The organism is Pseudomonas sp. 008 (assembly GCF_016861935.1).
GTDB lineage: Bacteria > Pseudomonadota > Gammaproteobacteria > Pseudomonadales > Pseudomonadaceae > Aquipseudomonas.
This window is the reverse complement of the sequence record NZ_BOMA01000017.1, coordinates 1-57,671: the sequence shown is the minus strand read 5'-3', so window position 1 is coordinate 57,671 and position 57,671 is coordinate 1. Positions and strand designations below refer to the sequence as shown.

Genomic DNA, 57,671 nt, shown 5'->3' with positions numbered 1-57,671 from the left:
CCCCTCGCCACAAAAAGTGGCCGTGTCAGCCTTGGCAAAACGTCTCATGCAAATGCCGCCAAACCACCTTGCCATCGGCCTGTTTCTCAAACACCACCGAGGACCGCCGATCCGAATGCAGCCCCGTCGCATCGGTCTGTTGCTCGCGGTAACTGACCACTGCGCCACCGTCATACAGCGCAACACCTCGCAACTCGCTGAGCTCAATCCTGAACCCGAGCTTCTTCCCGCCCGCGAGCAGAAACAATTCATTCAACGCCTCGAAATCCAGTACCCGGCCCAACGGCGAGACCATGGAAAACTGCGGTGAAAAACGCGTCAGCAATTGCTCAAGCTCGGCCTCGTCCCGCTCCTCGGCCAACCATTGCTCGATGGCTACGTGGGCCTGGATCACTTCGTCAAAGTATTCGGTGTAGTCGGTCATGCTGTTTCCTGAAAGTCTGAAAGTTTTGTTCTGACGCCTTCGCGGTCTCAGAGCTGCCCGCGCAACCCGAACCGCTTCATCAACCCCGACTCCAGCAACCCTTTTGGCAATAACCCCGCCATCAACGGCAACGCCCGGCTGCCGTTACCCAAACGCACCAGACGCGGCGTTTTGCTCTGCTGTACTGCCTTCAGTAAACCAGCGGCAAATTCACTGGCCGGCGTTGGTTTATCTTGAGAGGCCTTGGCCCGTGCACGAATACCTTCACGCAGTGGAAACCACGGTGATTGTTCGGTGATCAGTTGCTCGGCTTCGTGGCCGGCATTCTTCGCGAAGCTGGAGGCGATGGCCCCAGGCTGAACTTCCATGACCCGCACGCCGAACGGCGCCAGTTCCATGCGCAACGCATCGCTCAAGGCATGCACGGCGGCTTTCGAGGCGCAGTAGGCACCGGCAAACGGCGTGACCAGAACCCCGGAAACGCTGCCGATGTTTATCACCAGCCCCCGGGCGCGACGCAGTACCGGGAACATCGCGCGAGTGACGCCGACAATCGCAAACACGTTGGTTTCGAACTGGCGCTGCATGGCCGGCACGCCGCCATCGAGTAGCGGCCCCATGGCACCATAACCGGCATTGTTGATCAGCACATCGAGGCCGCCGCGTTGCTGGTTGATCCGCTCGCTCAGCTGTTCGAGGGCCGGGCCATCGTTAACGTCCAGCTGCACGGCGGTGAAACCGGCGGCGGTGAGTGCTGCCACGTCTTCAGCCTTGCGGGCACTGGCCCAGACTTCGTAACCGGCATTTTTGAAGGTGTCGGCAAGTGCGCGGCCAATGCCGCTGGAGCAACCGGTAATCAACGCAACAGGCATGGCGCGGTCCTTGTGCAAAAGAAAAAGTGGGATCAGTCGGAGAAACTACCCTGCAACCGTTCAGCGCGAAATTCCAGGGTTTGCGGGCGGTAGCCGGGGCGCAAGGGCGGTAGCGGCAAGCAGTCTTCCCAACTGCCGCCGGCCTGCAATTCACCGGGGCCGCGATAACGTGGCGCAGCGTATTGATTGTCGGCCAGGTTCACCGTATCGCCCGGCGCATACGCCGCGATGCGCCAGCGCAACTCGGTCAGTGGCACGTCGTTGCCGTTTTTCATTGTCAACTTCAACGGCCGGTCTGCGGGACAGTGCTCGGGTGCGTAAGTGATGCGCAGCTCAAGGCGTGCCAGTTGCTTGATTTCGCGGTTGTCCATCCAGAACACCCACGTTGCCACCAGGCCCAATCCGACAGCGGCCGCCACGGAAACCGGCACGGCCTTGGCCGGGTAGCGCAGCAACAGGATCAGCCAGGTAATGACCAGCAAGACGCCGATGAACATGTTTTAACGCTCCTTGAACTCATGACCACCATCCTACCGAAGGGCCGCGGGAATGGACATTCGCGGTTCAAGGGGCATCTACCGCTGGTCGCTACTGTAATTTCTGACAGTAGCCAGGCAGTAAGCGCCACGATTAGATGGCCATTGGCAAAAAAAGGACATCCAGGGCATGCCGGCCTCGACGATGGGAATGCACTACAACACACCCAAAGTGTTTGTCTTCGATCCGCGAGGATTGCCCGTCTGTTCGGTTGATTATTGGCGTGAGGTTGAAGGCATCGCCGCTCAGGCGCGATTCAATCGCACGCTCCACGATGCCGCGGGTTTCCCGATAAAACAGTGGGACCCTCGGCTGTGGGCGTTGCACAAGGACGACCCTGCAGTCCCTGCCAATCTTACGACAGTGCATTCGCTGCTTGGCCATCCCGTTTGCACGAACAGTGTCGATGCCGGCTCGACAGTCAGTCTGTTAGGCCTGGCCGATCAGGTGCTGTTCAGCTGGGACAGTCGCGGGATACGACGCGAGGTTGAATACGACGACCTGCTTCGGCCCGTGGCGGTGTTCGAACACCTGGCCACCGAACCACGACGTTGTGCTGAACGCATGGAGTATGTTCGTGCCGAACCGGAGGCCCAGGATCATAACCAATGCGGGGAATTGATTCGCCAGGATAGCCCGGGCGGGACCGTGCTGTTTGAGTCGTTCGCGATCACTGGCCAGTGCACAAGGCAGGCTCAACACTTCACTTTAGCGGCCGTTGCCCCGGATTGGCCCGAGCCGATTGCCGAGCGTGAGGCGTTACTGGAACCAGATGAGGGCGCAATCTCGACGTGGCGTTACGGGCCGCACGGTGATGTGCTGGAGATGGTCGATGCCCGGCAGAACACCCAGAGGTTTGACTTCACCCGTGATGGTCGGTTGCGCCAGAGCGAACTCAAACTGGCCGGCAAGCTCACGTGGCAAGCGCTGGTCCGCGAGATCGAGTACAACGCCGACGGACAAGTCACGCGAGAAGTGGCGGGCAACGACGTACAAACAACACTTACGTACTGCGCCGAGAGTGGTCACTTGATGACGCGGCGGGCGCACAGCGAGCGTACCGGCGAGTTGCAACATCTGCTCTATGACTATGACCGCATGGGTAATGTGCTGAGTATCGAAGACAAGGCGCTGGCGGTGCGTTATTTCAACAATCAACGCGTCGAACCCGTTTGTCGATACAGCTATGACAGTTTTTATCAATTGATCGCGGCAATTGGCTGGGAGGCGGGCGCCCCCAATCAAGGGCCGGCATCCGTCGGCCGTAACGATCCTGCTGCGCTCGGTAACTACCACCAAACCTTCAGCCATGACGAAAGCGGCAATTTGCTGAAGCTGGCACATGTGGGTGCCCAAAGTCCTGGGCGCGAACTTAAGGCTGCCCGGTACAGCAATCGTTGCTTGCCATACCGCAACGGGGTGCCGCCGACCGAAAATGAAATCGCCGCGGCATTCGATGCCAAGGGCAATTTGCTGGAGCTGGATCAGGGGCGGCTGTTGACGTGGGACCTGCGCAATCAATTGCAGTCGGTCAGCCCGGTGGAACGTAAATCCGGACGTAATGACTGTGAATGTTATTTCTACGATAGCGGCGGCCAGCGAGTGCGCAAGATTCGTTCATTGCAGACCAATGCCCGAACCGTGAAAGCCGAAGTGCGTTACCTGCCGGATCTGGAACTGCGCACCGATAACGGCACCGCAGAGGTGCTGCACGTCATCACCGTGCAGGCCGGACTCAATACGGTTCGGGTGTTGCACTGGGAAAGCGACCCACCGTCCGGGGTCAACGATCAATACCGGTACAACCTGGTCGATCACCTGAAGTCCTGCACCCTGGAACTGGGCGACGACGCACGCATCATCAGTCAGGAAGTCTTCTATCCCTTCGGCGAAACTGCATGGTTTACCGGTTCGGACGTGGTTGGCGTCGGCAATAAAACCATTCGCTATTCGGGTAAGGAGCGCGATGCGACGAGGCTCTATTACTACGGTTTTCGGTACTACGTGCCGTGGTTGTTCCGTTGGCTGAATCCTGACCCCGCGGGGAATGTGGATGGACTGAATCTGTATTGGATGACCCGAAACAACCCGGTCAGCTTGATTGATGACAGTGGAGCCATTTCGAAAAAGCCCTTGAGTAACGGCTTACGGGCACCGGTAATCGCCACGGGTAATGAGCGCGAAGTGCCGGGTGCCAAACCCGTTGATGCGGGAAAACCTATCCACATGGTGCCATTCACGGGGCAGTCAGCGGATATCCTCAAAGCATTGTCGATTCCTGAATTTAGCCATGTGGGGGTTAACACCGACTTGCTGATGTCAACGAAAGTCGCTTATTCACCGCAAGTCAGCTCGCAACTGGCGAATAAAGAAGGCGCCAGTTTTATATTTTCAATGCAGCGGATGACGTATTCCGGCGCGGCGAAGGGTGAGTTCAATGCCCTCAAGGTTGTCGATATCGCTGCTGGTGAAATTCCTGAACAATCCAGCGCAGTCTCCGGCTATTGGGCTGCGCAGGGAGGGTATGTAGACATACCTGTCCATCCCAAAGGCACGGACCCCGAGTTTGTTTTTACACCGGGTTTCAGTGGTTGTTCGCTGACGGTCGATCAGCTCAATGACAATGTTTTGCGGGTGAGGCACGTAGAGGGTGCAAAAGAAGATGCGCAATACAACAAGTTACCTTCCGCTGAGCACGGAATGGGGCTCAGCGCATCGATGGAATTTACCGATTATGGGTTTGATGTTGATGAAAACAACAGTGTGATCACAGAGACAACCGGGTTCGCTTTCATGAGGTACGACCGAAAAACAAAGGCGTGGAACATTCATTATCAAACTCTTCAAGGTGCAGCGACCATCGGAAAGTATGCCCCGACCCGGCGAGGTTTTTTTGGCGCAACGAAGTCCTCTGTGAATGTGTTCGAGCGTACCAAGGTCAGAAACACCATGAGCAAAAAGGTTGTCACCGCCAGGCAGTAAATCGGCGGGACAAAAAAGGCACACCCAATCCGCTGCGGGAATGGACAGTCGTGGTTCAAGGGTGTGTACCGCTGGTCGCTACTGTAATTTCTGACAGTAGCCAGGCAGTCAGCGCCACGATTAGATGGCCATTGGCAAAAAAAGGATATCCAGGGTATGCCGGCCACGACGATGGGAATGCACTACAACACACCCAAAGTGTTTGTCTTCGATCCGCGAGGATTGCCCGTCTGTTCGGTTGATTATTGGCGTGAGGTTGAAGGCATCGCCGCTCAGGCGCGATTCAATCGCACGCTCCACGATGCAGCGGGTTTTCCGATAAGGCAGTGGGATCCGCGCCTGTGGGCGTTGCACGAAGACGACCCCGCAGTCCCCGCCAACATCACCACAGTGCATTCGCTGCTTGGCCATCCCGTTTGCACGAACAGTGTCGATGCCGGCTCGACAGTCAGTCTGTTTGGCCTGGCCGATCAGGTGCTGTTCAGCTGGGACAGCCGCGGCATACGACGCGAGGTTGAATACGACGACCTGATTCGGCCCGTGGCGGTGTTCGAACACCTGGCCACCGAACCACGACGTTGTGCTGAACGCATGGAGTATGGTCGTGCCGAACCGGAGGCCCAGGATCATAACCAATGCGGGGAATTGATTCGCCAGGATAGCCCGGGCGGGACCGTGCTGTTTGAGTCGTTCGCGATCACTGGCCAGTGCACAAGGCAGGCTCAACACTTCACCTTGGAGGCCGTTGCACCGGATTGGCCCGAGCCGATTGCCGAGCGTGAGGCGTTACTGGAACCAGATGAGGGCGCAATCTCGACGTGGCGTTACGGGCCGCACGGTGATGTGCTGGAAATGGTCGATGCCCGGCAGAACACCCAGAGGTTTGACTTCACCCGTGATGGCCGGTTGCGCCAGAGCGAACTCAAACTGGCCGGCAAGCTCACGTGGCAAACACTGGTCCGCGAGATCGAGTACAACGCCGACGGACAAGTCACGCGAGAAGTGGCGGGCAACGACGTACAAACAACACTTACGTACTGCGCCGAGAGTGGTCACTTGATGACGCGGCGGGCGCACAGCGAGCGTACCGGCGAGTTGCAACATCTGCTCTATGACTATGACCGCATGGGTAATGTGCTGAGTATCGAAGACAAGGCGTTGCCAGTGCGTTATTTCAACAATCAACGCGTCGAACCCGTTAGTCGATTCTGGTATGACAGTTTTTATCAATTGATCGCGGCGATTGGCTGGGAGGCGGGCGCCGCCAATCAAGGGCCGGCATCCGTCGGCCGTAACGATCCCGCGGCGCTCAGTACCTACCGCCAGACCTACAGCCATGACGAAAGCGGCAATTTGCTGAAGCTGACACATGTGGGTGCCCAAAGTCCTGGGCGCGAACTTAAGGCTGCCCGGTACAGCAATCGTTGCTTGCCATATCGCAACGGGGTGCCGCCGACCGAAAATGAAATCGCCGCGGCATTCGATGCCAAGGGCAACTTGCTGGAGCTGGATCAGGGGCGGTTGTTGACGTGGGACCTGCGCAATCAATTGCAGTCGGTCAGCCCGGTGGAACGTGACTCCAGACGCAATGACTGTGAATGTTATTTCTACGATACCGGCGGCCAGCGAGTGCGCAAGATTCGTTCATTGCAGACCAATGCCCGAACCGTGAAAGCCGAAGTGCGTTACCTGCCGGATCTGGAACTGCGCACCGATAACGGCACCGCAGAGGTGCTGCACGTCATCACCGTGCAGGCCGGACTCAATACGGTTCGGGTGTTGCACTGGGTAAGCGACCCACCGTCCGGGGTCAACGATCAATACCGGTACAACCTGGTCGATCACCTGAAGTCCTGCACCCTGGAACTGGGCGACGACGCACGGATCATCAGTCAGGAAGTCTTCTATCCCTTCGGCGAAACTGCATGGTTTACCGGTTCGGACGTCGACTATAAAACCATTCGCTATTCGGGTAAGGAGCGGGACGCGACGGGGCTTTATTACTATGGGGATCGCTACTACATCCCGTGGTTACAGCGATGGACCAGCCCGGATCCGGCAGGGTGGGAGGCGGATGGCCTCAATCTTTTCCGAATGGTGCGCAATAGCCCGCTGGTTTTTTTTGACGAGCAGGGGAGGGACTCGATATCCGAGTCGGCAGAACGCACTGCGATCGAGATTTTTGAATCGTACAAGGCCAATTACAGCGATACGGACAGAGTGGCTCCCTACACAATGATGAACGAAATAACCGAGGGCAAACTGAACTTCAAAACAACACAGGCGACACCCGCAGTGCTTGAAAAGACCAAAAACCTGCGGTTTACCTTGCGCCACTATTCGTCCAATCCAATGAGTCCGGGGGATGCACCGTCCCATATGGCTATCAAGTCAAATTTTTCCCTGGTCAACAGTAATGTGATGACGTTGGGCGGAAAAGGTGGCAATACAAGTGAGAAGGATTGGACCAAGGCTGGAAACATGGGGTTTACGTTCTTCCTGTTGGCTATAAACGGAGAGGTTAACGAGCGCAGGTTTCTCGAAAAAAAGACACATTTTGCCGAATACGATATTGAGGATGACACGGCGCTGGAGGCTGCCTTTGGCGAAGATTTCGATAACGTAGAGTTTTTTGCTTCGCCCGATGTACTTGACCCAAAACACTCTTCGGATCTAGGGGCGGTGCCCATGGTTAAAGGCCGATTGAAAGAGTTGAAGGCACTTTTGTTGGGTAATTCGGGAATCAAACCGGTGCAGGCGGGAATAATGAACTCACGAACAATGCTGGATACTATCGACGAAAAGTTCCACAGATCGCTTGAAATCAAAGTACCAGGTTCAGTAAAGGTCAATACTTGGCATAAAAAACCACTTCCCAAGGCTGCATAACCGTGGATAAAAAAAGCCCCCGACCAACCCGCTGCGGATGGGGATTCGCAGCGGACTGGACGGGGGCTTTTAATTTACCTGGCGTTTACTGCGCGATGGTTTTCACCGACACGCCGCGTTCGACCGGGGTCGAGCGACCGTAGATATCTTCAAAGCGCTCGATATCGTCTTCACCCAGATAGCTGCCCGATTGCACTTCGATGATCTCGAGTGGAATCTTGCCCGGGTTGCGCAGACGGTGAACCGAGGCGATCGGGATGTAGGTCGACTGGTTTTCAGTGAGCAGGAACACGTTTTCGTCGCAGGTCACTTCAGCAGTACCGCTGACCACGATCCAGTGTTCGGCGCGGTGATGGTGCATCTGCAGCGACAGGCAGGCCCCCGGCTTGACTGAAATGCGCTTGACCTGGAAGCGGCCGCCCATGTCCACCGAGTCGTAGGAGCCCCACGGGCGATAGACTTCGCAGTGGTTCTGGGTTTCGCTGCGACCCTGCTCGTTGAGGGTGTTGACCATCTGTTTGACGCCTTGGACCTTGTCCTTGTGGACGATCATCATGGCGTCCTTGGTTTCGACCACCACGATGTTTTCCAGGCCGATCACCGACACCAGTTTGCCGTTGCCATGGATCATGCAGTTTTTGCTGTCCTGGATGACCACATCGCCTTTGGTGACGTTGCCGTTGGCGTCTTTTTCATTGACTTCCCACAGCGACGACCAGCAACCGACATCGCTCCAGCCCGCGGTCAGAGGCACAACGCAGGCGCGCTGGGTCTTCTCCATCACCGAATAGTCGATGGAATTGTCCGGGCAGCAGGCGAAGGTGGCAGGGTCGATATCGACGGTGTCAGGATCCTGCGCGCTACGTTCCAGTGTCAGTACGCAGGTGTCGTAGATGTCCGGATCATGTTTTTTCAGCTCTTCGAGGAAGCGGCTGGCGCGGAACAGGAACATGCCGCTGTTCCAGAAGTAACCGCCAGACTGGACGAACTCGGTGGCGCGCTTCACGTCGGGTTTTTCGACGAAATGCGAGACACGGCTGACGCCTTCCGGCAGCAAAGCATCGTTGGTGGATTTGATGTAGCCGTAACCGGTTTCCGGTTTGGTCGCCGGCACGCCGAACAGCACCATCTCGCCACGCTCGGCTGCCACGGTGGCCAGGGCCAGGGCGCGTTGCAGGGCTTTCTGGTCTTCCAGGACGTGGTCGGCCGGCAGCACCAGCATCAACTCGTCGCGACCTTCATTGACCAGCATCATCGCGGTCAGGGCCACTGCTGGCGAGGTGTTGCGGCCGAAGGGTTCCATCAGCACGCGCTGCACGTCCAGGTTGCGGGCGCTCAGTTGCTCGTTGACGATGAAACGGTGTTCCTTGTTGCAGACCACGATCGGGGTGTCCATGCCTTCGAACACCAGGCGTTCGAGGGTTTGCTGGAACAGCGTGTGTTCGCCGGTCAGGGCGAGGAATTGCTTGGGGAACTGCTTACGGGAAAGCGGCCAAAGACGTGAGCCACTACCACCTGACAAGATCACCGGAATCATGTTGTTACTCCTTTAAAATCGATTGGTTAGAGCCACGAACGTTCTGTCGTTTCACTCTTGTTTTTGTTCCGTAATCAGATCGGCTCACCGATTCTGTAGCAGCTGCCGAGCCTGCGAGGCTGCGTTCGGCGACGTAGTCGTCGTGAATCCCGTCAATGCGGTCATTCAGAAAGACCGAGTTGCTTGGATTGCGACTGCTTCGCAGTCGGACGCAGGCTTCGCCAGCTGCTACAGGGTGATCACCGTCCTGATGAATTAATCAGCGCGTCGACACCGGGCGCTTGACCCAGACTGGCGACAGGCTGCTGCCGTTGCCGGTGACGTACAGCACCGCCGCTTCACCGCGCTCCAGGGCAACCGGCTTCACGTCGCCGACTTTCTTGTCGCCTTCGTACAGCGCCAGGCTGACTTTCACCGGGTTGATTTCACGCTCGCCACGGCCCTTCGCAGCCACGTTCGGCACCACATCGGTCTTGCCGTCGGCGGTTTTCAGGGTCAGGGCCTTGTCGCTCAGGTTCTGAACGCGTACCAGGGATTTCTGCTTGTTCTTGAACGGCGGTTCTTCGATCAGTTGCGGTGCGCCGCTGGCGTTGTTGACCAGGGTGTAATAGTGATCGCCGGCCAGTTTCACCGGCAGGGTCTGGCTACCGACCTTGGCGCTGTAGTCGCCGCCCGGCATGAAGCTGAAGTCAGTGCTGGACAGCGGCGCGACTTCATTCAGGTTGGTGGTGCCGACTGTAGCACTGACTTCAGCGTTACCGGCGTTGTAGACCCGCACGAAGGTGGAGCCTTTCGGTGCGGTCGGGCCGTAGAGGGCGGCGTCGCCACCGGCAAAAGCCTGCATCGAGAGCACGCTCATGCCGGCAACGAGAGCGAAGGTCTTGGCGAGACGGCGAGGAGTAGTAGTGAAAGTCATGGGTGTACCTCTCTTTCAGTTTTGCGCCCGGTCGGGCGTCTCGGATTTGGTGTTTACAGCTACGTTTTGTTGGCGCGCGCCGGCTTGTTTAAGCTCTGCGACCCACTGCGGGTCGGCGTCACCGATTTCGTTGTTCACAGGCAGATATCGTTCAGGGAATTCCCAGATCAGCACTTGTGGCGGGCTGTTCTTGAAGGCATCGCTTTTCAGGTAGCTGAGCATCGGCAGAATCGGGCCATGGCCGTCTTCGGCGTAATTGACCACGTCGCTGTGCAGCGCTTCTTTCAGCGCACCGACGAAGTTCCAGTTAGGGTTGGCGCTGTAGCTGGTGCCGATCAGGGCCACCGGCACTTCCGTGTTGGCGAACAACGCGTCATCACCGGCCGGTTGATCCTGGGCCGCCACGGTGTTGCGCTTCTGCAAAGGTTCTGGCGCCGGCATCAGGTTTTCGAACAGCGGGTCCAGCGGCAGGAACAACCGCAGGTCACCCTTGTGCGTCACCTTCTCGGCAGGTTCGGTGACGAAGTTTTGCGGTTCGCCACTGAGCGGAGCCTTGTCGGCAATGGTTTTGGCCAGGGTCTGGGCAGCGACTTGTGCACCTTCCGGGGTCCAGTGGGTGTCGGTGCGCAGGAACACTTGCTGACCGTCGTGCTTGGCTTGTTGCAGCGGGCCGAGCAGGTCAGGGGCGAGGATCTTGTCGGCCGCCACACGAGCGTGGAAGTCCTTGTACAGATTGGTGTGGATACTCGCCGGCTTCACTTCACCCAGGTGTTCCGGGTACAGACGCGTCTTGGCCGGAACAATCGCCATCACCAGTTGCACGCCTCGCTTTTTCAGTTCCTGGCGCACGCCCTCTACCAGCGCGTAGTTGCCTTGCAGGTTCAATTCTTCGTTGACGATCGGGTGGAACTCTTCATCGCTGTAGAGCCACTGATCGCGACCGAGCACCACGCCCGGACGACCTTCGTTGAACAGTTTGAAATCCAGCGCGGCCCAAAGGTTGGTGCCCAGGCGCTTGATTGGGAACTCGTCGTCGTAGTGCGTCTCGACGGCTTTGGTCCAGCGTCCGTTGAGCACGGTGGCATCGGCGTTGGTACTGAAGCCGAAGAAGCTGCGTACCGACCACACGCCCAGGACCAGCAAGGTCACCAGGAACAGGGCGATGTAGAAGATGCGTAATGAGCGGGTCATGGTCAGATCCCTCAGAACTGGAAGTAAAGGAACGGCGAGAAGCTTTGCGCCGAGAGTTTGAGAATCGAGGCGATGAACAGCAGCAGTACCAGGGCGCGCATCACGTAACGGGACCAATCGGCGGTCCAGTAGGCCGGTTGCACAGTCGCTTCAACGCCGACGGTGTAACCCGGTTGGTGGATGCTGGCCGGGTTGTCGCCCGGTACGGCTTTGATCATTCCAGGCGTCGCCGCGGCCGGGCCGTCGGTTTCGATGTTCACTGCAGGCTTGGTCTTGACTGGCGGCTGGTTGGTGTAGAAATCACGCAGGCCGAAGAACGCCAGGGTCACGTAAGCCACCACCAGGGTTGCCACTTGCAGACCGGTGAGGCTGGCCTGGTTGAGTTCCGACAGCGACCATTCGCCGAAGCTGAACATTGCGCCGTACATGCGACCGGCGACGTGCAGGTTCTCTGCGCGGAAGATCACCCAGCCCATCACCACCAGCAGGAAGGTCAGGACCCAGCGGATCGGGTTGAAGCTGCGCGGCGAGGTGTTCAGGCCGATGGCTTTTTCGATTGCCAGCCACATGCCGTGCCAGGCGCCCCAGACGATGTAGGTGATGTTCGCGCCGTGCCACAGACCACCGAGCAGCATGGTCAGGAACAGGTTGCGATAGGTCATCAGCGTGCCTTTACGGTTACCGCCGAGGGTGATGTACAGGTAGTCACGCAGCCAGGTGGAGAGGCTGATGTGCCAGCGCCGCCAGAACTCGGTGATCGACTGGCTGACGTACGGCTGTTTGAAGTTTTCCATGAAGCGGAAACCCATCATCAAGCCCAGGCCAATCGCCATGTCGCTGTAGCCGGAGAAGTCGAAGTACAGCTGCGCGGTGTAGGCCAGGGCGCCGAGCCAGGCATCGCCCGTGGTCGGGTTCTGCAAGGCGAAGCAATGGTCGGCGACCACCGCCAGGGTGTCGGCGATGAACACCTTCTTGATGAAACCCTGCATGAACCGCGTGGCACCTTCGGAGAACTTGTCGAGGGTGTGGGTACGGTTGTTGAACTGGTCGGCCAGGTCGCGGAAACGCAGCACCGGGCCCGCGATCAAGTGCGGGAAGATCGCTACGAATGCGGCAAAGTCGATCAGGTTGCGGGTGGCCGGGGTATCGCCGCGGTAAACGTCGATGATGTAGCTGATGGACTCGAAGATGTAGAACGAGATCCCGATCGGCAACAGTACGTGGGTCAGGATGAACGGCGACAGACCGACCGAGGTCATCATCGCGTTGATGCTCTCCACGCCGAAGTTGGCGTACTTGAAGTAGCCCAGGATGCACAAGTCCACCGCGACGCCGAGCAGCAGCCAGCGTTGGGCCGGTTTGGTCCGGACACCGGCGGCGCCAACTTTCAGGCCGATCCAGTAGTTCCACAGCGTGACGGCTGCGAACAGCGCAAGGAAGTCCACACGCCACCAGGCGTAGAACACGTAGCTGGCGATCAGCAGCAGCAAGTTGCGATAGCGTTGCCCGCTCAAGTAGTACAAGCCGAGAAAGATCGGCAAGAACAGAAACAGGAACACGTTGGATGAAAATACCATCCCGATCTCTCCATGTTTAACCAACAGTCAAGGGCCAACGGCCCCCCCAAACCCCCCACGAAAATCCGGGGATGTATTACTCAATTCATGCCTGACACTGACCCTGTGGCGAGGGGGCTTGCCCCCGTTCGGCTGCGAAGCAGTCGTAAAACCGGTAAACGCGTTATGCCTGAGTCACCGCGCTGTCAGGTTTTGGGGGCGCTACGCACCCCAACGGGGGCAAGCCCCCTCGCCACAATGGATAGCGCTGAGCTTTAAGAGCCCTTGTTGCCTTTTTCATTGGCCGGGTCATAGACCTTGGTCAAGTCCCCGCCGAGGCGGAAAGACTTGAACGGCTGCATCTTGTGCTTGAGTTCCAGCACATTCGGCGCGCAGGTGTAGAGCGAGCAGAACGGTTCGAGCCAGGCGAATTTCGAGTCGATCTTGAGATCGGTCATGTCCTGATCCTTGCCGTTCTTCTTCTCGAATTGATCCGGGTCTTGCACACCCGCGAGTACGCGATCACCCAGGCGTTTCAAGGCGCCGTTGTTTTCCTGACGCAAATCCACACCGTTGGCCTGGGCGAAACTGGCGATCATCGCCAGCGGCGGCAGGGCATAGTTGTGGTAGGCGAGGGCGCGTTGCTGGCGCTTGAGTTCGTTAGGCAGGAAGCCTTGGGCGTCGATTTGATTAGCGCCGACCTTGAACTCCTTCACGGCCCAGTCGAACAGGTCGCGGCGGTTGGTGGCAACCGACGTGGCCATCACCGACCAGGCGGCCCAATACGAGTGGTTGTTGGTCTGTTCGAGCGGCAGGTTGTCCCAATCGCTGACCACCTGGTCGGCCATTTTGCTGAACCAGGCTTCAATCACCTGCGCCTCTTCCTGGTGGGTGGCCAGTGGGTGCGAGTCAGAGAATTTCAGGCGGATATAGGACGACGCCATGCTGCCCAGCGCCCATTTGCGCATGGACTTGCCAGTGTGGTTGAAGTCCCTGGACATCAACGCGTCGGCCTTGGCCCAGGCGGTCAACCAGTCGAGGGTGCATTCCAGTTGTTCGGGGCGACCGTCACGCATGAACTGCATCACTCGCTTGCTGGTGCCACGCTCGATCTTGGTGATGTCGGCGGTGGTGTCGCGGAAGGCTTTTTCCGATGCCTCGTTCAGGGTCGAACGGGACTTGTCGGAGCCTTCGTATTTGCTGCGAAACTGCAGGGCGCCGGTGTAGGGCGTCGGCATTGCATCGCAGCCTTCGCTCTTGTCGCCGGTCTTGAATTTATCCACAGGCGCGAAGTAACCCTGGGGCGGGTGCAGTGGCGCGGCGGCCTGGGTGGCGCCAGCGAACATCGCCAGAGCCAGCAGGGAAGGCGCGAGTAACTGTTTCAAAGTTCGGGTTTGCATGCAGTTCATAAGAGGTAGCCTCATTGCCCGGCTTGAGCAGTACGCTGCCCGGTGCCGGAGAACACGTTGCGTTTGCAGATTTTCGCTTCGACTTTCTGCGGCGCGGCGCCTGGTGTTTCAGGCCCCTGGACTTCAACGGCCAGCAGATTCTGCGAGGCCCAGTCTTCGTCCGTGCGCAACTCGAAAGCGAAACGCCCGTCGGTTTCGGAGGTTTCCGGCTTCTCGATCTTGATGTCCTCATGACGCCCATTCATGTACCAGAGGGTGGCATGCAGGGTTTTCACCGACGTATCGGCGAAGCGGATATCGACCTGGTGGTCACTGTTGCGCAGGTCCAGGTTCTTGCTGTTGACCATCAGTTCGTTTTTGCCCGGCTTCAGTGCGGCGCTGCCGCTCATCTGTGCATCCTTGCCTTCGCAACCGTTATCCAGCAGCGCCATCATCTGGCGGTAGATGGTTTCCTGGTCGAGGCGATAAAGCGGCGAGAACTCCCAGATGAGAATCTTCGGTGGCTTGGTCTGGAACTCTTCGCTGCCCAGGTACTGCAGCATCGAACCTTCCAGGCCACCGCCGGGGAATGCCACGTTGAGGATGTCGGCGCCGATGGCCTCTTCGAGGAAACCGGCGAAGTTGTAGTTCTTGCCACTGTGGCTGGTGCCGACCAGGGTGATTTCCGGGTTGCCGGATTCACCGAACAGATCGCCATCCGCCGCTTCACCCTTGGGCTCGGTGGTGAACTGATCCATGTACTGGATCGCGTAGCTGGTGCCACAGAGTTGACCCGCCATGTTGTGCAACGTTCCGGTCTTGCCCATGCGACCCGACTTATGGGTCTCGAATTCACGCTTGGGAATGTCGGCGAAGACCGGCAACTGCTTGACCTTCTCGGCGACGATCTTCGCGGTGCGCTGGGCGCCATACGGGGTCCAGTGCTGGTCGCCGCGGAAATAGAAATCGTGGGCGGGCAGGGTGTCGGGCAGCGATTCGTTGGTCAGCGGTGACAGGTCAGGGACCACGTAGCCCATCTGCGCAAAACGCCCGAGCATGGTTTTGTAGTTGGTCAGTGCCTTGTCGAAATCGTATTTGGCTTTTTCTTCCGGGTTCAGCTTGTTGCGGTTCACCAGGCCACGGGTCGGCTGGTAAACGATGACCAGTTCCACGCCTTTGCTCTTGAACGCATCGTGCAGCTGCTTCATGCGTTTGTAGCCGGCGGGCGTGGTGTCGAATTCGGTGCGCAAGTCTTCTTGTGTACGGAACAGCCAATCGCCCTGGGCCTGCACCAGTGTGGTGAAGTTCTGCTGATAGCGGGTGGTGTAGTTCTTCGGGTCGTGGGCTGCCGGGCACAGGCTGCAGCACGGCTCGGCGCTGAAGCTCGGTGCCTTGGCGTCTTCGGCACGCACGCCAGTGCTGGCCGCGAGAATGCCCGCAGTCAGGGCCGACAGGCTGAGTAATTTGATCAAGTGTGGGTGCATAAAATTATCCTCAGTCCCGCATTTCGGTCTGGCGTTCGACAGGGTCGATCAGCACGGCTTTCTGCTGGCGCACCAGCAGGTCGAGAATTTCATCCTGACGCTCGCCGAGAATTCCCGAGAAGCTGATGCCGCTGGTTTTGGTCGGTGCGAGCATCGACACGCGATACAACTCCACGCTCAGCGGCGAGTCGATCGACAGCGGTCCGCTGCCGTTGGCAGCCAGTTCACCACCGACCACGATCAGCGACACTTCGGCATCGAACGGGTCGAGCTTGATGTCCCGGTCGGTGTCGCTCAGGTCTTTGATGTGCCCGTAGACACCGGTCAGGCCGTTGGCCATCGAGACGTTTTCGTACAGGCGAATGTTCACGCTGTTACGAATACGGATGCCGTGGCGTCGGTTGCTGATCACCTGGTTGCCCCACAGCAGGTTGTCGGCACTCTCGTAGAGGGTGATGCCGTCGGTGTGGTTCTTGTAGATCTCGTTGTAGGCGATCAGGTTGTTCACACTGTTACGGTCGATCACCAGGCCCGAGAGGTGGTTGTCGTAGCTGCGGTTGTTGAAGATGAAGCTGTCGTTGACCTCACGGGAAATAATGATCCCGTGCTTCTTCTTCGTACCGTACACCGTGTTGTCGGCGATGATCAGACCGTGGGAACGGTCATGGGGGTCGATGCCGTAGACGATGTTGTCTTTGTAGGTATTGCCCTTGACCACGAAGTCGCGGGTTTCGTAGCAGTAGAAGCCGTACCACATGTCCGAGAACTCGGAGCCGACGATCCAGCCGGTCGGTTCAGGGCGCTTGAGCACCTTGGCCATGTTCGGCGTGTACTGGGAAATACTCACGCCGTAGGACTTACTGTTGGCGTAACCGAAGCTGGCAATCTTGCTGTTGGCGATGTAGGTCTCGGTGCCGCCCCAGGACAACAGGAACGGACGGAATTCCTTGGGCGACGAGAAGGCCGCCGGGCCGTTGGCCTTCTCGCTCCAGCCGGTGATCTTGGTATCACGCACAAACAGCTGACCGTCGTTGACCAGGAACGAGCCGGCCTCCTGGGACAGGCGCAATTCCTGGGTCTGTTTGTCGATTTCCAGAATGCCGTGTCTGCCCACCACGATCGGCAACTTCGCCAGGAACACACCTGGCGATGTTTCGCTGAGGTACTGCTTGGGCAGCTGCTTGGTCAGATCCTTGAGGTTCATGTAGCCGTCGTCGACGAAGATCGCCTGCGGGATGCCGTGCTGACGCACCACCCACTCGGCCATCTTGTTGTCGCCGCCGATGAAGTCCTTCAAGGCGTCTTCCTGCATCATCCGGCGCACGCTGATCTTACCGGGCTTGGTGCGCACGATTTTCGCGGCAATGGCTTCGGCGGTGTAGCCTGAAGTGTCCGGCAGTTTCGGCTTGGCCAAGTCCAGGGGCGCGGTTGGCGCGCTGCTGACGGTGTAGGTCTTGGCCTGTTGCAGCCCCTTGGCTATGGTCGTCGATTTGCCCTGTTGCACAGACTTGGCCGGTTCGACGGTGGCGAAGGCGGCTGCGCTGGCCAGCAGCAGCGCGCCGGCCAGCAGGCTGATCGAGCCTTTCTTGGCGCTGTTCATGTCGGGCACTCCCTTCGCGGTTTGCATCAGAAGCGCCAGATCACGTCGATAAACGCACGGTGCATGTACGAGTCGACTTCTTTGCCATAGGCATCGCCGGGCTTGAACACACCGCCACGGAACCGCACCAGGGCCGAAGGCTCATCGATCGACTGGCTCAACGCTGCCGGCAACAGGCCTTGCTTGAAGTACTTGGTGACCACCAGGTCCATTTCTTGACCGAGGTCCTTGTTGCCATCTTCCAGCGGCAGGGAGGTGCTGGAGAGGATCGCGCCGGTCGCGTCGTCGGTGTTGTTTTCAACAGCGTTGATGCCGTTGTTGCCCACCGGCTTGTTGCCGTCCACACGCCAGAACTTGTGATAGATCAAGCTGGCGTCGTATTCATCGTTGAGCATCCAGGAGCCGAACAACGTAGCGGTCTGCATGTTGTTCATTTCGCCACGGAAGGCTTCGCCGAAACGGTGAACCCGCGAGCGCGTACCGGTGTAGTTCGAGCGGTTGCTTTCCAGGCCGTTCTGTTGGTACTCGGCGCTGGCGCGGGCATAGGCTGCACCGACTTGCCACTGTGGATCGAGGCGCAGACGAACACCCACGTCGGTAGCCCAGCCGTTCAGGTCTTCACCACGCTTGGCTTCTGCCGGGCGAGTGCCGTCGGCATTCAGCGGGTTGACCGTGTCACGGTCGCCGCTCATGCCGGTGATGCTGCCCCAGTAATTGACGGAGTTGGTGTTGCGCCAGTTGTAGGCATCACTGTCGGCGGTGAGGCCGAGCCAGCTGATGTCGCCGTTCTGTTTCTTGTCCAGGGTATCGCCGGCCACGCCTGGCTCCGGATAGTCGAGCTTGCCGTTATCGTGGGTGTGATGACCGCGAATGCCGACCCAGTTACCCGGCGTCCACTGATACGCCGCATCGGCGTAGGCGTGCAGGCGATCCTTGTCTTTGGGCGCCAGTTCTTTCAGGTCGGTACGGTATTCGCTGAAGCGTTCGGCGATACCGACGTTGGCGCGCAACAGGGTGGTGTCGAAGGTCCAGTTCAGGGCTTCGATGTTGGTGTCGCGCCATTGGCCGTCGTCGTTGCGCAGGCGTTGGCGACCGAACTTGAGGATCTCGCCAGGGTAAGGCGTGAGGCCCTGGTAACCGACCCAGAACTCGCGCATCGCCAGGTAGTTTTTCTTGGTCTTGCGATCACCGCTGTCGGTGGTCTGGGTGCCGCTGTTGTCGGACTGCTGCAGGGTGTCGGTTTCGATGATGTCGGTGGACGTCACGGCCTGACCCATCGCGTAGGCGCTCCACGCGCCGCTTTCGCCATAGACCCATGGGCGCAGGTCGAGGCCGACGCCGTTAACGTCGCCGCCACCGGCGGTGCCCAGGTCACTGTCGTTCTCGGACTGGCCGGTAACTTTGACTTCGAGACCGAAGTTCTTGTCTTCGGTCAGGGCCGCCAGGGTCGGGCACGACCACAGCAGGGCGAATGTCAGGCCAATACCGGCCTGCACGAATGGATTGAGTTTCATAGGGATTCCTCGCCGTCTTCTTCTTGCAAAGCGTGCAGTTCCAGCGTGTCCGGACTCACGGTGCTACGAATGGCTTGCTCTTGTTTGAGCAGGCGTTGGGCCTCGGCCAGCCGATCAGGCGGCAGTTGCGCTTCGAGTGTTTGCGCAAGCTCAGTGGCTTGCGGGGTGTCTTGAGCCTTGGCCAATTGGCTGAAGACGTAAGCGTTGACCGGGTCGGGCCGGGTGCCCTTGCCTTGGGAGAACAGTTGGGCGATGGCGAAATCGGCGCTGTTCTGGCCGTTGCGCGCAGCGGTCAGCAGGTGATCCAGGGCTTTCTGCGGATAGACCTTGCCCAGGTAACCGCGACGGTAAATCTGGCCGAGGTAGTAATCGGCGGCGACTTCCCGGCCGACGGCTTTCTTGAAGTGCTCTTCGGCGACCTTGGCGTCGGCCGGCACCATCTTGCCTTCGTAGTAGAGCTTGCCCAGCAACAGTTCGGCGCGCGGCTGGTCGGCGGCGCGGCCGTTGTCCAGGTACTTCATCATCGTGTCGACGTCGCCCAGTTCAGGGAAGTCGTAGAGCAATTGCGCCAGGCTGACCCACGACGCCGGGTAGCCCGGGGCGATGCCTTCGAGCAGCGACTGAGCGGTTTTTTCGTCGGTCTTGCCCAGGCTCGCATCGCCCAGCACGCGGGCCACGCTGTCGACCCGTTGCGCGGAGACGGTGCCACGGCTGTGAGCGGCCTGCATCTGCTTGATCAACTCGGCCTGTTGTTCGGGCTGGCCACGTTTCTGATAGACCGTGGCCAGTTCGACGTAGCAGATGTCGGTGGTATTCAACGCCGCTTTGCAGATCTTTTCCACGTCATTCAGGTGTTGGTCGTAAGTGCCTTGGGTGCGATAGAGCAGCACCTGGGCCAGACCTGCTTCCGGTTTGCCTTCGGCGCGCCATTGGCTGATCTGCTGTTGTGCGTTGACGTTGGGGAAGCTGTGCGGGAATTGCAGATACAGCATCGCCAACGGGATCAGGGTGTTGCCTTCGCCATTGGTCGCGGCTTTCTTCAACAGTGTTTCGGCTTCGTGGTGTTCGGCTTCGGTGGCGCCAGGTTTGGCCACCAGCAGGCGACCCAGGCGAGCCTGAGCCCGCGGCGAGACGCTGGCTGCGGCGCGGTAAGTCGCCTCGGCCTTTTTGATCTGCGCCGGGTCGCGGCTGTCGACCTGAATGTCGGCCAGCCCAACCTGGGCTTCGCTGTAGCCCAGGTCGGCCAGTTGCTGATAGTTCTGCGCCGCCAGCGTGGTATCACCGCGCTTGAGGGCTTCATTGGCCAGGCGCTGGTCGGGCAGGCCGGCGCAACCGGCCAGGCTTACGGCCAGTGCAACTGCACACAGTGATCCTATGTGGGTGCGCGGTGTTCTGAGGATTTGTGGAGTCGTCACGGGCATGTCCTCTTTTTAAAGACCGGCGGCCATGGCTTTGTTGATCAGCCAGTTCAGGTTCGGGCCACGGGTGCTGTTCACTTCCGCCGGGCGACCGGCGAGTGCGCTGTCCAGCGGCTCGTCAGGTTTGATCTGCACGCGGATATCGGATGACAGGTCTTCGCTTTTCAGGCTGGTGCTGCTGACGATCTTGCCGGTACGGGTCTGGTCTTCGCCGGCGATCTGGAAGCTGACCGTGGTGCCTGGGCGCACGTCGCCGAACTGGCGATAGGAGAAGCGTGCTTCAACGTTGGCTTCGGTATTGCGTGGCACCAGTTGGAAGATCACGTCACCTTTGTTGGCGTATTGACCGTTAGCCACCAGTTGCTGGGCCACGGTGCAATCGCACGGGGAGGTCAGGGTGCCGGTCATTTGCTTGCCGAAGAGCTCTTCAACCTTGGACGGTTGCAGTTGGTTTTCGTCCAGATGGCCCTTGAGCACGTCGAGCATGCTGGTGCTGAAGGTCGCCAGCGGTGCGCCTTTGGCAGCAACGCCGTCAGCCTTGATCAGGCTCTGCACGGTGCCGTCGCGCGGCATGGTGATGTTCATGCCTTGCACGCTGACCAGGCCGGCCTGGGCGTGGCTGACGAAGTACATGCCGTACACCGATTTGAAAATGAAACCGAACGCTACCAGGCCGACCACGAAGATGCCGGCGCTGAAGGTCACCGCTTTCAGACGGCCGAGCGCGGTCATGCCGTGGCCGCCGTCCTTGACCTTGCGCGCCTTGGTGAAGTTGTCGCGCTGCAGGGTCGCCAGCACTTCACCGATGCTGACGATGTCGCCGGCCAGGTGCGAGGTGATCAGGTGGCGCAGGGTGGAAATGTCCCGCGGTTCCAGATTCTGGAACTGGCAACCGGTGCGACCGGTCTGGCGGTCGACGGAGCGGATCTGCAATTCCACGTCCATGGCCAGGCCAAGGTTATCGATGACGAATTGCAGGCGGGCCTTGTGCACATCGCCAACCTTCAGTGGCAGCTGACCGGCGTTGAACGCCAGGCCGCCTGCGGAAAGGTCGATGACCCGGGCTTCGACCGGGGTCCGGTCAGGGCCGAAGAAACGCAGCTTGGCCGGAATTTTCACACGGGCGTGTTGGCGCTGGGCTTCGGATTCGTGCACTACGTTGCTGTTGACGGCGGTATTCATATGGGCGATTTCCTAGTTAATTCAGGCGAGTTCGGTCAGACCATCATCAGCAGCACGGCGACAAAGATGCTGCCGGCGGAGAAGGTCATGGTCCGAGACGACCAGGTGTTGAACCAACGTTGAAAGCTGGCGAGATCACGGGTCAGAGAAGTGGGCTGGCGAGTCCAGGATTGTTTGTCGAGGCGGAAGAACACGTAGATCTTCACCAGCGCGCCGACGATCTGGTTGTAATAGAGAATGGCCGGGTACGCCGGGCCGATCCGGTGACCGGAACAGGACAGCAACAGGGTCAGGATCAGGCGGGTGATGCCGATCCACAGCAGGTAAACCAGGATGAACGCGGTGCCGTACTTGAAGGTGGCGATGAGCGCCACGGTCAGGCCCAGCAGGGACGTCCACATCGACACGCGCTGATCGAACAGCACCACCGAAGTGAACAGACCGAGGCGTTTCATCCCCAGGCCCAGGGCGCGGGAGTTCTGCCGCAGGTTGTTGCCGTACCAACGGAACATCAGTTTGCGACTGGCCTTGATGAAGCTCTTTTCCGGCGGGTGTTCCACGGTATGGATCGCGGCGTCGGGCACGTAGAACGTGTCGTAACCCAGGCGCATCAGGCTGAACCAGCTCGACTTGTCGTCACCGGTCAGGAACTTGAAGCGGCCCAGACGCCAGTGTTGCAGCGAGTCGCTTTCCACATCGGCGATGAAGTCCGGGTTGGTGACCACGGTGGCGCGGAACACCGACATCCGACCGGTCATGGTCAATACACGCTTGGACAGGGCCATGGAGCACATGTTGATGTGGCGCTGGGCGAATCGCAGTTTGTGCCATTCGCTCATGATGTAGCCGCCGCGCACTTCGCAGAACTCGTTGGTGGTCAGGCCGCCGACATTGCCGAACAGCTGGAACCACGGCACGGTCTTGAGCACGACGCCTTCGGCCAGCACGGTGTCGCCATCGATCACTGCAACCACGGCACGGTCGTCCGGCAGGTGGCGGGAGATGGCGCGGAAACCGTAGGCCAGGCCATCGCGCTTGCCGGTGCCGGGAATGCGCACGAAGTCGAGCTTGACGCTCGCCGGTGGGTTCATGCGTTTCCAGAGGCTCTTGACCAGCAGCTCATCGGACATTTCGACGATGGAGCACACCACGGTGGTCGGCAGGCCGCAGTCGATGGCCTCGCGGATGACCGAGCTGTAGACCTGCGCGGTGGTCAGCGCGTCGATACGGAAGCTGGTGACCATCAGGAACACATGGGAGGGGTCTGCCGCTTTACCCAGCTTGCGCACTTTGCGCCGCAGGTGCGGGTAGACCACGTACAGAAACAGCATGCCGCGCAGAAAGTGCGTGGCACCCATCGAGTAGCGCCAGATACCGACGATACCGACCAGGAAAATGAAGTCCTTCGACTCGGAGTCGAACGTGGACACAGGCAACGCAATGGCGATGCCCATCAATAAACTTAGGTAAAACAGCCAACCGGCGGCCTGAAGTAGGCCGTGCTTTAGCCTGTGCATAATCTGCATCCGTCTCGATCTCGGGCGGAGCCCGATTGGGTTAAGGCAGGCTTGTGAAAACTGGCGCCACCCGGTTTGGATAACGCCAGAATCCCTGTAGGAGCTGGCGAAGCCTGCGATCTTTTGATCTTTCGCTTGGGATTCAAGTGAGCTGGGAAAGATCGCAGCCTCGTTTCACTCGACAGCTCCTACAGGCGTGTTACCAGCAGATACCTTCGGTGCGCTTGCTGACGCTGGTGGCTTGAGACATGAAGCCGACCAGGTCGACCACTTGCTTGCCGTGCGGTGCTTCCAGCGCCAGGGCGCGGAATTTCTCGTCACGGTTACCGAGGATGATCACGTCGGAGTTGTTGATCACGTCCTCGAAGTTCGAGTTGAGCAAGGACGAGACGTGAGGGATCTTCGACTCGATGTAATCCTTGTTCGCACCGTGGACACGGGCGTACTCGACGTTGCTGTCGTAGATGCTCAGGTCGTAGCCCTTGCCGATCAGCATTTCCGCCAGATCGACCAGCGGGCTTTCGCGCAGGTCGTCGGTGCCGGCCTTGAAGCTCAGGCCCAGCAGGGCGACTTTGCGTTTGTCGTGGCTGGAGACGATGTCGAACGCGTTCTGTACCTGGGACTCGTTACTGCGCATCAGCGAGTTGAGCAGCGGTGCTTCGACGTCCAGGGAACCGGCGCGGTAGGTCAGGGCGCGCACATCTTTCGGCAGGCAGGAGCCGCCGAACGCGAAGCCAGGACGCATGTAGTACTGGGACAGGTTCAGTGTCTTGTCCTGGCAGACCACTTCCATCACTTCACGACCATCGACGCCGACAGCCTTGGCGATGTTGCCGATCTCGTTGGCGAAGGTCACCTTGGTGGCGTGCCACACGTTGCAGGTGTACTTGATCATCTCGGCAACGGCGATGTCCTTGCGGATGATCGGCGCGTCGAGTTCTTCGTACAGCGATTGCAGAACGTCGCCCGAAGCCTTGTCGAACTCACCGATGACGGTCATTGGCGGCTGGTCGTAGTCGGCGATCGCGGTGCTTTCACGCAGGAACTCAGGGTTCACGGCAACACCGAAGTCGACACCGGCTTTCTTGCCGGAGCAATCTTCGAGAATCGGGATGACCACGTTTGCCACGGTGCCCGGCAACACGGTGCTGCGCACGACGATGGTGTGGCGGGTGGTTTTGTCACGCAGAACAAAACCGATTTCGCGGCACACGGCCTCGATGTAGTTCAGTTCCAGGTCGCCGTTCTTTTTGCTCGGCGTGCCGACGCAGATCATCGACAGATCGGTGTCGCGAATCGCCTCGGCGAAGTTGGTCGTGCCGCGCAGACGGCCAGTCTCGATGCCCTGTTTCAGAAGTTCGCCCAGACCGGGTTCAACGATCGGCGAACGACCGGCGTTGATCATATCGATCTTGTCTTTGGCAACATCGACGCCAACGACGTCATGGCCCCGTGCAGACAGGCAACCGGCACAGACTGCACCGACGTAACCCAAACCAAATATGCTGATGCGCATCGCATTTACCTCTCAGTTAATCAAGACTGTGTTCAACAAGCCATTACATGGCCGGAGTTAATGGTGTTCAGCGGTCATAGTGCACTCGCAAGTGCGGCCTTAAAGGCGTCACAATGCCGGGTGCAGGCATACTAAGTTCCGAGTGTCTAAATAAGTGCACTCAAGATGTGCGCAACCAGGCCTTATTGTTATGACGTGCCCTGTTATGCAGCCGACCCTCTAATCAGAGGACGTTCGTGCAAAGGTCTTGCGCGCTCAATGCCAGGCCAGAAGCCCGTAAATCAAGCGGTTGGGTGCTCGGGTGAGCACGTTTATAGGGGCGCAGCCGTGGCCTTGTAGGGGATATTAATGGTGCGTTATCTCCTGTCCTTCATGTGTTTCCCAAACAAGTGATCCATAAGTTCAAGTTAATGTGACAACTTCGCTATCGGGACCGCTTCTCTGTGTAAGTTATCTCGTACGTTCGCCGAGAGAATCGTTACGGGTGGTATGAGCGGCGCATTTGGACATAGTTCCAGTCCGCCCATCGCGATTTCTGAAATTTCTTGAAATATTGAAAAAGATGGCACTGCTCTCATATTGATAGCACTTGCCGTTTCGCCCTTTATATATAGGGTGATTATTGCCTTGGATACTTTTTTGCCACTACCAACAAAAATTTTCAGTGCCACTACTGAAAAAAATCAGCAAAGTCGAGTGAAACAAAAGTTAGAAAATCGAGTGATTGTTTTTTGGCGCCAATAAGTCGGCGAAAGGGGCGGGGATTGTTCGAGGATCGAAGGGGTAGCGCACGACGAAGTTGTTGATGTCGTGCGCGAATTGAGTGCGGGTCTGGTTACTCCGGTGCGTGATCGCGCAGGAACACCAGATTGTCCGGTTTAGACTGTTCGCTGCTGTAGCGATAACCCTGAACATCGAACTGCTTGAGGGCGACCGGGTCATTGATGCGTTCTTCAATGACGAAGCGGCTCATCATCCCGCGGGCCTTTTTCGCGTAGAAGCTGATGATTTTGTACTGGCCGTTCTTCAAGTCCTTGAACTCGGTATTGATGATGCGCGCGTTCAAGGCGCTGCGTTTGACCGCCGAGAAGTATTCGTTGGAGGCCAGGTTCAGCAGCACATCGTCGCCTTGATCGGCCAGCGCTTCGTTCAGCCATTCGCTGATCCGCGTGCCCCAGAAGGCATACAGATCCTTGCCACGGGCATTGGCCAGCTTGGTGCCCATCTCCAGCCGATAGGGCTGCATCAGGTCCAGAGGGCGCAGCAAGCCGTACAGGCCGGAGAGCATGCGCAAGTGCTGCTGGGCGTAATCGAAGTCGGCTTCGCTGAAGGTTTGTGCATTCAGGCCGGTGTACACGTCGCCCTTGAATGCCAGCAAGGCCTGCTTGGCGTTGGCAGGGGTGAAGGCCGGGGTCCAGCTGCCGAAACGTGCGGCATTGAGGCCGCCAATCTTGTCGGAGACGTGCATCAGCTCGCTGATCTGCGCCGGTGTGAGGTCGCGCAGTTGCAGGATCAGTTCCTGGGAGTGGTCGAGGTATTGCGGCTGAGTGAAGCGCTGGGTCGCCGGCGGTGTTTCGTAATCGAGGGTCTTGGCGGGGGAAATCACCATCAGCATGAAGTCGGCTCCTTTAATCGTGGGGGCGATTCTAGGGGGTTGTCTGTGTTGACTCCAGCTATGGCTGTCATAGGTGATCGGTGGTGTCGCCAGGTTTTGTGGCAGAAGAAGATCCTGTGGCGAGGGGGCTTGCCCCCGTTCGATCGCGAAGCGGTCGCAAACCGACACTTGCGTTCTATCTGAAGGAATGGGGGACGCAGTTTTGGGGGCTGCTTCGCAACCCAACGGGGGCAAGCCCCCTCACCACAGGGGATCGGCTATAGTGCCGCGCGGGTTTTGTTATGGAGACATCCCATTGCGTATCGTTTTTCTATTCTTTGCCGGGTTGTTGAGCTTTGGTGTCATGGCGGCGCCGGGCGATGTGGCGACGCTGGATCGCAGCACCTGGCCTGAGCAGCTCAGCAACCCGACCCTGTTCGACGTTGCCTCCCGGGCCGAAATCCTCATGTTCGCTCGCGTCCTGCTCGCCAGCGAATCGCTCGATGAAGCAAGCCTGGCTCAACGCCTGGGCCTGCGCACCGTCAATCTGGAGTCGGTCAACCACCTGCGCCAACGCATGTGGCAGCGGTTGCTGAGCAACTACAACTTCGCCCAGCAGAGTTGCGATCAGGATGCCTCTTTCTGTTTCCTGGTCGAGGACATGGACACCCTGCGTGAGCAAGCGGCCAAGTTTCAGATCAGTGACGACAGCTACTACATCAAGTGGGCCGAGCCGAGCCGGCTGTTCCACGCCCAGTATCTGGACGAGCAATTGCGCAAGGCCGCGCTGTTTCCGCAGACCAGCAGCGAAGTCGATCGTTTTGGCGACTATGAGCGCAATGGCGATGCGATGAATGATCGCCTGTTCCTGCTGACTTTCGACAGCGCTGCCAATGCCGTGCCGGATAACACTGCCTGGGTCACCGAGTACCTGCGCAAATCGAACATGAGCGCGACGTTCTTCGTCCTCGGCAAGGACATCCAGGCCCGTCTGGCTGAAGGTTCGGCGACCAGCCTGCAAGGGACCTATTCGCAGCAATGCGTTGGCGTGCAGGGTTGGGAGTTCCGTTCCCACAGCCATTGGCAAGACTGGCAGGACTCGGTGCGGCGCAGCGCCGAGCTGGTCAAGGGCAAGCTGCCGGAGAATTACGTGCCGCTGTTTCGTCCGCCCGATGGCCAGCGTCGGTCCGACGCTGAAGGCTTCTTCAGGTCTCAGGGTTTGCAGGTGGCATTGTGGGACATCGATGCCCAGGACGGCGCCGGCAAGCTCAAGGGCAGCCAGAGTGCACAACGGGTGCTGACGCTGATGCTGCTATGGCGGCACGGGGTGATCAATTTCAATGTGAAGCAGGATGCGCTGAAAACCGCGTTACCTTGGCTCATGACGCAAACGGCGCCGAGCGGGATCGGTTGGGAAAACTGTCAGGACGCGTTTCGCTGAAACGGAGAAAGCCCGTAAACATTAGGGCAGGGACGTTTTTGGAGGAGATTTCGATGCAGGCGGACTTCCGACTTTAGCGGGGTGCTGGCAGTCCGCCAAGTGCTATTGGTCATTCTGAAAAATAAACTTCAAAAAAACGTCAAAGTGCTTTTTTCTGTCATGTGTTTTGGAGTATTACGAAGACAGACCGCCGAAACCTGCAACACAGGTGGCGTCTTCCAAGACTCCGTTTGGGTTGCAATCACTTGAGTCTGAGCAGGTGATTTCGGTGGCCACTTCGAGGCGCAGCACTGTCATGGTATTGCGTCGACTGGCTCCCACAAAGGTGACCGAGTATGGATGATCACGGACGTAGCCCTTCCAACCAGCCAATCCTTTATGTACTCGATACCAACGTATTGATTCACGATCCAAACGCCCTGCTTAACTTCGAAGAACACCACGTCGCGATCCCGATGACCGTGCTTGAAGAGCTGGACAAGCTCAAGAGCGGGCCTCACAGCGTTGCAGCGGAATGCCGCCAGGCCATTCGGCTGATCGACAAGACCCTGGGCGATGCCAGCCCCGAAGACGTCGAACTCGGCGTTCCGATCCAGCGTGGCAAGGGTGGGCCCAAGGGCTTGCTGTCAATTCTGATGAGCAAGCGTGCCGAGCCGAACATCATTCTGCCCGAGCACCTTAACGACAACATCATCATCAACCAGTTGATCGACCTGCGCGCACGTGATGCAAAACTGCCCGTGGTGCTTGTTACAAAAGATATCAACATGCGCCTCAAGGCCCGGGCTTGTGGGATCGCGGCCGAGGACTACAGTACCGACCAACTGGTCGACGACGTTTCGTTGCTGCCCAACGGTTACCACAACATGACCGGCTCCTTCTGGGACCGGGTGAGCAAGGTCGAAACCCGGCAGGATCATGGCCGCACCTGGCATCAGGTGCAGCTGATCGACAACCTGCCTGCCGTGCACGTTAACGAGTTCATCATCGACGAACAGGGCTTTGTCGGCTGGATCAAGGAAATCCAGGTCGACAAGTTATTGATCCTCGACCTGCATCAGGAGCCTCTGTTGCACCAGGAAGCCTGGGGCCTGAAACCGCGTGACATCTATCAAAGCCTGGCGCTGTACGCCTTGCTCGATCCGGACATTCATCTGGTGAACCTGTCCGGCGCGGCCGGTTCCGGTAAAACCATCCTGGCCCTGGCGGCGGCCATCGAGCAGACCATGGTCAGCAAACGCTACCGGCGCATCATTGCCACCCGCAGCGTGCAGGGGCTCGACCAGGAAATCGGTTTCCTGCCCGGCACCGAAGCGGAAAAGATGGAGCCTTGGCTGGGCGCCATCACCGACAACCTCGAAGCCTTGCACATGGATGACGAAAACACCCATGGCAGCGTCGACTACATCCTCAGCAAAGTGCCGTTGCAGTTCAAATCCCTCAACTACATTCGAGGCCGTAGCTTCCAGCAGAGTCTGATCCTGATCGATGAATGCCAGAACCTCACGCCGCACCAGATGAAAACCATCATCACCCGTGCTGGCGCCGGTTCCAAAGTGGTGTGCCTGGGTAACCTGGCGCAGATCGACACCCCTTACCTGTCCGCGACCAGCTCCGGGCTGACGTACCTGACCGAACGCTTCAAAGACTTCCCCAACGGTGTACACATCACCCTGCAAGGGGTGCCACGTTCGATTCTGGCCGAATACGCCGAATCGCATCTGTAACCCTCACCACAGAACCGGGCGGCCCGAAGCCGCCCGGTTTTTTATGGGTGCGGAAAATTGACCCGCAGGTTTACAATCGATGCTCCTGATCAGGAGTAACGCTGTGCTGACTCATCTCGATTCCCAAGGTCGCGCCAATATGGTCGACGTCACCGAAAAAGCTGTGACGTTCCGCGAAGCGACGGCCCAAGCGCTGGTGCGCATGCTGCCCGAAACCCTGCAGTTGATCGTCAGCGGCGGCCATCCCAAGGGTGACGTGTTCGCCGTGGCGCGGATCGCCGGCATCCAGGCGGCGAAGAAAACCAGTGATCTGATTCCTCTGTGCCATCCGTTGATGCTCACCGGCGTCAAGGTCGAACTCAGTGCCGAAGGCGACGACACCGTGCGCATCGTGGCGCGCTGCAAGTTGTCCGGGCAGACCGGCGTCGAGATGGAAGCGCTGACCGCCGCCAGTGTCGCGGCGTTGACCATCTATGACATGTGCAAGGCCGTGGACCGCGGCATGACCATCGAGAGCGTGCGGCTGCTGGAAAAACTCGGCGGCAAGAGCGGCCATTTTCAGGCGGAGCAGCCATGAACGTGACCGTGAAGTTTTTTGCCCGTTACCGTGAGGCGCTCGGCGTGGATTCGGTGAAGGTTGAAGGTGATTTCGCCACGGTCGACGATGTGCGTGCACTGCTGGCCCAACGTGAAGGCGCCGAGGTGTTGAGCGAGCAGAACCTGATGTGCGCCCGCAATGAAGACCTCTGCCAGCTCGATGAACCGGTCGGCGATGGCGATGAAGTGGCTTTCTTTCCAACCGTGACCGGGGGCTGAGCCATGGCGATTCGTGTGCAGCCCACGCCGTTCGACCCGGGCGCTGAGGTCAACGCCATGCACGCGGCCAATGTGGGCGTTGGTGCGGTGGTGAGTTTTGTCGGCTATGTGCGCGACTTCAATGACGGCCTGGACGTCGCCGGGATGTTTTTGGAGCACTACCCGGGCATGACCGAAAAAGCCCTGGGCAAGATTGCTGCGGAGGCCGAGCAACGCTGGCCGCTGTTGAAGCTGGAAGTGCTGCATCGCATCGGCGCGCTGGAGCCGGGCGAGCCGATCGTATTCGTCGGTGCCGCCAGCGCTCACCGTCAGGCAGCGTTCGATGCCTGTGCCTTTGTCATGGACTACCTGAAAACCCGCGCGCCATTCTGGAAGAAAGAAAACACCCGTGATGGCCCGCGCTGGGTTGAAGGGCGCGACAGCGATCATGCGGCGGCGGATCGCTGGAAGCAGTAATTCCTCTAGTGCTTTCGAATACGCCTTCGCGGGCAAGTCGGACCGCGAAGAGGCCTTCTGCATCACCCAAAACCCCACTGATTCCCCTCCCGACCAGAGGCTGGAAGATCTTTATGCGTCCGATTGACGGTTGATACATAAAAGTCCAGTATGGATTTATAAGTACAAAAAAGGCGCTCCCTGTTTCAGCTTTTTCTTCTGTCTTGCCAAACCAACAACAACCCGCGAGAGAACGAACATGAAGAAATTCCCCCTCATCACCGGTCTGGCCCTGAGCCTGTTGGCGTGCAGTAGCGTGTTCGCTGCCGAGAAAAGCCTGCGCATCGGTATTGAAGCGGCCTATCCGCCGTTCGCGTCGAAAACCGACAAAGGTGAAATTGTCGGTTTCGACTACGACATCGGCAACGCCCTGTGCGCGCAGATGAAGGTCAAGTGTGTGTGGGTCGAAGGCGAATTCGACGGTCTGATTCCTTCCCTGAAAGTGAAAAAAATCGACATGGCGCTGTCGTCCATGACCATCAATGAAGACCGTAAGAAGTCGGTGGATTTCACCCACAAGTACTACTTCACCTCATCGCGACTGGTGATGAAGGAAGGCGCGGCGGTCGATGACCAGTACGCCAGCCTCAAGGGCAAGACGGTCGGCGTACAACGCGCAACCACCACGGACCGTTACGCCACCGAGGTTTTCGAACCGAAGGGCATCAACGTCAAGCGTTACGGCAACAACGAAGAAATCTACATGGACCTGGCTGCCGGTCGCCTCGATGCCATTTTTGCCGACACCATTCCATTGAGTGATTTCCTGTCCATGCCGCGTGGCAAGGGTTACGCCTTTGTCGGGCCGGAACTCAAGGATCCGAAATACGTGGGTGAGGGCGCCGGGATTGCCGTGCGCAAGGGCAACACCGAGTTGGTCAGTGAACTGAACGCGGCCATCGACGGAATTCGCGCCAGTGGCGAATACCAGAAGATTTCGGAGAAGTACTTCAAGTCCGACATCTACGGCGATTGATCGGAGAAAGATCGCAGCCTTCGGCAGCTCCTAAAGAGGACCACATTTCTCTGTAGGAGCTGGCGCAGCCTGCGATCTTTTGATTTTCAGCCCTTCAATTCCTTCAAATGCTTGTACACCGTCGCCCGGCCCATGTTCAGCACATTGGCCACGTAGTTGGAGGCGCTTTTGCCTTTGAAGGCGCCTTCGGCGTGCAGCGCCAGCACCAGTTCGCGTTTATGGTCGCGGGTCAGCACATTCAGGCTCAACTGGCGCTCGCGCAGCCAGGCATGCAGAAAAGTGTTGATCCGTTCCTGCCAGTCATCGCGAAACAGTGAGTCCGGTTGCGGAATCAGCTTGGTCGGCGACAGGAACAAATCCAGCGCCGCCTTCGCGTTCTCGAACAACGAGATATTCAGATTGATGCACAGCACTGCCAGCGGTTGCCCTTCGCTGTCGCGTAGTACGCTGCTGAGGCTGCGAATTTTCTGGCCGTCCCAGTTGAGCTTTTCGTACGGCCCGATGTTTCGTTCACTGACCTCTTCGCTGAGCATGTCCTCCAGCGACGAGTCGTCTCCAATTTCCCGTTTGGACAGGTTGTTGGCGATGTAGTCGACCTTTTGTGTGCGCAGGTCGTGCAGCACCACCTCGGCGTGAGGGAAGAACAACGTGGCGATGGCATCGGCAATCGCGCGGAAGTTGTCCATGGACACATTGTCCAGGGCCGAGTTTTTTTCAGGTGCGTTCATACAGTGGAGCTCCAGGCCAGCGTCAGTGCCCCTTTAAAAAGGGGCACTGGAAGTTTGCCGCAATCGTGTGGGCACGTCACCTGAGGATCAGGATCAACCCAGACGGGCGGGGGAGAGCATCGCGGCGTCCAGACCGAAACGAGTGAGCTGTTCGGGCAAGGCTTCGCCGCGTACCAGTGCAGCGCTGGCCTGGCCCATGGCCGGTGACGTCTGGATGCCGTAGCCGCCTTGTCCCGCCACCCAGAACAGGCCCGGTATGTGTTGATCGAAGCCGGACAGCAAATCCCCGTCGTGCACGAAACTGCGCAAGCCGGCCCAGGTGCGGGTCGGGCGGCGGATGGTCAGGGTGGTCGCCTCTTCGATCTGGTAGATGCCCATGGCGATGTCCAGTTCTTCGGGCTGCACGTCGTGCGGCTCCACCGGGTCGGCGTTGGCCGGTGAGCCGAGGAACATGCCGGCGTCGGGTTTCATGTAGAACGATTCATCGAGGCTGACCAGCATTGGCCAGTCATGGCTATCCAGGCCCTCGGGGCCGGCGAAGATAAAGGCTGCCCGACGCTTGGGCTGCAGGCCCAGAGGCCGCGCGCCAGCCAGCACGCCAACCTTGTCGGCCCAGGCGCCGGCGGCATTGATAATGATCGGGGCGCTGAAGGTTTGAGTGGCGGTTTGAACCTGCCACAGCCCTTCGGCATCCCGGGTCAGGCTCAGCACTTCGCTGTCGGTATGCACCTCGCCTTTATTGCGCCGGATACCGCGCAGATAGCCTTGATGCAGGGCATCGGTATCGATGTCGCTGGCGGTTGGGTCGTAGATCGCGCCATGGACTTTTTCCCGACGCAGGATCGGCAGGCGCGCACAGGCTTCGTCGGCGCTGAGCAGTTGCATCTGCGGCACGGTGGCTTTGGCGCTCAGGTATTGATTGTTCAGCTCGGCCGGATCGCCCGTGAAGTCGACGGTCATCTCACCGCGCGGGGTCAGCAGCGGGTGTTCGCAGAAACCGGGCGGTGGTGCATCGAAGAAATCGCGGCTGGCCAGGGTCAATGCCCGAACCTGAGGCGTGCCGTAGGCGGCGGTGTAGAGCGCCGCCGAGCGTCCGGTGGAGTGATAGGCCGGATGGGATTCGCTCTCGAGCACAATCACCCGTCCGTGCTGCGACAGCCAGAAACCGGTGGAAGCACCGGCAATCCCGCCGCCGATAATGATGAAGTCTGCCTGGCTCATGAACGTCTCCTGATGGGGCGTAAATGCCGAAATTGTTGGGGATCCCTGTGGGAACGGGTGTTAGCCCAGTAGGCGGTAAATGGCATTGGCCAGTGCGATGTCTTCCAGGCCCAGGCCGATGGAGCGGAAGAACACAGGTCGGTCGTAGTCCGGGCGCTGCACTTTTCCGCTGAGCAAGTCGGGCAGGTCGCCGACTATCGAGCGCTTGTCCCAGCCATGCTGTTCACCGGCGATCAGCATTTCGCCGGCCGAGCCCGGGGTGGTCTGGCGATAGTCGCAGAATACCTGCATGTCATTGAGGCTCTGCGGCGGCACTTCATGGGCACGCGGAGCATTGGTGCTGATGGACGTGATCAACGCCGGTTTGCTCAACATGGACGGGTCGATCACCGGGCCGGCGGACGAAGTACAAAGCATGATCACGTCGGCGTCTTGAATCGCGGTTTCGCAACTGTCGGCGAGGGTCAGCCGTGGATCGAGGCTTTTGAGTTGCGCCAGCGCTTCGGCGTTCTTGCCGCGCAAGCTCGGCGAATACAGGCTGATGCTTTGCCAGTCTCGCAGGTTCTTCACATAGTGCAGGTGCGCCTGGGCCACCTTGCCGCTGCCGATGATCGCCAGGCGTTGGGCCTTCAGCGGGGCGAGGGCATCGACCGCCACCGCCGTCGTTGCCGCGGTGCGTGCGGTGGTCAGTTCACCGGCATCGCAGAGCAGCAGCGGCTGGCCGGTCTGCATTGACATCAACAGCGTCCAGGCGGTCACCAATGGGCCTTGCTCACGCACGATGTAGGGCGATGTCTTGACGCCATACACGCCGTCTTCGGCCAGCACGCCCAAGTAGTTGATGAAGTCCCCGGCACCTTTCGGGAATTCCACCAACTGCTGGGCCGGTTGCACGGCTTGCCCGGCGGCCAGGTCGCGGAACAGCTTGCGCAGGATCTGCGGCACGTCGACTTGCGCCAGCAGTTCGCGGGCCTGGGGTTGGGTGATGACGTAAGGCGTGCTGGGCATGGTCGGCTCCGGGTGCTGAAAGTAAACTAATTTGTCCATTATGGACTTTTAGTTGTCTCGAGCAAGCTCCTGTTGAAGAAACCGGACGAAAAAAAAGCGCAGTCCGTCTCCGGCTGCGCCTTTTATTCTGCGACCCGTGTTATGGGCGCTTGCGCTCAACCGCCCGCAGCAGATGCGTCGGTGGCGTTTCACAACTGATCTTGCGACCCAACAGCGCCTCGATGGACGGTAGCTGGTAGGAGTCGTCTTCACCGGCAAAGCTGATGGATACACCATCGGCGCCGGCACGACCAGTACGACCGATGCGATGCACGTAGTCGTCCGGGACTTCCGGCAGGGTGAAGTTGATCACGTGGCTGATGCCGTCGATGTGAATGCCGCGACCGGCCACATCGGTGGCGACCAGCACCCGGATCTTGCCTTCGCGGAAACCTTCCAGGGTCTTGATGCGCTTGTGCTGCGGCACATCGCCAGACAGTTGCGCGGCGTTGACGCCATCGCGCACCAGGCGTTCTTCGATGCGCCGCACTTCGTCCTTGCGGTTGGCGAAGACCATCACCCGTTCCCAGCCGTTATCGTTGACCAGGTTATAGAGCAGTTTGTATTTGTCGGCGCCGGCCACCGCGTAGATGTGTTGCTCGACGTTTTCGCTGGCCACGTTCTGCGCTTCGATCTCGACGATCGACGGGTCGGTGGTCCATTGCTTGGCCAGGTTCATCACGTCGTCGGTGAAGGTCGCGGAGAACAACAGCGTCTGACGCTCACTCTTCGGTGGGGTCTGGCGAATGATCTGACGCACTTGCGGGATGAAACCCATGTCGAGCATCCGGTCGGCTTCGTCCAGCACCATGACTTCGACCATGTCCAGGTGCACGTCGCCGCGCTGGTTGAAGTCGAGCAAGCGGCCCGGAGTGGCCACGAGGATGTCGCAGTGACGGGCTTCGAGGTGCTTGAGCTGCTTGTCGAAGTCCATGCCGCCGACAAACGTCATGACGTTGAGGCCGGTGTACTTGGTCAGGTCGGCCGCGTCCTTGGCGATTTGCACTACCAGTTCCCGGGTCGGGGCGATGATCAGTGCTCGCGGTTCACCCATGTAGCGTTCTTTGGGCGGCGGGGTTTGCAGCAGCTGCGTGATGATCGAAATCAGGAACGCGGCGGTCTTGCCGGTACCGGTCTGGGCACGACCGATGGCGTCTTTGCCCGCGAGGGTGAAGCCAAGCACCTGTGCCTGGATCGGCGTGCAATAAGGAAAGCCCAGGTCCTGAATGGCGTGCATCAGCTCGGGGGCGAGTTTGAAATCGTGGAAGCGGGTTTTGCCTTCCTGGGGTTCGACGACGAAGTCTTCGAGTTTCCAGGGGATGACCGGCGCCTTTGGCTTCGGTTCGCGGCGTGGTTTTGCCGGTTTCGGGGCTTCGCTGCGCGGCTGTTCAGAGACAATGGCCGGAGCAGAGGGGGCGGTCGGTGTGGTCACCGGCTCGTGTTTCGGTGCCGCTACGGTTGCGGTCCGGCCAGGCTGATTACCGTCGGTACGGTGGCTGGGGGTATGAGAAGGAGCGCTGGAGCCTGGCGCGAGCTGCTCAGCCTCGCTTTTACCGAACATTTTCTTGAGTGCTTTGAGCACGGTCATCTCATCAATTGGTTAAGGAATGTACGCCGGCCAGTGTAATGCAAGAATCGGGCGCGGCGTAGTGCGATGGATCAAAGGGTAGCTTTTAGCGCAAACGCTCGGCGATCCAGACGCCGATGTCGCGAATTTCTTCGGGTAACACTTCGTGGCCCATTGGGTATTCCTGCCATGTCACGGTGACACCATGCTGCTTTAAATACTCGTAGGCGGTCCGGCCCATGGAGTTTTGCACGACGTCATCATACTGACCATGCAACGACAACACGGGAATGCGCTGCTGGCTGGCGGAAAGCTCCAGTTCATCGCTGAATGTCGGGGCATAAGTCGAGAGCGCAAGTACACCGCCCAACGGTCCCTGCCATTTCAGGAAGGCTGTGTGCAAAACCACGGCGCCGCCCTGGGAAAAACCGGCGAGAAAGATCCGCGAGGCGTCTATTCCGCTGGCCTTCTGCACTTCAATCAAATCCACGACCCGTTGCGCGGACTCCTCCAACTGCTCGCGGCTGATGGCGCGTGCCGGGCTCATGGCCAATATGTCGTACCAGCTTGGCATCTCGTAGCCACCATTAATGGTGACAGCGCGGGTCGGAGCCTGGGGCAAAACGAAACGGGTAGTGAGCAGGTTTTCCTGTAGCGCTTCAGCTACCGGCAAAAAATCGTAGCGGTCGGCACCCAGCCCATGCAGCCAGATTACGCAGGCGTCTGCGGGCTTGACGGGTTGAAGAATCAGGGGCTCGGTCATGTCTGCTCCATTGTTGTGCGTGCGCTCTCATTGTGTGCGAGGTTCGAGTGCGCAATCGGTTGATCAGTTAAGAAGATGTCGCAAGGTTGAAAGTTTTGCTATTGACCTGTCGCTGAATCGCTTTAGCGAGCGGTCTGGTACGGGCTTTGCTATGGGGAACCCTGTGCAACCAATCTCGTGCCTGGCGGTAACACTATCAGTGTATGGCTAGTCGTGGGATAGCAAAGAATCCGGTGATGGATGTTCGCCAGTGGCCGCTACGGGCTTCGCGAACGTGAAAGGGCTACAGCCCGTTCGGCCGATTGGTGAGAAGTGAGTTATCCATGATGTGGATTTTCTCCTACTAGACTCATAGCGACGGTCCTTACGTCGGTTGACCCTAAAAAAAGCCAACAAGGGTCAGCAACGCCTCAAAAGGGTGCGACAGGGCTCAAGCTCCGACACAACAAGAGCAAAACTGGAGGTTTGAATGAAGATGTTGAAATCCACCCTGGCCATCGTGACTGCAGCAGCAGTGCTCGGTGTCAGTGGGTTCGCTCAGGCGGGTGCAACCCTGGATGCAGTGCAGAAGAAAGGTTTTGTACAGTGCGGTGTGAGTGACGGTTTGCCGGGTTTCTCGGTTCCGGACTCTACCGGCAAGATCGTTGGCATCGATGCTGACTTCTGCCGCGCTGTAGCTGCTGCAGTGTTTGGTGATGCGACCAAGGTCAAATTCAGCCAGTTGAATGCCAAGGAGCGTTTCACTGCTCTGCAATCCGGCGAAATCGACATGCTGTCGCGCAACTCCACCATGACCAGCTCCCGTGATGCGGGCATGGGCCTGAAGTTTCCTGGCTTCATCACCTATTACGACGGCGTAGGCTTCCTGGCCAACAGCAAGCTGGGCGTGAAAAGTGCCAAGGAACTGGATGGCGCGACCATCTGTATTCAAGCCGGTACCACCACCGAGCTGAACGTGTCCGACTACTTCCGCGCCAACGGCCTGAAGTACACCCCGATCACCTTCGACACTTCCGATGAAAGCGCCAAGTCGCTGGAATCCGGTCGTTGCGACGTGCTGACCTCCGACAAGTCCCAGTTGTATGCACAGCGCAGCAAACTGGCCTCGCCGAAAGATTACATCGTTCTGCCTGAAACCATCTCCAAAGAGCCTTTGGGGCCGGTCGTGCGTAATGGCGACGATGAGTGGCTGGCAATCGTTCGTTGGGTTGGCTACGCGATGCTCAACGCCGAAGAAGCCGGTATCTCTTCGAAAAACGTCGAGGCAGAAGCCAAGTCGACCAAGAACCCGGATGTTGCTCGTCTGCTGGGCGCCGACGGTGAGTACGGCAAGGATCTGAAGCTGCCGAAAGACTGGGTGGTGAAAATCGTCAAGCAAGTCGGTAACTACGGCGAAGTCTTCGAGAGAAACCTCGGCAAGGGCACTCCGCTGGAAATCGACCGTGGCTTGAACGCCCTGTGGACCAACGGCGGCATTCAATACGCACCACCAGTGCGCTGATGGTTCTATCACCCGGTGGGCCAACCACCGGGTGATGTTCTGTTCCATTATTTCCGGGGCACTTCATGCAAAATTCAATCGGCGCACCAAAGCAGAGGTTCAGCCTCAGCGATCCGCGAGTGCGTGCGTGGCTGTTTCAGATTATTACGGTTCTCGCCGTGGTCGGGATGGGTTGGTACCTGTTCGACAACACTCAAACCAACCTGCAACACCGGGGCATTACCTCCGGTTTTAGCTTTCTTGAGCGCAGCGCCGGTTTCGGCATCGCTCAGCACCTGATCGACTATACCGAATCGGACAGCTATGCCCGGGTGTTTGTCATCGGCCTGCTCAACACCTTGCTGGTGACGTTCATCGGCGTGATCCTGGCGACGATCCTCGGTTTCATCGTCGGTGTGGCACGACTGTCGAAGAACTGGATCATTGCCAAGATGGCGACGGTTTATGTCGAGGTCTTCCGTAACATTCCGCCGCTGCTGCAAATCCTGTTCTGGTACTTCGCGGTGTTCCTCACCATGCCGGGGCCGCGCAATAGCCATAACTTCGGCGACACCTTCTTCGTCAGCAGCCGCGGCCTGAACATGCCGGCAGCGTTGACAGCGAACGGTTTCTGGCCGTTTGTGGCGAGCATCGTCGTGGCCATTGTCGCGATCGTGCTGATGTGCCGCTGGGCCAACAAGCGTTTCGAAGAGACCGGCGTACCGTTCCACAAGTTCTGGGTAGGCCTGGCGATGTTCCTGGTGATCCCTGCGTTGTGCGCATTGATCTTCGGCGCGCCGCTGCATTGGGAAATGCCACAGCTGCAAGGTTTCAACTTTGTAGGCGGCTGGGTGCTGATCCCTGAACTGCTGGCACTGACCCTGGCCCTGACCGTGTACACCGCGGCGTTCATCGCCGAAATCGTGCGTTCGGGCATCAAGTCGGTCAGCCACGGCCAGACCGAAGCGGCTCACTCGCTGGGGCTGCGCAACGGTCCGACCCTGCGCAAGGTGATCATCCCGCAAGCCCTGCGCGTGATCATTCCGCCGCTGACCAGCCAATACCTGAACCTGGCGAAAAACTCCTCGCTGGCGGCCGGTATCGGTTATCCGGAGATGGTGTCGTTGTTTGCTGGTACGGTGCTGAACCAGACCGGACAGGCGATCGAAGTCATTGCCATCACCATGAGCGTGTACCTGGCGATCAGTATCAGCATTTCCCTGCTGATGAACTGGTACAACAAGCGCATTGCGCTGATCGAGCGGTAAGGAAGAGCGCATGACGACTCATACTTTCAAACCCGACATGCCTCCACCGAGCAGTAGCATCGGTGTCGTGGCGTGGATGCGGGCGCACATGTTTTCCAGCTGGATCAACACCCTGCTGACACTGTTCGCGTTCTATCTGATTTACCTGATAGTTCCGCCTCTCGTGAGCTGGGCGATCCTCGATGCCAATTGGGTCGGCACCACCCGTGCCGACTGCACCAAGGCCGGCGCCTGCTGGGTGTTCATTGAGCAGCGCTTTGGCCAGTTCATGTATGGCTACTACCCGATGGACTTGCGCTGGCGCGTGGACCTGACCGTGTGGCTGGCGGTGATTGGCGTAGCGCCGTTGTTCATCGCACGTGTTCCGCACAAGGCAATCTACGGCCTGAGCTTTCTGGTGCTCTATCCGATCATTGCCTACCTCCTGCTGCACGGTGGCGTATTCGGTCTGAGCCAGGTGGCGACCAGCCAGTGGGGCGGCCTGATGCTGACCCTGGTGATCGCTACCGTCGGTATCGTCGGCGCACTGCCGCTGGGTATCGTGCTTGCCCTGGGCCGTCGTTCGAACCTGCCGGCGATTCGCGTGGTCTGCGTGACCTTCATCGAGTTCTGGCGCGGTGTGCCGTTGATCACGGTGCTGTTCATGTCGTCGGTGATGTTGCCGTTGTTCCTGCCCGAAGGCATGAACTTCGACAAATTGCTGCGGGCGCTGATCGGCGTGATCCTGTTCCAGTCGGCCTACATCGCCGAGGTGGTGCGTGGCGGTCTGCAAGCGATCCCTAAAGGTCAGTACGAAGCGGCTGCGGCGATGGGCCTCGGTTACTGGCGCAGCATGGGCCTGGTGATTTTGCCGCAAGCCCTGAAGCTGGTAATCCCTGGCATCGTCAACACCTTCATTGCGCTGTTCAAGGACACGAGCCTGGTGATCATCATCGGCCTGTTCGACTTGCTCAACAGCGTCAAGCAAGCCGCCGCCGACCCGAAATGGCTGGGCATGGCCACAGAAGGCTATGTGTTCGCGGCCCTGGTGTTCTGGATTTTCTGTTTTGGTATGTCCCGCTATTCCATGCATTTGGAACGCAAGCTGGACACTGGCCACAAGCGTTAGGAGCGTAGTTTATGAGTGAAGCGATCAAACAGCCTGTGAGTCCTCAAGGCATTATTCAGATGCAGGGCGTAAACAAGTGGTACGGCCAGTTCCACGTGTTGAAAGACATCAACCTGAACGTCAAGCAGGGCGAGCGTATCGTGCTGTGCGGCCCGTCGGGTTCCGGCAAATCCACCACCATCCGTTGCCTCAATCGCCTGGAAGAACACCAGCAGGGCCGTATCGTGGTCGATGGCGTGGAACTGACCAACGACCTCAAGCAGATCGAAGCGATCCGCCGTGAAGTCGGCATGGTGTTCCAGCACTTCAACCTGTTCCCGCACCTGACCATTCTGCAGAACTGCACCCTGGCGCCGATGTGGGTACGCAAGATGCCCAAGCGCAAGGCCGAAGAAATCGCCATGCATTACCTGGAGCGCGTACGCATTCCAGAGCAGGCGCATAAATACCCGGGGCAACTGTCCGGTGGTCAGCAACAGCGTGTGGCGATTGCCCGTGCCCTGTGCATGAAACCGAAAATCATGCTGTTCGACGAACCGACGTCGGCACTTGACCCGGAGATGGTGAAAGAGGTTCTGGACACCATGATCGGCCTGGCCGAAGACGGCATGACCATGCTCTGCGTGACCCACGAAATGGGCTTCGCCCGTACCGTGGCCAACCGCGTGATCTTCATGGACAAGGGTGAAATCGTCGAACAGGCCGCGCCGAACGACTTCTTCGACAACCCGCAGAACGAGCGGACGAAGTTGTTCCTGAGCCAGATCCTGCATTGATAGACGCTTGGCAGTGAAATAAACCCGGACTCTGTTCCGGGTTTTTTTTGCTCCAATGAAACGCTCCACCTGCTGACCGCGAACCCTGTAGGAGCCGGCTTGCTGGCGATGGCGGCATACCAGACGCCACCGAGTATCCCGGCTATAGCCATTTGGCATCCCACAATGGGTAATCGTGCACACGTGTGACAAGCCCCGCACGCAATGGATTGGCAACGATGTATCGGGCGACCGCTTGCAGATCCGCTTCACGGCGAATCGCGCGATCATGGAAACCTCTCTGCCATACCATCCCTCTGCGCTCCAGTCGCGCGTTTACCGCCCGCGCGCTGCGCGATTTGGTTGCCAGCACCAACGCCGACAACGAGTTGTTCTTCAGTTCGACCAGCCAATGAAAATGGTCGGGCATCACCACCCAGGCGAGGGAATCGACCCATTCTTCTGTCTGCGCCTGACGAAAGTGGTCTACCACCAGACGTCCTGCCCGCCAGTCAGTAAAAAACGGGGTGCGATTCCAGGTGACAGCTGTCAGCAGGTAGATTTGGCCGGTTTGGGAATAACGTCCGGCGCGTAAGCGATTGGCATGGGGAAGATCGGGCATTCCATTGCCCTCCTGTGTTTTGAGAGAAACAGAAGGCTAGTACGCAATAGTGAGGGGCATTGCCAAAGTTCAGTTCTGAATGTGTCGGTACGATCGCCATCGCCAGCAAGCCGGCTCCTACAGGGTTTGCGTGAGCCCGTTGCCTTGTCGGACGAAGCTGACTAACATGTCAGAAAATTCATCCTATGATTGGATGAAAGGGCGAATTCTATGTCAGATATTTCTCCATTAATTAAACGGTCCTTGGTCGATCAGGCCCTGGACCAGCTGCGCCTGCGCATTAATCAAGGTGTCTGGACGGTCGGCCAGCGCTTGCCCACCGAGCCGGAATTGGCGACTGAGCTGGGCATCAGCCGCAACACCGTGCGCGAAGCCATGCGCGTGTTGGCGTTTTCCGGGTTGATCGAGATCCGCCAGGGCGACGGCAGCTACGTGCGGGCGGTAGTCGATCCTTTGGATACGATGAAGGCGCTGTCCCGCTGCTCTCAGGAACAGGCTCGGGAAACCCGGCACATTCTGGAAGTCGAAGCCATCGGTCTGGCTGCATTACGCCGCACCGATGAAGACCTGGTGGCGTTGCGCGAGGCGCTGGGCGTCAGCGGCAGTCACTACCACGGCGATCTCGACACCTACATCGCCTGTGACCTGGTGTTTCACCGTCGTCTGGTGGACGCGGCGCACAACCCGACCCTCAGCGAGCTGTATCGCTACTTCTCCAGCGTCGTGGGCGCGCAGTTGCGTCAAACCTTGAACGTCACCCCCCGACGCCAAGCGGTGTTCGACCTGCATATCGAGCTGCTCGATGCCGTCGAACAACGCGACCCGGAACGGGCCAAAGCCCTGATGAGGCGATTGATCAATGAACCTTGAAACCGAGAATCCGATGTCCAGTCAGCAGGCGAGCCACAGCCGCATCACCGAGCTCAAGCGGACGGCGGAGCTCGAAGAGCTGTTGATCGACGCCGAGGCCGATGATGCAGAGGTTCAGCGAAGTCACCCGCTCTTGCGGCGCCCGTGGCTGTTGCTGCTGGGGCTGATTCTGGTGGCGCTGAACTTGCGTCCGGCGCTGTCGAGCATGGCGCCGATGCTCAGCGAGGTCTCGAAAACACTGGGGCTATCGGCTGCCCAGGCCGGTTTGCTGACCACCTTGCCGGTGCTTTGCCTCGGTCTGTTCGCGCCGTTGGCGCCGGTGCTTGCGCGACGTTTTGGTGCCGAGCGGGTGGTGTTGGGGATTCTCCTGATGCTGGCCGGCGGGATCATTTTGCGCAGCTCGTTCGGCGAGGTCGGCCTGTTCGCCGGCAGCGTGCTGGCCGGCGCCAGCATCGGGGTGATCGGCGTGCTGCTGCCCGGTATCGTCAAGCGCGACTTCCCGAAACAGGCCGGCACCATGACCGGCGTCTACACCATGGCGTTGTGCCTGGGCGCGGCCATGGCGGCCGGCGCGACCGTACCGTTGAGCGAACATTTCGACAAGAGTTGGGCGCTGGGCCTCGGCTTCTGGGTGGTTCCTGCCTTGGTCGCAGCCATGTTCTGGCTGCCGCAAGTCGGTCAGAAACACGGCGCACATAACGTTGCCTATCGGGTCCGAGGCCTGTTGCGCGATCCGCTGGCCTGGCAAGTGACCTTGTACATGGGCCTGCAATCGTCTCTGGCCTACATCGTATTCGGTTGGCTGCCGTCGATTCTGATCGGTCGCGGTCTGACGCCAACCCAGGCCGGTCTGGTGCTGTCGGGTTCGGTGATCGTCCAGTTGATCAGCTCGCTGGCCGCACCGTGGCTGGCGACCCGTGGCAAGGATCAGCGGCTGGCCATCGTAATCGTCATGGCAATGACCCTCGGCGGCTTGTTCGGTTGCCTTTATGCGCCGATCGACGGCCTGTGGGGCTGGGCAATCCTGCTGGGACTGGGGCAGGGCGCTACGTTCAGCCTGGCATTGACCCTGATCGTGCTGCGCTCGCGGGATGCTCATGTCGCCGCCAATCTGTCGAGCATGGCACAGGGCTTCGGCTACACCCTGGCCTCCATGGGCCCGTTCGCGGTCGGTGTGGTGCATGACTGGACTGGCGGCTGGACCGCGCTGGGCTGGATCTTCGGTGTCATCGGCCTCGGCGCGATCATCGCCGGCCTCGGTGCCGGGCGTTCGTTGTACGTGCAGGTCGAAAGCGAAAAGATCTGATTCGCGCACACTGTCGGTATTCGGGGGGCGAATGCTGATGGTGTTTCGTCTGTTTGCAGATTATCGTGCTGGCAATCTGCCTATTTTCCGGAGCCTGCCCATGAGTGATGCCCACAACGCCTTGATCACCCGGTTCTATCAAGCCTTCCAGCGGCTGGATGCCGAGGCCATGAGCGCCTGCTACACCGACGACGTGGTGTTCAGTGATCCGGCGTTCGGCGAACTGCGCGGGCGCGATGCCGGCGATATGTGGCGCATGCTCACCACCCGCGCCAAGGACTTCTCCCTGACCTTCGATAACGTGCGCAGCGATGAGCGCACTGGCGGCGCCCATTGGGTGGCGACGTACCTGTTCAGCCAGACCGGCAATATCGTGGTCAATGACATTCAGGCGCGATTCGTGTTCCGCGACGGCAAGATCTGCGAGCACCACGACAGTTTTGATCTGTGGCGCTGGTCGCGTCAGGCACTGGGTTTCAAAGGGCTGTTGTTAGGCTGGACCCCGCTGGTAGGTAACGCCGTGCGTGCTCAGGCCTTGAAGGGGTTGAAGGCATTCCAGGCCAGTCGCTGATAAGATCGCAGCTTGTTTTCTTTCAAGCCTTGATCGTCACGTGAGCACCTCGAGCGAATCTTCCGTCATTGCCGCCGAACCGTCGCTGTCTGTCAGCAAACCCTGGTTCGTCTACCTCGTTCGCGCGGCCAATGGTTCGCTCTACTGCGGGATCAGCGACGATCCCGTGCGTCGCTTCGCCACCCATCAGAGTGGCAAGGGCGCGCGCTTCTTCCTGTCGAGCCCGGCCGTGGCGCTGGTTTATACCGAGCGCTGCCGCGATAAAAGCGAAGCGCTGCGCCAGGAGCGTTTGATCAAGAAACTCAAGAAAAGCGCCAAGGAATGTCTGGTGGCGAGTGCGGCCGCGGGCTTATCAATCTGACTGATAAGTGCCCATCAGGCAGATGGGTAGGCTGCCTGCCGATTGCGCGTTAAGCTGCGGGCTCCTTATCCGAGCGGCGGAGCCGAGCATGTCCGAGTTGATTCTGCATCATTACCCGACGTCCCCTTTTGCCGAAAAGGCCCGCTTGCTGCTGGGCTTCAAGGGGTTGTCCTGGCGCTCTGTGATGATCTCGCCGGTGATGCCAAAACCCGACCTGACGGCCCTGACCGGCGGCTACCGCAAGACGCCGGTGTTGCAGATCGGTGCTGATGTCTATTGCGACACCGCGTTGATCGCTCGTCGTCTGGAGCAGGAAAAAGCTTCACCGGCGTTTTTCCCGGAAGGCCAGGAAATGGTCACGGCGACCTTTGCGGCGTGGGCCGATTCGGTGGTGTTCCAGCATGCAGTCAGCCTGGTGTTCCAGCCAGAATCGGTAGCGGTGCGCTTCGGCAAATTATCGCCGGAAGCGATCAAGGCATTTCTGGCCGATCGTGCCGGCTTGTTCAGCGGTGGCAGTTCCACTCGGTTGTCGGCCGAGCAGGCAAAGCATCAGTGGCCAACGATCATGGCGCGCCTGGAGCAGCAGCTTCAACGCGAGCAGGGGGACTTCCTGTTCGGCGAACCATCGATTGCCGACTTTGCCCTGGCTCACTCGCTGTGGTTCCTCAAGGCGACGCACGTGACTTCACCGTTGGTGGATGCTTATCCGGCCGTGTCGGCGTGGTTTGGCCGCGTGATGGGGTTTGGTCATGGCGCGTTCAGTGAGATGACGGCCGAGCAAGCGCTAGAGATTGCCCGCCATGCCACACCGGCTGCGTTGCCGGATGAGCAGTTCGATGAGCCGAACGGGTTCGAGGTTGGCCAGCGGGTGGTAATCGCCGCGACTGATTACGGGGTTGATCCGGTGGCGGGGGAGCTGATGTTTGCCGGCAGCGAAGAGTTGATTCTGCGCCGTGAAGACGAGCGGGCCGGTGTGGTGCATGTGCACTTTCCGCGGTTCGGGTTTCGCATAGAGGCTTGCTGACGCACGCACCTGTGGCGAGGGGGCTTGCCCCCGTTGGGTCGCGAAGCGGCCCCAGCATTTCGATGAGAAAACCGTATCCACGGGAAATTGCGACTGCTGCGCAGCCGAACGGGGGCAAGCCCCCTCGCCACAGGATTGTTTGAAGCTGATGGTTATTTCAATGCAGCAAGCACCTGATCCGGGTCATACCCGCGAATCAACGTTCCATTCACATCGATGATCGGAATCCCGCGTCCCCCCAGTGCCTCATAGGCTTTGCGCGCCACGGCATCCTTCTCGATATCGAATTCCTTGTACGGAATACCTTTCTGATCGAGGAAGCGCCGGGTCAGCTTGCAGTAACCGCACCAGTCAGTGGCGTAGAGCACGACGTTGGCCTTGGCCTGGGTCTGCTCGGACACCACCTGCGAGGGGTGAAGTACCCGCTCGATCTTGCCCCAGTTCTGGTAGACCACTACCACCAGCAGGATCAGCAGGAATTTTTTCAACACGCCACCGAGCATCAGTTGCGTCGCTTGAGCTGGTCGGTCAGTTGGGTCGGCAGGCCCTTGATGATCAGCGTGCCGGCTTCTTCGTCGTATTCGATCTTCGAGCCCAACAGGTGCGCTTCGAAGCTGATCGACAAGCCTTCGGCGCGACCGGTGAAGCGGCGGAACTGGTTCAGGGTACGCTTGTCCGCCGGGATCTCCGGGGACAGGCCGTAGTCCTTGTTGCGGATGTGATCGTAGAAGGCTTTCGGGCGATCTTCGTCGATCAGTCCGGACAATTCTTCCAGGCCCATGGGCTCGCCCATTTTGGCCTGGCTGCTGGCGTAATCCACCAGGGTCTTGGTCTTCTCGCGCGCGGACTCTTCCGGCAGGTCTTCGCTTTCGACGAAGTCACTGAATGCCTTGAGCAAAGTGCGGGTTTCACCGGGGCCGTCGACGCCTTCCTGGCAACCGATGAAATCGCGGAAATACTCCGAAACTTTCTTGCCGTTCTTGCCCTTGATGAACGAAATGTACTGCTTGGACTGCTTGTTGTTCTGCCATTCGGAAACGTTGATCCGCGCTGCAAGGTGCAACTGGCCAAGGTCCAGATGTCGCGAAGGGGTCACGTCCAGCTGATCGGTCACCGCCACGCCTTCGCTGTGGTGCAGCAGGGCGATGGCCAGGTAATCGGTCATGCCTTGCTGGTAATGCGCGAACAGCACATGGCCACCGACCGAGAGGTTGGATTCTTCCATCAGCTTTTGCAGATGCTCGACCGCCACCCGGCTGAAGGCCGTGAAATCACGACCACCGTCGAGGTATTCCTTCAGCCAGCCGCTGAATGGAAACGCACCGGACTCCGGATGGAACAGCCCCCAGGCTTTGCCCTGTTTGGCGTTATAGCTTTCGTTCAAGTCGGCGAGCATGTTCTCGATGGCCGCGGACTCAGCCAGTTCAGAGTCGCGGGCGTGAAGAACTGCGGGTGTGCCGTCGGGTTTTTTGTCGATCAGGTGGACGATGCAATGACGGATCGGCATGGGCTTCTCGGCTGATTGGAGAGAGGAGGGCGTGCTCCCCCGAAAAAGCGCCCAGTGTACCGCAACCACTGGTTTTGGCGTGGTCCGAAGGGCAATTCGAAGCTCTCCGGCGACCCTAATGTGATTTTTTCCCGATTTAGAGCAATAAAGCTGACCAAATGGGTAGCTAGAGGCGGATATTTCCCCGTCTCTGTGCTAGTTTTGCCCGGTCTTACGCGAAGTCACTGCGTTAAGCGTGCATTCAGCATTTGTCAGGTCGAACCAAACCCTGATTTCGGTATCTATAACCCCGACTCGTCGTGGTTATGGCCGAGGGTGCCAGATCCAGAAGATCGGGCTCGATGGCTGACACTGCACTCTGCAATCCATATGAATTTGATAGGGAAGGAACACTACAATGGCTCTTACTAAAGACCAACTGATCGCCGACATCGCTGAAGCTATCGACGCGCCAAAAACCACCGCGCGTAACGCTCTGGACCAACTGGGCCAAATCGTTGCCGATCAGCTGGAAAACGGCGGCGAAATCACTCTGCCAGGTATCGGCAAGCTGAAAGTGACTGAGCGTCCTGCCCGTACCGGCCGCAACCCTTCGACTGGCGCTGCCATCGAAATCGCTGCCAAGAAAGTGATCAAGCTGGTTGTGGCCAAAGGCCTGACCGACGCTGTTAACAAGTAAGACTTGTTAAAAAAAACCGTGCTCCGGAGCAATCCGGGCACGGTTTTTTTGTGTCTGCGATTCAGCGATTAATCAGGCTCAATCGCTGTCTCGGTTGTTACTCAGCTTTTGCGGGCCCAGCGCTCGCGCCAGACCTGCTGCTCGGATTTGGTCTGGAAGGTCCAGGCGACGAAGCGGCTTTGCTTCTGCCCTTGGGACATTTCCACGACCTGGCTTTCCAATACGCCGGCCTTTTTCAGCGCCGTCTGGATCGCCGGCAGGTTCGAGGCTTTCGAGACCAGGGTGCTGAACCAAAGCACTTTGTGTTGAAAGTGCGCGCTCTCGGCGATCAGTTGCGTCACAAACCGTGCCTCGCCACCTTCACACCATAGTTCGGCCGATTGCCCGCCAAAGTTCAGCACCGGCAGTTTGCGTTTTGGGTCGGCGCGGCCCAGCGCGCGCCATTTACGCACGCTACCCTTGGTCGCCTCGTCCATCGAGGCGTGGAACGGCGGGTTGCACATCGTCAGGTCAAAGCGTTCGCCGGGTTCGAGCAAGCCCAACAGAATGTGCTTGGGATTAGTTTGCTGGCGTAGCTGGATGGCTTTGTTCAGCCCGTTGGACTGCACGATGGCTTTGGCTGAGGCTACGGCGATCGGATCGATTTCCGAGCCGAGGAAGTGCCAACGGTAGTCGCTGTAGCCGATCAGCGGATAGACGCAGTTGGCGCCCATGCCGATATCGAGCACCTTGACCGGTGCGCCGCGAGGGATCTCGCCGTCGTTGACGCTGGCCAGCAGGTCGGCCAGGAAGTGCACGTAGTCGGCACGGCCCGGAACCGGCGGGCACAGGTAATCGGCCGGGATGTCCCAATGGGCGATACCGTAGAACGCTTTGAGCAGCGCCCGGTTGAACACCCGCACCGCGTCCGGGCTGGCGAAGTCGATGCTCTCTTTGCCGTACGGATTGATGATCACGAACTTCGCCAGTTCCGGCGTGGTCTTGATCAGCGCCGGGAAGTCGTAACGACCCTGATGGCGATTGCGCGGGTGCAGGCTGGCCTTCTCGCGTGACTCCACGGCTTTGGCCGGGGTCGCGGGTTTAGGCTTTTTGCGCGCAGGTTTGGGTGTGCTGGGGGCGGTCATGGGCGAGGTCGATTCGGGTATGGCTAAAAGTGGCGGGTATTGTCCCACATCCGCTCGTTGAGCACTCAATTGCGAAGATTACGTATATCCCGTAGGGATTTTTGGTATTTGGGAGAAAGTGGCGGGCACAAAAAAGGGAGGCCGCTGGGGCCTCCCTGTTTCATTGCGATGTGCCGTTACAAACTGGCAATCCGCGCATGCTGCTCGGCCAATTTGCCCAAAGCCTGTTCAGCTTCGGCCAGTTTGGCGCGTTCCTTCTCGATGACTTCGGCCGGGGCCTTGTCGACGAAACCGGCGTTGGACAGCTTGCCGCCGACGCGCTGAACTTCGCCCTGCAGACGCAGGATTTCCTTGTCCAGGCGCGCCAGTTCGGCGTCCTTGTCGATCAGGCCGGCCATCGGCACCAGCACTTCCATCTCGCCAACCAGTGCGGTGGCGGACAGTGGAGCTTCTTCGCCAGCCTTCAGAACAGTGATCGATTCCAGACGCGCCAGCTTCTTCAGCAAGGCTTCGTTCTCGGTGAGTCGACGCTGATCTTCGGCGCTGACGTTTTTCAGGAACAGGTTCAGCGGCTTGCCTGGACCGATGTTCATTTCACCGCGGATGTTACGGGTGCCGAGCATCAGACCCTTGAGCCATTCGATATCGTCTTCGGCAGCCTGGTCGATGCGTGCCTCAACGGCCACTGGCCAAGGTTGCAGCATGATCGTCTTGCCTTGAATACCGGCGAGCGGTGCGACGCGCTGCCAGATTTCTTCGGTGATGAATGGCATGAACGGGTGAGCCAGGCGCAAAGCGACTTCCAGCACTCGAACCAGAGTGCGACGGGTGCCGCGCTGACGCTCGACCGGCGCGTTTTCGTCCCACAGCACAGGCTTGGACAGTTCCAGGTACCAGTCGCAATACTGGTTCCAGATGAACTCGTACAAGGCTTGTGCCGCCAGGTCGAAACGGAACTGATCGAGCTGACGGGTCACTTCGGCTTCAGTGCGTTGCAACTGCGAGATGATCCAGCGATCCGCCAGCGAGAGCTCATAGGCTTCGCCGTTCTGGCCGCAGTCTTCGCCCTTGTCCAGCACGTAGCGCGCGGCGTTCCAGATCTTGTTGCAGAAGTTGCGATAGCCTTCGACGCGACCCATGTCGAACTTGATGTCACGACCGGTGGACGCCAGCGAGCAGAAGGTGAAGCGCAGGGCGTCAGTGCCATAGCTGGCGATGCCTTCGGCGAACTCGTCGCGGGTCTGCTTTTCGATCTTCTTCGCCAGTTTCGGCTGCATCATGCCGGAGGTGCGTTTCTGCACCAGATCTTCCAGCTCGATGCCGTCGATGATGTCCAGCGGATCCAGGACGTTGCCCTTGGACTTGGACATTTTCTGGCCTTGGCCATCACGTACCAGGCCATGCACATAAACGGTCTTGAACGGAACCTGCGGCGTGCCGTCTTCGTTTTTCACCAAGTGCATGGTGAGCATGATCATCCGGGCAACCCAGAAGAAAATGATGTCGAAACCGGTCACCAGCACATCGGTGGAGTGGAATTTCTTCAGGAATTCGGTCTGCTCCGGCCAGCCGAGGGTGGAGAAGGTCCACAGGCCCGAACTGAACCAGGTATCCAGAACGTCGTTGTCTTGTTGCAGCGCAACGTCCGGCCCGAGATTGTGCTTGGCACGCACTTCGGCTTCGTCGCGACCGACGTAGACCTTGCCCGACTCGTCGTACCAGGCCGGAATCCGGTGGCCCCACCACAGCTGACGGCTGATGCACCAGTCCTGGATATCGCGCATCCACGAGAAGTACATGTTTTCGTACTGCTTTGGCACGAACTGAATGCGGCCGTCTTCAACCGCAGCGATGGCCGGCTCGGCCAATGGCTTGGTGGACACGTACCACTGGTCGGTCAGCCACGGCTCGATGATGGTGCCGGAGCGGTCGCCTTTAGGCACTTTCAGGGCGTGGTCGTCGACGCTGACCAGCAGGCCGGCGGCTTCGAACGCTGCCACGATCTGCTTGCGCGCTTCGAAGCGGTCGAGGCCGGCGTATTCGGCCGGGATCTTGCCGTCGATGCTCTCGTTCAGTGTGCCGTCGAGATTGAACACCTGGGCCGCAGGCAGCACATGGGCGTTTTTGTCGAAGATGTTCAGCAACGGCAGGTTGTGGCGCTTGCCGACTTCGTAGTCGTTGAAATCGTGGGCCGGGGTGATTTTCACGCAGCCGGTGCCGAATTCAGGGTCGCAGTAATCGTCGGCGATGATCGGGATGCGGCGGCCAACCAGCGGCAGCTCGACAAATTTGCCGATCAGGGCTTTGTAGCGTTCATCGTTCGGGTTAACGGCCACGGCGGCGTCGCCGAGCATGGTTTCCGGACGCGTGGTCGCGACGATCAGGTAGTCGTTGCCTTCAGCGGTTTTGGCGCCATCGGCCAGCGGGTACTTCAAGTTCCACAGGAAGCCTTTCTCGTCGTGGTTTTCCACTTCAAGGTCGGAAATCGCCGTGTGCAGCTTGGTGTCCCAGTTGACCAGACGCTTGCCGCGATAGATCAGACCGTCTTCGTGCAGACGCACGAAGGCTTCTTTCACCGCTTCCGAGAGGCCGTCGTCCATGGTGAAGCGCTCACGGCTCCAATCCACGGACGAGCCGAGGCGGCGGATCTGACGGCTGATGTTGCCGCCGGACTGATCCTTCCATTCCCAGACTTTCTCGAGGAATTTCTCACGGCCCAGATCGTGGCGATTCTGGCCCTGGGCTTCGAGTTGACGCTCCACCAGCATTTGCGTGGCGATGCCGGCGTGGTCGGTGCCTGGCTGCCACAGGGTGTTGCGACCCTGCATACGGCGGAAACGGATCAGGGCGTCCATGATCGCGTTGTTAAAGCCGTGACCCATGTGCAGGCTGCCGGTGACGTTCGGCGGCGGGATCATGATGGTGTAGGACTCGCCCTCGCCTTGTGGGGCGAAGTAGTTCTCGGACTCCCAGGTGTTGTACCAGGAAGTTTCAATGGCGTGCGGCTGGTAGGTCTTATCCATGCGCGGCGGGACCCTATTGGCATTTATTCAGGAAAAGCCGGGAAGTATAGCGGGGCACGGGGCGTAGGGCGAGCAGGGGCGGACTGTGGCGAGGGGGTTTACCCCCGTTCGGCTGCGAAGCAGTCGTAAAACCGATGTGTGGGTGCGCCAGATGCACCACGATGGCAGATATTGGGGCCGCTTCGCGACCCAGCGGGGGTAAACCCCCTCGCCACAGAAGCCCGCTCGGCTCAGGGTTACTCGTACTGGCTAAGCAACCGTTCCATCCGCGCATCCAGCCGGCGTTTGATTTCGGTTTCGATGTGCGGGGCGAAGTCGTCGATCACGTCTTGCATGATCAATTGCGCGGCGGCGCGCAGCTCGCTATCCAGGTGCAACAGGGCATCGGGGCCCTTGTTGGCGGCAGGAGCCGGCTGGGCGGCCGGGGCGGGTGGTGGCGGTTCGACCTGCGGCGCATGGCCGACGGTGTCGAACAGCATGGGAATCTGTTCCTGGTCGCCTTCAATGACGGCGTCGGTCAGCAACGGCGGTTGCAGGTTGTCATCGCCGAGCAGTTGGCGGATCGACTCAAGGTCTTCCAGCAGGTGCACGGACTTTTGCGGTGGTTTTGGAGTGTCCATCGGAATGCTCAGAGTCGCTGTAAACGGTGATCTTGCAGAGGATAGCCCTGTTCGCGGTAGAAACGAAAACTCTCCCGCGCAGCCGCACGAATCGCCGGGTCTTCCACCACCACTTCCGCCACGCGGGCGAACTGTCTGGCAAAGGCCGGGACTTTCAGGTCGAGATTGACCAGCAGATCCTGATGCTGACCGCAGTCATCGCCAAGACCCAACACAATCAAACCGTCCGGCTCGCTTTCGGCAGGACCGTGGGGCACGAAGCTTTCGCCCTTGAACGCCCACAACCGCGCATCGAGCGCATCACGCTGGGCGGCATCGCTGCAATGCAGGTAAATGCGGTGGCCCATGCGCCAGGCTTTTTCGGTGAGCTTGCAGGCGAAATCCAGCCGCGCCGAAGGATCGGCGCTGGGCAGGATATAGAAGTCGACTTTGGTCATTGCGGTTCCTGAGCCACGAACGGCGTCACTCGAAAGTGACGCCGTTCGAGGTCATTGGTTTCAGGCTTTGGCGCGGTCCAGCAGGTATTGGGTCAGCAGGGGAACCGGACGGCCAGTGGCGCCCTTGTCCTTGCCGCCGCTGGTCCAGGCCGTGCCGGCGATGTCCAGGTGCGCCCAGTTCAGGTTCTTGGTGAAGCGTGACAGGAAGCAAGCGGCGGTGATGGTGCCGGCTTTCGGGCCGCCGATGTTGGCGATGTCGGCGAACGGGCTGTCCAGCTGCTCTTGATACTCATCGAACAGCGGCAGTTGCCAGGCGCGGTCGTCGGCGGATTGGCCGGCGCTCAGCAGTTGGCCGATCAGCTCGTCGTTGTTGCCCAGCAGGCCCGAGGTGTGGGCGCCCAGTGCGACGACACAAGCACCGGTCAGGGTGGCGATGTCGATCACCGCTTGCGGCTTGAAGCGTTCGGAGTAGGTCAGGGCATCGCACAGCACCAGACGGCCTTCGGCGTCGGTATTGAGGATTTCAACTGTCTGGCCGCTCATGGTGGTAACGATGTCGCCCGGACGCGAAGCGTTGCCGCTCGGCATGTTCTCGGCGCAGGCCAGGATGCACACCAGGTTGATCGGCAGTTTCAGCTCAAGCACGGCACGCAGGGTGCCGAACACGCTGGCGGCGCCGCCCATGTCGTACTTCATCTCATCCATGCCGGCGCCCGGCTTGAGGCTGATGCCGCCGGTGTCGAAGGTGATGCCTTTGCCGACGAGGGCGTACGGCTTCTCGGATTTCTTGCCGCCGTTGTATTGCATGACGATCAGGCGCGGTGGCTGGGCGCTGCCCTGGCCGACGGCGTAGAACGAACCCATGCCCAGGTCCTTGATCTTCTTCTCATCAAGGACTTCGACTTTCAAGCTTTTGAACTCTTTGCCCAGGTTCTTGGCTTGTTCGCCAAGGAACGTCGGGTGGCAGATGTTCGGCGGCAGGTTGCCCAGGTCACGGGTGAAGGCCATGCCGTTGGCGATTGCGGTGGCGTGGGCCACGGCGCGTTCGACTTCAGCCTGTGCCGCCTTGATGGTCACCAGAGTGACTTTCTTCAGGGCGCGCGGGTCGGCTTTCTGGCTCTTGAACTGTTCGAAGGTGTACTCGCCGTCCACCAGGGTTTCGGCCAGCAGGCGGGTCTTGCCATAGCTGTCACGGCCCTTGACCACCACTTCGTCCAGGGCCAGCACTGCATCGCTGCCGCCCAGGCCTTTCAGGGTATTGAGGATGCCGGCGATGATTTTGCGGAACGGGCGATCGCCCAGTTCTTCATCCTTGCCCACGCCCACCAGCAGCACGCGTTCGGCCTTGAGGTTGGGCAGGCTGTGCAGCAACAGGCTTTGGCCGACTTTGCCGGCCAGGTCGCCGCGCTTGAGCACTGCGCTGATAGCGCCGCCGCTCAGTTCGTCGAGCTGCTTGGCAACGGTGCCGAGCTTGCGGCCTTCGCGGACGGAGACCACCAGGGTGGCGGTCTTCAACGTTTCCGGGCTAACGCTTTTTACAACCAGTTCCATGTCCGGGTCCCTGAATTAATGGTCAAACTGCGCGACGCGCAGAGGCTTGCTTATAAGTAGAAAGGCGCCGGTGTGTTGCCAGCGACAAAGGCCGCAGTTTGAACCTCGCTGCCTGCGCCTGACAACCCTCGGTTATGCGAACTTAAGCGGTTCAGGTGCCTGCTTGAGCATGCGCAGTGACAGGCGCACTCAATCACAGGATAATGCGCATCTTTTTCGGCGGCTCTGCCCTGCGGGCCGGCTGATATGTTTGCTTGTTTGGCCGCTTAGCCTGACAACCCTGGAGTGTCTGGTTTGATTGTCTTCCGTTATCTATCCCGCGAAGTCCTGTTGACCTTGAGCGCCGTCAGCGCCGTGCTGCTGGTCATCATCATGAGCGGACGCTTCATCAAATACCTCGCCCAGGCGGCCTCTGGGCTCCTGGACCCGGGCTCGCTGTTCCTGATCATGGGCTTTCGTCTGCCGGGTTTCCTGCAGCTGATTCTACCTTTGGGGCTGTTTCTCGGGATCCTGCTGGCCTACGGTCGTCTGTACCTTGAAAGCGAAATGACCGTGTTGTCTGCCACTGGCATGAGCCAGCAGCGTCTGTTTGCCATGACTCTTTTTCCGGCGACCCTGGTTGCCCTGGTCGTGGCGTGGCTGAGCCTGAGCCTGGCGCCACAAGGTGCCAACCAGTTCCAGCTGCTGCTGAACAAACAGGATGCACTGACCGAGTTCGACACCCTCGAGCCGGGTCGCTTCCAGGCCTTGCGCGACGGCACTCGGGTGACCTACACCGAGCAACTGTCGGATGACCGCATCAATCTGGGCGGCGTGTTCATCTCGCAAAAGAATGTCAGTTCCGACAACAAGGATCGGGGGATTTCCGTGCTGGTAGCCGAGAAGGGCCGTCAGGAAATCAGGCCCGATGGCAACCGTTACCTGATTCTCGACAACGGCTACCGCTACGACGGTAATCCGGGTCTGGCCGACTACCGCGCCATCAAGTACGACGAATACGGCGTATTACTGCCAAAACCGGACGTCAGCGACGAAGTGACCGACCGTGATGCGATGACCACCAGTTCCTTGCTGGCCAGCGACGACATCCGTTCGCGTACCGAACTGCAATGGCGCCTGTCCCTGCCGTTGCTGGTCTTCATCGTGACCCTGATGGCGGTGCCGCTGTCGCGGGTCAACCCGCGCCAGGGCCGTTTCCTCAAGCTGCTGCCGGCGATTCTTCTTTATATGGCTTACCTGACCATCCTGATTGCCGCTCGCGGCGCCCTTGAAAAGGGCAAAATCCCGGCCGCATTGGGCTTGTGGTGGGTGCATGCGGTTTTCCTGGTGATCGGTCTGGGCTTGCTGTACTGGGAGTCGCTGAGCTTGAAGATGGCGAGTCGCCGCAGCGCGCTGGAGGTGGCCCGTGGATAAGCTCGATCGCTACATCGGTAGCAGCGTGTTCATCGCGATCCTGGCGGTGCTGGGGATCATTCTGGGCTTGGCAACGCTGTTCGCCTTCATCGATGAGATGAGCGAAGTCAGCGATACCTACACGCTGATGGATGTCCTGAGTTACGTGTTGCTGACCGCGCCGCGCCGCCTGTACGACATGTTACCGATGGCGGCGCTGATCGGTTGCCTGATTGGTCTCGGCAGTCTGGCCAGTCACAGCGAGCTGACCATCATGCGTGCCGCCGGTGTGTCCATCGGTCGGATCGTCTGGGCCGTGATGAAGCCGATGCTGATCCTGATGGTGGTAGGGCTGGTGATTGGCGAGTACGTCGCGCCGGCCACGGAAATCACCGCTCAAGCCAACCGTTCGCTGGCCCAGGGCAGTGGCGATGCGCAAAGCGCCAAGCACGGTTTGTGGCACCGTCAGGGTGATGAGTTCATTCACGTCAACTCCGTGCAACCCAACGGTCTGCTGTACGGCGTGACCCGTTATCGTTTTGACGATCAACGCCACATGCTGTCTTCGAGCTTCGCCAAACGTGCGGAATTCGATACCGATCACTGGCAACTGACCGATGTCACGACCACGCTGTTCCATGACAAAAGTACCGAAGTGGTGACTGCCCCTGTGGAACGCTGGGAAATCGCCCTGAGCCCGCAGCTGCTGAGTACTGTGGTGATGGCGCCCGAGTCGTTGTCGATCAGCGGTCTGTGGAATTACATCCACTATCTGGCTGACCAGGGCCTGAGCAACGGTCGTTACTGGCTGGCGTTTTGGGTCAAGGTATTGCAGCCGCTGGTGACCGCTGCATTGGTGTTGATGGCGATTTCCTTCATCTTCGGTCCGCTGCGTTCGGTGACCCTCGGTCAGCGGGTCTTCACTGGTGTACTGGTGGGCTTCACCTTCCGTATCGTCCAGGATTTGCTCGGGCCTTCGAGCCTGGTGTTCGGTTTCTCGCCGCTGTTTGCGGTGCTGGTGCCGGCCGGTGTCTGCGCCCTGGCCGGGGTCTGGTTGCTGCGCCGGGCCGGTTGA

Annotated in this window: 49 protein-coding genes; 20 read left to right on the top strand and 29 right to left on the bottom strand. The window is 59.2% G+C overall.

The window, feature by feature from the left end; genetic code table 11:
- Positions 1–25 precede the first annotated feature (25 nt).
- The 3 genes from JUI81_RS27685 to JUI81_RS27675 are packed head-to-tail and all read right to left on the bottom strand — an operon-like array spanning position 26 to position 1,793.
- Complete coding sequence (locus JUI81_RS27685; RefSeq protein ID WP_028940322.1) at positions 26–424, bottom strand: DUF4440 domain-containing protein; 399 nt, start codon at positions 422–424, stop codon at positions 26–28.
- A 47-nt stretch (positions 425–471) separates the two neighbouring features.
- Positions 472–1,296 carry an SDR family oxidoreductase gene (locus JUI81_RS27680; protein WP_019581119.1) on the bottom strand — a complete coding sequence of 275 codons (825 nt, stop codon included), beginning with the start codon at positions 1,294–1,296 and terminating at the stop codon, positions 472–474.
- Positions 1,297–1,328: 32 nt separating this feature from the next.
- Positions 1,329–1,793 carry a hypothetical protein gene (locus JUI81_RS27675; protein ID WP_019581118.1) on the bottom strand — a complete coding sequence of 155 codons (465 nt, stop codon included), beginning with the start codon at positions 1,791–1,793 and terminating at the stop codon, positions 1,329–1,331.
- Positions 1,794–1,962: 169 nt separating this feature from the next.
- Here JUI81_RS27675 and JUI81_RS27670 point away from each other — a divergent pair, with 169 nt between their 5' ends.
- On the top strand, positions 1,963–4,815 hold the full coding sequence (locus tag JUI81_RS27670; RefSeq protein ID WP_239077738.1) for an RHS repeat domain-containing protein: 2,853 nt from the start codon (positions 1,963–1,965) through the stop codon (positions 4,813–4,815).
- Between the two features lie 156 nt (positions 4,816–4,971).
- Positions 4,972–7,704: an RHS repeat domain-containing protein gene (locus tag JUI81_RS27665; RefSeq protein ID WP_239077737.1), complete on the top strand. Its 2,733-nt coding sequence runs from the start codon at positions 4,972–4,974 to the stop codon at positions 7,702–7,704.
- A gap of 85 nt (positions 7,705–7,789) precedes the next feature.
- On the opposite strand, the gene JUI81_RS27660 is transcribed toward JUI81_RS27665, so the two are convergent.
- The 13 genes from JUI81_RS27660 to yaaA form a co-directional block, all read right to left on the bottom strand.
- Complete coding sequence (locus JUI81_RS27660; protein ID WP_204125442.1) at positions 7,790–9,241, bottom strand: mannose-1-phosphate guanylyltransferase/mannose-6-phosphate isomerase; 1,452 nt, start codon at positions 9,239–9,241, stop codon at positions 7,790–7,792.
- A 259-nt stretch (positions 9,242–9,500) separates the two neighbouring features.
- On the bottom strand, positions 9,501–10,157 hold the full coding sequence (locus tag JUI81_RS27655) for an alginate O-acetyltransferase AlgF (RefSeq protein ID WP_019581115.1): 657 nt from the start codon (positions 10,155–10,157) through the stop codon (positions 9,501–9,503).
- 15 nt (positions 10,158–10,172) lie between these two features.
- Positions 10,173–11,348: an alginate O-acetyltransferase gene (locus JUI81_RS27650; protein ID WP_019581114.1), complete on the bottom strand. Its 1,176-nt coding sequence runs from the start codon at positions 11,346–11,348 to the stop codon at positions 10,173–10,175.
- An 11-nt stretch (positions 11,349–11,359) separates the two neighbouring features.
- Positions 11,360–12,925: an MBOAT family protein gene (locus tag JUI81_RS27645; RefSeq protein ID WP_096479572.1), complete on the bottom strand. Its 1,566-nt coding sequence runs from the start codon at positions 12,923–12,925 to the stop codon at positions 11,360–11,362.
- A 254-nt stretch (positions 12,926–13,179) separates the two neighbouring features.
- Positions 13,180–14,313, bottom strand: a complete 1,134-nt coding sequence (locus JUI81_RS27640) for a mannuronate-specific alginate lyase (RefSeq protein ID WP_172901169.1) — start codon at positions 14,311–14,313, stop codon at positions 13,180–13,182.
- 11 nt (positions 14,314–14,324) lie between these two features.
- Positions 14,325–15,776, bottom strand: a complete 1,452-nt coding sequence (locus JUI81_RS27635; RefSeq protein ID WP_204125441.1) for an alginate O-acetyltransferase — start codon at positions 15,774–15,776, stop codon at positions 14,325–14,327.
- A gap of 10 nt (positions 15,777–15,786) precedes the next feature.
- Positions 15,787–17,376, bottom strand: a complete 1,590-nt coding sequence (gene algG, locus JUI81_RS27630; protein ID WP_019647720.1) for a mannuronan 5-epimerase AlgG — start codon at positions 17,374–17,376, stop codon at positions 15,787–15,789.
- A 26-nt stretch (positions 17,377–17,402) separates the two neighbouring features.
- On the bottom strand, positions 17,403–18,890 hold the full coding sequence (locus JUI81_RS27625) for an alginate export family protein (protein WP_019647721.1): 1,488 nt from the start codon (positions 18,888–18,890) through the stop codon (positions 17,403–17,405).
- Positions 18,887–20,311 carry an alginate biosynthesis TPR repeat lipoprotein AlgK gene (algK, locus tag JUI81_RS27620; protein ID WP_019581108.1) on the bottom strand — a complete coding sequence of 475 codons (1,425 nt, stop codon included), beginning with the start codon at positions 20,309–20,311 and terminating at the stop codon, positions 18,887–18,889. The genes JUI81_RS27625 and algK overlap by 4 nt, the downstream gene beginning before the upstream one ends.
- 9 nt (positions 20,312–20,320) lie before the next feature.
- The gene (locus JUI81_RS27615; protein ID WP_204125440.1) at positions 20,321–21,490 is read right to left on the bottom strand and encodes an alginate biosynthesis protein Alg44; all 1,170 of its coding nucleotides are present in this window, start codon (positions 21,488–21,490) and stop codon (positions 20,321–20,323) included.
- 35 nt (positions 21,491–21,525) lie between these two features.
- Entirely contained in the window at positions 21,526–23,007 is a 1,482-nt protein-coding gene (gene alg8 / locus JUI81_RS27610) for a mannuronan synthase (protein ID WP_371929186.1), read from the bottom strand.
- A gap of 199 nt (positions 23,008–23,206) precedes the next feature.
- The gene (locus JUI81_RS27605; protein WP_019581105.1) at positions 23,207–24,523 is read right to left on the bottom strand and encodes a nucleotide sugar dehydrogenase; all 1,317 of its coding nucleotides are present in this window, start codon (positions 24,521–24,523) and stop codon (positions 23,207–23,209) included.
- Between the two features lie 835 nt (positions 24,524–25,358).
- Complete coding sequence (gene yaaA / locus JUI81_RS27600) at positions 25,359–26,138, bottom strand: peroxide stress protein YaaA (protein WP_019647726.1); 780 nt, start codon at positions 26,136–26,138, stop codon at positions 25,359–25,361.
- Between the two features lie 343 nt (positions 26,139–26,481).
- On the opposite strand from yaaA, the gene JUI81_RS27595 reads away from it, so the two are divergent.
- The 6 genes from JUI81_RS27595 (at position 26,482) to JUI81_RS27570 (ending at position 31,572) form a co-directional block, all read left to right on the top strand.
- Positions 26,482–27,558, top strand: a complete 1,077-nt coding sequence (locus JUI81_RS27595) for a polysaccharide deacetylase family protein (RefSeq protein ID WP_371929190.1) — start codon at positions 26,482–26,484, stop codon at positions 27,556–27,558.
- Positions 27,559–27,893: 335 nt separating this feature from the next.
- Positions 27,894–29,285, top strand: coding sequence for a PhoH family protein (locus JUI81_RS27590; protein ID WP_018927120.1), 1,392 nt, complete (start codon positions 27,894–27,896; stop codon positions 29,283–29,285).
- A 103-nt stretch (positions 29,286–29,388) separates the two neighbouring features.
- A complete protein-coding gene (gene moaC, locus JUI81_RS27585) occupies positions 29,389–29,862 on the top strand; it encodes a cyclic pyranopterin monophosphate synthase MoaC (RefSeq protein WP_028940343.1) in 474 nt (157 codons plus the stop codon).
- Positions 29,859–30,101, top strand: a complete 243-nt coding sequence (gene moaD / locus JUI81_RS27580; protein ID WP_018927118.1) for a molybdopterin converting factor subunit 1 — start codon at positions 29,859–29,861, stop codon at positions 30,099–30,101. Before moaC ends, moaD begins: the two co-directional genes overlap by 4 nt.
- Positions 30,102–30,104: 3 nt before the next feature.
- A complete protein-coding gene (gene moaE, locus JUI81_RS27575) occupies positions 30,105–30,557 on the top strand; it encodes a molybdopterin synthase catalytic subunit MoaE (protein ID WP_204125439.1) in 453 nt (150 codons plus the stop codon).
- Positions 30,558–30,795: 238 nt separating this feature from the next.
- Complete coding sequence (locus JUI81_RS27570) at positions 30,796–31,572, top strand: ABC transporter substrate-binding protein (RefSeq protein ID WP_019581099.1); 777 nt, start codon at positions 30,796–30,798, stop codon at positions 31,570–31,572.
- Positions 31,573–31,658: 86 nt separating this feature from the next.
- Here JUI81_RS27570 and JUI81_RS27565 read toward each other — a convergent pair whose 3' ends face one another.
- From JUI81_RS27565 to JUI81_RS27545, 5 genes are all read right to left on the bottom strand, one after another.
- On the bottom strand, positions 31,659–32,300 hold the full coding sequence (locus tag JUI81_RS27565; RefSeq protein ID WP_018927115.1) for a transcriptional regulator: 642 nt from the start codon (positions 32,298–32,300) through the stop codon (positions 31,659–31,661).
- A gap of 93 nt (positions 32,301–32,393) precedes the next feature.
- Positions 32,394–33,521 (bottom strand): FAD-binding oxidoreductase, encoded by a 1,128-nt coding sequence (locus tag JUI81_RS27560; protein ID WP_204125438.1) that lies wholly within the window; start codon positions 33,519–33,521, stop codon positions 32,394–32,396.
- A gap of 60 nt (positions 33,522–33,581) precedes the next feature.
- Positions 33,582–34,529, bottom strand: coding sequence for an ornithine cyclodeaminase family protein (locus JUI81_RS27555; RefSeq protein ID WP_026331848.1), 948 nt, complete (start codon positions 34,527–34,529; stop codon positions 33,582–33,584).
- Positions 34,530–34,668: 139 nt separating this feature from the next.
- Positions 34,669–36,156, bottom strand: coding sequence for an ATP-dependent RNA helicase RhlB (gene rhlB / locus JUI81_RS27550; RefSeq protein ID WP_019581096.1), 1,488 nt, complete (start codon positions 36,154–36,156; stop codon positions 34,669–34,671).
- Positions 36,157–36,241: 85 nt separating this feature from the next.
- Complete coding sequence (locus JUI81_RS27545) at positions 36,242–36,898, bottom strand: alpha/beta hydrolase (RefSeq protein ID WP_019581095.1); 657 nt, start codon at positions 36,896–36,898, stop codon at positions 36,242–36,244.
- A 469-nt stretch (positions 36,899–37,367) separates the two neighbouring features.
- On the opposite strand from JUI81_RS27545, the gene JUI81_RS27540 reads away from it, so the two are divergent.
- From JUI81_RS27540 to JUI81_RS27525, 4 genes are all read left to right on the top strand, one after another.
- On the top strand, positions 37,368–38,399 hold the full coding sequence (locus JUI81_RS27540) for an amino acid ABC transporter substrate-binding protein (protein WP_019581094.1): 1,032 nt from the start codon (positions 37,368–37,370) through the stop codon (positions 38,397–38,399).
- 65 nt (positions 38,400–38,464) lie between these two features.
- Positions 38,465–39,646: an amino acid ABC transporter permease gene (locus JUI81_RS27535; RefSeq protein ID WP_028940340.1), complete on the top strand. Its 1,182-nt coding sequence runs from the start codon at positions 38,465–38,467 to the stop codon at positions 39,644–39,646.
- 10 nt (positions 39,647–39,656) lie between these two features.
- Positions 39,657–40,754 (top strand): amino acid ABC transporter permease, encoded by a 1,098-nt coding sequence (locus tag JUI81_RS27530; RefSeq protein WP_019581092.1) that lies wholly within the window; start codon positions 39,657–39,659, stop codon positions 40,752–40,754.
- Positions 40,755–40,765: 11 nt separating this feature from the next.
- Positions 40,766–41,530: an amino acid ABC transporter ATP-binding protein gene (locus JUI81_RS27525; RefSeq protein WP_007936266.1), complete on the top strand. Its 765-nt coding sequence runs from the start codon at positions 40,766–40,768 to the stop codon at positions 41,528–41,530.
- A 142-nt stretch (positions 41,531–41,672) separates the two neighbouring features.
- Here the strand turns inward: JUI81_RS27525 and JUI81_RS27520 are convergent, their stop codons facing one another.
- A complete protein-coding gene (locus JUI81_RS27520; protein WP_018927107.1) occupies positions 41,673–42,131 on the bottom strand; it encodes a transposase in 459 nt (152 codons plus the stop codon).
- A gap of 210 nt (positions 42,132–42,341) precedes the next feature.
- Here JUI81_RS27520 and JUI81_RS27515 point away from each other — a divergent pair, with 210 nt between their 5' ends.
- From JUI81_RS27515 to JUI81_RS27495, 5 genes are all read left to right on the top strand, one after another.
- Positions 42,342–43,001 (top strand): FadR/GntR family transcriptional regulator, encoded by a 660-nt coding sequence (locus tag JUI81_RS27515; RefSeq protein ID WP_019581090.1) that lies wholly within the window; start codon positions 42,342–42,344, stop codon positions 42,999–43,001.
- Positions 42,991–44,307 carry a CynX/NimT family MFS transporter gene (locus tag JUI81_RS27510; RefSeq protein WP_019581089.1) on the top strand — a complete coding sequence of 439 codons (1,317 nt, stop codon included), beginning with the start codon at positions 42,991–42,993 and terminating at the stop codon, positions 44,305–44,307. Before JUI81_RS27515 ends, JUI81_RS27510 begins: the two co-directional genes overlap by 11 nt.
- A gap of 100 nt (positions 44,308–44,407) precedes the next feature.
- Positions 44,408–44,878, top strand: a complete 471-nt coding sequence (locus tag JUI81_RS27505; protein ID WP_204125437.1) for a nuclear transport factor 2 family protein — start codon at positions 44,408–44,410, stop codon at positions 44,876–44,878.
- A gap of 40 nt (positions 44,879–44,918) precedes the next feature.
- Positions 44,919–45,239 carry a GIY-YIG nuclease family protein gene (locus tag JUI81_RS27500; RefSeq protein ID WP_019581087.1) on the top strand — a complete coding sequence of 107 codons (321 nt, stop codon included), beginning with the start codon at positions 44,919–44,921 and terminating at the stop codon, positions 45,237–45,239.
- 88 nt (positions 45,240–45,327) lie between these two features.
- A complete protein-coding gene (locus tag JUI81_RS27495; RefSeq protein WP_019581086.1) occupies positions 45,328–46,263 on the top strand; it encodes a glutathione S-transferase family protein in 936 nt (311 codons plus the stop codon).
- 152 nt (positions 46,264–46,415) lie between these two features.
- Here the strand turns inward: JUI81_RS27495 and JUI81_RS27490 are convergent, their stop codons facing one another.
- Together JUI81_RS27490 and yejK are read right to left on the bottom strand one after the other, a co-directional pair.
- Entirely contained in the window at positions 46,416–46,766 is a 351-nt protein-coding gene (locus JUI81_RS27490) for a glutaredoxin family protein (protein ID WP_018927101.1), read from the bottom strand.
- Complete coding sequence (gene yejK / locus JUI81_RS27485; RefSeq protein ID WP_019581084.1) at positions 46,766–47,770, bottom strand: nucleoid-associated protein YejK; 1,005 nt, start codon at positions 47,768–47,770, stop codon at positions 46,766–46,768. Before yejK ends, JUI81_RS27490 begins: the two co-directional genes overlap by 1 nt.
- A 397-nt stretch (positions 47,771–48,167) precedes the next feature.
- On the opposite strand from yejK, the gene JUI81_RS27480 reads away from it, so the two are divergent.
- Positions 48,168–48,449: an HU family DNA-binding protein gene (locus JUI81_RS27480; protein WP_007905514.1), complete on the top strand. Its 282-nt coding sequence runs from the start codon at positions 48,168–48,170 to the stop codon at positions 48,447–48,449.
- 101 nt (positions 48,450–48,550) lie between these two features.
- On the opposite strand, the gene rlmF is transcribed toward JUI81_RS27480, so the two are convergent.
- The 5 genes from rlmF to JUI81_RS27455 form a co-directional block, all read right to left on the bottom strand.
- Positions 48,551–49,573, bottom strand: a complete 1,023-nt coding sequence (gene rlmF, locus JUI81_RS27475) for a 23S rRNA (adenine(1618)-N(6))-methyltransferase RlmF (protein ID WP_204125436.1) — start codon at positions 49,571–49,573, stop codon at positions 48,551–48,553.
- Positions 49,574–49,749: 176 nt separating this feature from the next.
- Positions 49,750–52,596, bottom strand: coding sequence for a valine--tRNA ligase (locus JUI81_RS27470; RefSeq protein WP_204125435.1), 2,847 nt, complete (start codon positions 52,594–52,596; stop codon positions 49,750–49,752).
- Between the two features lie 236 nt (positions 52,597–52,832).
- Positions 52,833–53,216 (bottom strand): hypothetical protein, encoded by a 384-nt coding sequence (locus JUI81_RS27465; RefSeq protein ID WP_018927097.1) that lies wholly within the window; start codon positions 53,214–53,216, stop codon positions 52,833–52,835.
- Between the two features lie 8 nt (positions 53,217–53,224).
- Positions 53,225–53,653, bottom strand: a complete 429-nt coding sequence (locus JUI81_RS27460; protein WP_018927096.1) for a DNA polymerase III subunit chi — start codon at positions 53,651–53,653, stop codon at positions 53,225–53,227.
- Between the two features lie 60 nt (positions 53,654–53,713).
- Positions 53,714–55,204, bottom strand: coding sequence for a leucyl aminopeptidase (locus tag JUI81_RS27455; protein ID WP_096479580.1), 1,491 nt, complete (start codon positions 55,202–55,204; stop codon positions 53,714–53,716).
- A gap of 294 nt (positions 55,205–55,498) precedes the next feature.
- On the opposite strand from JUI81_RS27455, the gene lptF reads away from it, so the two are divergent.
- Both lptF and lptG read left to right on the top strand, forming a co-directional pair.
- On the top strand, positions 55,499–56,617 hold the full coding sequence (gene lptF / locus JUI81_RS27450) for an LPS export ABC transporter permease LptF (protein ID WP_019581080.1): 1,119 nt from the start codon (positions 55,499–55,501) through the stop codon (positions 56,615–56,617).
- Positions 56,610–57,671, top strand: a complete 1,062-nt coding sequence (gene lptG / locus JUI81_RS27445; RefSeq protein WP_018927093.1) for an LPS export ABC transporter permease LptG — start codon at positions 56,610–56,612, stop codon at positions 57,669–57,671. Before lptF ends, lptG begins: the two co-directional genes overlap by 8 nt.

What these genes read in the sequence shown, in the direction of transcription:
- JUI81_RS27685 (WP_028940322.1), bottom strand. Translation starts at nt 424, where the DNA reads ATGACCGACTACACCGAATACTTTGACGAAGTGATCCAGGCCCACGTA.
- JUI81_RS27680 (WP_019581119.1), bottom strand. Translation starts at nt 1,296, where the DNA reads ATGCCTGTTGCGTTGATTACCGGTTGCTCCAGCGGCATTGGCCGCGCA.
- JUI81_RS27675 (WP_019581118.1), bottom strand. Translation starts at nt 1,793, where the DNA reads ATGTTCATCGGCGTCTTGCTGGTCATTACCTGGCTGATCCTGTTGCTG.
- JUI81_RS27670 (WP_239077738.1), top strand. Translation starts at nt 1,963, where the DNA reads ATGCCGGCCTCGACGATGGGAATGCACTACAACACACCCAAAGTGTTT.
- JUI81_RS27665 (WP_239077737.1), top strand. Translation starts at nt 4,972, where the DNA reads ATGCCGGCCACGACGATGGGAATGCACTACAACACACCCAAAGTGTTT.
- JUI81_RS27660 (WP_204125442.1), bottom strand. Translation starts at nt 9,241, where the DNA reads ATGATTCCGGTGATCTTGTCAGGTGGTAGTGGCTCACGTCTTTGGCCG.
- JUI81_RS27655 (WP_019581115.1), bottom strand. Translation starts at nt 10,157, where the DNA reads ATGACTTTCACTACTACTCCTCGCCGTCTCGCCAAGACCTTCGCTCTC.
- JUI81_RS27650 (WP_019581114.1), bottom strand. Translation starts at nt 11,348, where the DNA reads ATGACCCGCTCATTACGCATCTTCTACATCGCCCTGTTCCTGGTGACC.
- JUI81_RS27645 (WP_096479572.1), bottom strand. Translation starts at nt 12,925, where the DNA reads ATGGTATTTTCATCCAACGTGTTCCTGTTTCTGTTCTTGCCGATCTTT.
- JUI81_RS27640 (WP_172901169.1), bottom strand. Translation starts at nt 14,313, where the DNA reads ATGAACTGCATGCAAACCCGAACTTTGAAACAGTTACTCGCGCCTTCC.
- JUI81_RS27635 (WP_204125441.1), bottom strand. Translation starts at nt 15,776, where the DNA reads ATGCACCCACACTTGATCAAATTACTCAGCCTGTCGGCCCTGACTGCG.
- algG (WP_019647720.1), bottom strand. Translation starts at nt 17,376, where the DNA reads ATGAACAGCGCCAAGAAAGGCTCGATCAGCCTGCTGGCCGGCGCGCTG.
- JUI81_RS27625 (WP_019647721.1), bottom strand. Translation starts at nt 18,890, where the DNA reads ATGAAACTCAATCCATTCGTGCAGGCCGGTATTGGCCTGACATTCGCC.
- algK (WP_019581108.1), bottom strand. Translation starts at nt 20,311, where the DNA reads ATGCCCGTGACGACTCCACAAATCCTCAGAACACCGCGCACCCACATA.
- JUI81_RS27615 (WP_204125440.1), bottom strand. Translation starts at nt 21,490, where the DNA reads ATGAATACCGCCGTCAACAGCAACGTAGTGCACGAATCCGAAGCCCAG.
- alg8 (WP_371929186.1), bottom strand. Translation starts at nt 23,007, where the DNA reads ATGCACAGGCTAAAGCACGGCCTACTTCAGGCCGCCGGTTGGCTGTTT.
- JUI81_RS27605 (WP_019581105.1), bottom strand. Translation starts at nt 24,523, where the DNA reads ATGCGCATCAGCATATTTGGTTTGGGTTACGTCGGTGCAGTCTGTGCC.
- yaaA (WP_019647726.1), bottom strand. Translation starts at nt 26,138, where the DNA reads ATGCTGATGGTGATTTCCCCCGCCAAGACCCTCGATTACGAAACACCG.
- JUI81_RS27595 (WP_371929190.1), top strand. Translation starts at nt 26,482, where the DNA reads ATGGCGGCGCCGGGCGATGTGGCGACGCTGGATCGCAGCACCTGGCCT.
- JUI81_RS27590 (WP_018927120.1), top strand. Translation starts at nt 27,894, where the DNA reads ATGGATGATCACGGACGTAGCCCTTCCAACCAGCCAATCCTTTATGTA.
- moaD (WP_018927118.1), top strand. Translation starts at nt 29,859, where the DNA reads ATGAACGTGACCGTGAAGTTTTTTGCCCGTTACCGTGAGGCGCTCGGC.
- moaE (WP_204125439.1), top strand. Translation starts at nt 30,105, where the DNA reads ATGGCGATTCGTGTGCAGCCCACGCCGTTCGACCCGGGCGCTGAGGTC.
- JUI81_RS27570 (WP_019581099.1), top strand. Translation starts at nt 30,796, where the DNA reads ATGAAGAAATTCCCCCTCATCACCGGTCTGGCCCTGAGCCTGTTGGCG.
- JUI81_RS27565 (WP_018927115.1), bottom strand. Translation starts at nt 32,300, where the DNA reads ATGAACGCACCTGAAAAAAACTCGGCCCTGGACAATGTGTCCATGGAC.
- JUI81_RS27560 (WP_204125438.1), bottom strand. Translation starts at nt 33,521, where the DNA reads ATGAGCCAGGCAGACTTCATCATTATCGGCGGCGGGATTGCCGGTGCT.
- JUI81_RS27555 (WP_026331848.1), bottom strand. Translation starts at nt 34,529, where the DNA reads ATGCCCAGCACGCCTTACGTCATCACCCAACCCCAGGCCCGCGAACTG.
- rhlB (WP_019581096.1), bottom strand. Translation starts at nt 36,156, where the DNA reads ATGACCGTGCTCAAAGCACTCAAGAAAATGTTCGGTAAAAGCGAGGCT.
- JUI81_RS27545 (WP_019581095.1), bottom strand. Translation starts at nt 36,898, where the DNA reads ATGACCGAGCCCCTGATTCTTCAACCCGTCAAGCCCGCAGACGCCTGC.
- JUI81_RS27540 (WP_019581094.1), top strand. Translation starts at nt 37,368, where the DNA reads ATGAAGATGTTGAAATCCACCCTGGCCATCGTGACTGCAGCAGCAGTG.
- JUI81_RS27535 (WP_028940340.1), top strand. Translation starts at nt 38,465, where the DNA reads ATGCAAAATTCAATCGGCGCACCAAAGCAGAGGTTCAGCCTCAGCGAT.
- JUI81_RS27530 (WP_019581092.1), top strand. Translation starts at nt 39,657, where the DNA reads ATGACGACTCATACTTTCAAACCCGACATGCCTCCACCGAGCAGTAGC.
- JUI81_RS27525 (WP_007936266.1), top strand. Translation starts at nt 40,766, where the DNA reads ATGAGTGAAGCGATCAAACAGCCTGTGAGTCCTCAAGGCATTATTCAG.
- JUI81_RS27520 (WP_018927107.1), bottom strand. Translation starts at nt 42,131, where the DNA reads ATGCCCGATCTTCCCCATGCCAATCGCTTACGCGCCGGACGTTATTCC.
- JUI81_RS27515 (WP_019581090.1), top strand. Translation starts at nt 42,342, where the DNA reads ATGTCAGATATTTCTCCATTAATTAAACGGTCCTTGGTCGATCAGGCC.
- JUI81_RS27510 (WP_019581089.1), top strand. Translation starts at nt 42,991, where the DNA reads ATGAACCTTGAAACCGAGAATCCGATGTCCAGTCAGCAGGCGAGCCAC.
- JUI81_RS27505 (WP_204125437.1), top strand. Translation starts at nt 44,408, where the DNA reads ATGAGTGATGCCCACAACGCCTTGATCACCCGGTTCTATCAAGCCTTC.
- JUI81_RS27495 (WP_019581086.1), top strand. Translation starts at nt 45,328, where the DNA reads ATGTCCGAGTTGATTCTGCATCATTACCCGACGTCCCCTTTTGCCGAA.
- JUI81_RS27490 (WP_018927101.1), bottom strand. Translation starts at nt 46,766, where the DNA reads ATGCTCGGTGGCGTGTTGAAAAAATTCCTGCTGATCCTGCTGGTGGTA.
- yejK (WP_019581084.1), bottom strand. Translation starts at nt 47,770, where the DNA reads ATGCCGATCCGTCATTGCATCGTCCACCTGATCGACAAAAAACCCGAC.
- JUI81_RS27480 (WP_007905514.1), top strand. Translation starts at nt 48,168, where the DNA reads ATGGCTCTTACTAAAGACCAACTGATCGCCGACATCGCTGAAGCTATC.
- rlmF (WP_204125436.1), bottom strand. Translation starts at nt 49,573, where the DNA reads ATGACCGCCCCCAGCACACCCAAACCTGCGCGCAAAAAGCCTAAACCC.
- JUI81_RS27470 (WP_204125435.1), bottom strand. Translation starts at nt 52,596, where the DNA reads ATGGATAAGACCTACCAGCCGCACGCCATTGAAACTTCCTGGTACAAC.
- JUI81_RS27465 (WP_018927097.1), bottom strand. Translation starts at nt 53,216, where the DNA reads ATGGACACTCCAAAACCACCGCAAAAGTCCGTGCACCTGCTGGAAGAC.
- JUI81_RS27460 (WP_018927096.1), bottom strand. Translation starts at nt 53,653, where the DNA reads ATGACCAAAGTCGACTTCTATATCCTGCCCAGCGCCGATCCTTCGGCG.
- JUI81_RS27455 (WP_096479580.1), bottom strand. Translation starts at nt 55,204, where the DNA reads ATGGAACTGGTTGTAAAAAGCGTTAGCCCGGAAACGTTGAAGACCGCC.